At 61.6% G+C, this 48805-nt stretch carries 45 protein-coding genes; 26 read left to right on the top strand and 19 right to left on the bottom strand.

Annotated elements, in window-relative coordinates; all coding sequences use genetic code 11:
- Positions 1-28 precede the first annotated feature (28 nt).
- The gene (locus V7Q10_RS11160) at positions 29-892 is read right to left on the bottom strand and encodes a branched-chain amino acid aminotransferase (RefSeq protein WP_333869178.1); all 864 of its coding nucleotides are present in this window, start codon (positions 890-892) and stop codon (positions 29-31) included.
- A 316-nt stretch (positions 893-1208) separates the two neighbouring features.
- Positions 1209-2003 carry a dioxygenase family protein gene (locus V7Q10_RS11155; protein ID WP_333869177.1) on the bottom strand — a complete coding sequence of 265 codons (795 nt, stop codon included), beginning with the start codon at positions 2001-2003 and terminating at the stop codon, positions 1209-1211.
- A gap of 209 nt (positions 2004-2212) precedes the next feature.
- Between V7Q10_RS11155 and V7Q10_RS11150 the strand changes: the two genes are divergently transcribed.
- Genes V7Q10_RS11150 through V7Q10_RS11140 form a run of 3 tightly spaced genes read left to right on the top strand, consistent with a single transcriptional unit; the run spans position 2213 to position 5822 of the window.
- A complete protein-coding gene (locus V7Q10_RS11150; RefSeq protein ID WP_333869176.1) occupies positions 2213-2995 on the top strand; it encodes a transporter substrate-binding domain-containing protein in 783 nt (260 codons plus the stop codon).
- Positions 2996-3004: 9 nt separating this feature from the next.
- Entirely contained in the window at positions 3005-3787 is a 783-nt protein-coding gene (locus V7Q10_RS11145; RefSeq protein WP_333869175.1) for an amino acid ABC transporter permease, read from the top strand.
- Between the two features lie 25 nt (positions 3788-3812).
- Positions 3813-5822 carry a M3 family metallopeptidase gene (locus V7Q10_RS11140; protein ID WP_333869174.1) on the top strand — a complete coding sequence of 670 codons (2010 nt, stop codon included), beginning with the start codon at positions 3813-3815 and terminating at the stop codon, positions 5820-5822.
- A 148-nt stretch (positions 5823-5970) separates the two neighbouring features.
- Here the strand turns inward: V7Q10_RS11140 and V7Q10_RS11135 are convergent, their stop codons facing one another.
- Entirely contained in the window at positions 5971-6933 is a 963-nt protein-coding gene (locus V7Q10_RS11135) for a GlxA family transcriptional regulator (RefSeq protein ID WP_333869173.1), read from the bottom strand.
- A gap of 73 nt (positions 6934-7006) precedes the next feature.
- Between V7Q10_RS11135 and V7Q10_RS11130 the strand changes: the two genes are divergently transcribed.
- From V7Q10_RS11130 to V7Q10_RS11105, 6 genes are all read left to right on the top strand, one after another.
- Positions 7007-7921 carry a 3-keto-5-aminohexanoate cleavage protein gene (locus V7Q10_RS11130; RefSeq protein WP_333869172.1) on the top strand — a complete coding sequence of 305 codons (915 nt, stop codon included), beginning with the start codon at positions 7007-7009 and terminating at the stop codon, positions 7919-7921.
- A 12-nt stretch (positions 7922-7933) separates the two neighbouring features.
- Complete coding sequence (locus V7Q10_RS11125) at positions 7934-9400, top strand: carnitine 3-dehydrogenase (RefSeq protein ID WP_333869171.1); 1467 nt, start codon at positions 7934-7936, stop codon at positions 9398-9400.
- Positions 9397-10149, top strand: coding sequence for an SDR family oxidoreductase (locus V7Q10_RS11120; protein WP_333869170.1), 753 nt, complete (start codon positions 9397-9399; stop codon positions 10147-10149). Before V7Q10_RS11125 ends, V7Q10_RS11120 begins: the two co-directional genes overlap by 4 nt.
- A gap of 9 nt (positions 10150-10158) precedes the next feature.
- On the top strand, positions 10159-11322 hold the full coding sequence (locus V7Q10_RS11115) for an acyl-CoA dehydrogenase family protein (protein ID WP_333869169.1): 1164 nt from the start codon (positions 10159-10161) through the stop codon (positions 11320-11322).
- Positions 11323-11616: 294 nt separating this feature from the next.
- Positions 11617-13605 (top strand): acetate--CoA ligase family protein, encoded by a 1989-nt coding sequence (locus tag V7Q10_RS11110; protein WP_333869168.1) that lies wholly within the window; start codon positions 11617-11619, stop codon positions 13603-13605.
- Entirely contained in the window at positions 13602-14399 is a 798-nt protein-coding gene (locus V7Q10_RS11105; protein WP_333869167.1) for a carnitinyl-CoA dehydratase, read from the top strand. Before V7Q10_RS11110 ends, V7Q10_RS11105 begins: the two co-directional genes overlap by 4 nt.
- Here V7Q10_RS11105 and V7Q10_RS11100 read toward each other — a convergent pair.
- Positions 14396-14713 carry a DMT family transporter gene (locus V7Q10_RS11100; RefSeq protein ID WP_333869166.1) on the bottom strand — a complete coding sequence of 106 codons (318 nt, stop codon included), beginning with the start codon at positions 14711-14713 and terminating at the stop codon, positions 14396-14398. The two genes, V7Q10_RS11105 and V7Q10_RS11100, sit on opposite strands and share 4 nt — an antisense overlap.
- A gap of 130 nt (positions 14714-14843) precedes the next feature.
- Between V7Q10_RS11100 and V7Q10_RS11095 the strand changes: the two genes are divergently transcribed.
- Both V7Q10_RS11095 and V7Q10_RS11090 read left to right on the top strand, forming a co-directional pair.
- Complete coding sequence (locus V7Q10_RS11095; RefSeq protein ID WP_333869165.1) at positions 14844-15314, top strand: OsmC family protein; 471 nt, start codon at positions 14844-14846, stop codon at positions 15312-15314.
- A gap of 77 nt (positions 15315-15391) precedes the next feature.
- Complete coding sequence (locus V7Q10_RS11090; protein ID WP_333869164.1) at positions 15392-17005, top strand: GMC family oxidoreductase; 1614 nt, start codon at positions 15392-15394, stop codon at positions 17003-17005.
- Positions 17006-17081: 76 nt separating this feature from the next.
- Here the strand turns inward: V7Q10_RS11090 and betC are convergent, their stop codons facing one another.
- The gene (gene betC, locus V7Q10_RS11085; protein ID WP_333869163.1) at positions 17082-18590 is read right to left on the bottom strand and encodes a choline-sulfatase; all 1509 of its coding nucleotides are present in this window, start codon (positions 18588-18590) and stop codon (positions 17082-17084) included.
- Positions 18591-18779: 189 nt separating this feature from the next.
- On the opposite strand from betC, the gene V7Q10_RS11080 reads away from it, so the two are divergent.
- The 6 genes from V7Q10_RS11080 (at position 18780) to V7Q10_RS11055 (ending at position 26842) form a co-directional block, all read left to right on the top strand.
- Positions 18780-20810, top strand: a complete 2031-nt coding sequence (locus V7Q10_RS11080) for a CocE/NonD family hydrolase (protein ID WP_333869162.1) — start codon at positions 18780-18782, stop codon at positions 20808-20810.
- A gap of 133 nt (positions 20811-20943) precedes the next feature.
- Complete coding sequence (locus tag V7Q10_RS11075; RefSeq protein WP_333869161.1) at positions 20944-22533, top strand: ABC transporter substrate-binding protein; 1590 nt, start codon at positions 20944-20946, stop codon at positions 22531-22533.
- Between the two features lie 7 nt (positions 22534-22540).
- On the top strand, positions 22541-23497 hold the full coding sequence (locus V7Q10_RS11070) for an ABC transporter permease (protein ID WP_333869160.1): 957 nt from the start codon (positions 22541-22543) through the stop codon (positions 23495-23497).
- Positions 23494-24312, top strand: coding sequence for an ABC transporter permease (locus V7Q10_RS11065; protein WP_333869159.1), 819 nt, complete (start codon positions 23494-23496; stop codon positions 24310-24312). The genes V7Q10_RS11070 and V7Q10_RS11065 overlap by 4 nt, the downstream gene beginning before the upstream one ends.
- Entirely contained in the window at positions 24305-25936 is a 1632-nt protein-coding gene (locus V7Q10_RS11060) for an ABC transporter ATP-binding protein (RefSeq protein ID WP_442885861.1), read from the top strand. Before V7Q10_RS11065 ends, V7Q10_RS11060 begins: the two co-directional genes overlap by 8 nt.
- Before the next feature lie 72 nt (positions 25937-26008).
- Positions 26009-26842, top strand: a complete 834-nt coding sequence (locus tag V7Q10_RS11055) for an alkaline phosphatase family protein (protein ID WP_333869157.1) — start codon at positions 26009-26011, stop codon at positions 26840-26842.
- Between the two features lie 13 nt (positions 26843-26855).
- Here V7Q10_RS11055 and V7Q10_RS11050 read toward each other — a convergent pair whose 3' ends face one another.
- Together V7Q10_RS11050 and V7Q10_RS11045 are read right to left on the bottom strand one after the other, a co-directional pair.
- Positions 26856-27602, bottom strand: a complete 747-nt coding sequence (locus tag V7Q10_RS11050; RefSeq protein WP_333869156.1) for a class II aldolase and adducin N-terminal domain-containing protein — start codon at positions 27600-27602, stop codon at positions 26856-26858.
- Positions 27599-28513: an alpha/beta hydrolase gene (locus V7Q10_RS11045; RefSeq protein ID WP_333869155.1), complete on the bottom strand. Its 915-nt coding sequence runs from the start codon at positions 28511-28513 to the stop codon at positions 27599-27601. Before V7Q10_RS11045 ends, V7Q10_RS11050 begins: the two co-directional genes overlap by 4 nt.
- 174 nt (positions 28514-28687) lie before the next feature.
- Here V7Q10_RS11045 and V7Q10_RS11040 point away from each other — a divergent pair, with 174 nt between their 5' ends.
- The gene (locus tag V7Q10_RS11040; protein WP_333869154.1) at positions 28688-29122 is read left to right on the top strand and encodes a hypothetical protein; all 435 of its coding nucleotides are present in this window, start codon (positions 28688-28690) and stop codon (positions 29120-29122) included.
- Between the two features lie 56 nt (positions 29123-29178).
- Here V7Q10_RS11040 and V7Q10_RS11035 read toward each other — a convergent pair whose 3' ends face one another.
- From V7Q10_RS11035 to V7Q10_RS11020, 4 genes are all read right to left on the bottom strand, one after another.
- Positions 29179-29385, bottom strand: coding sequence for a cold-shock protein (locus V7Q10_RS11035; RefSeq protein WP_333869153.1), 207 nt, complete (start codon positions 29383-29385; stop codon positions 29179-29181).
- Positions 29386-29567: 182 nt separating this feature from the next.
- Positions 29568-30164 carry a recombination mediator RecR gene (gene recR, locus V7Q10_RS11030; protein ID WP_333869152.1) on the bottom strand — a complete coding sequence of 199 codons (597 nt, stop codon included), beginning with the start codon at positions 30162-30164 and terminating at the stop codon, positions 29568-29570.
- 11 nt (positions 30165-30175) lie between these two features.
- A complete protein-coding gene (locus tag V7Q10_RS11025) occupies positions 30176-30520 on the bottom strand; it encodes a YbaB/EbfC family nucleoid-associated protein (protein WP_333869151.1) in 345 nt (114 codons plus the stop codon).
- A gap of 9 nt (positions 30521-30529) precedes the next feature.
- On the bottom strand, positions 30530-32281 hold the full coding sequence (locus V7Q10_RS11020; protein WP_333869150.1) for a DNA polymerase III subunit gamma/tau: 1752 nt from the start codon (positions 32279-32281) through the stop codon (positions 30530-30532).
- A 70-nt stretch (positions 32282-32351) separates the two neighbouring features.
- Between V7Q10_RS11020 and V7Q10_RS11015 the strand changes: the two genes are divergently transcribed.
- Positions 32352-32816 (top strand): phosphatase domain-containing putative toxin, encoded by a 465-nt coding sequence (locus V7Q10_RS11015; RefSeq protein WP_333869149.1) that lies wholly within the window; start codon positions 32352-32354, stop codon positions 32814-32816.
- Between the two features lie 76 nt (positions 32817-32892).
- Here V7Q10_RS11015 and V7Q10_RS11010 read toward each other — a convergent pair whose 3' ends face one another.
- From V7Q10_RS11010 to V7Q10_RS10985, 6 genes are read right to left on the bottom strand one after another with little or no spacing between them, the layout of a single operon-like run.
- Positions 32893-33927 carry an AbrB family transcriptional regulator gene (locus V7Q10_RS11010; protein WP_333869148.1) on the bottom strand — a complete coding sequence of 345 codons (1035 nt, stop codon included), beginning with the start codon at positions 33925-33927 and terminating at the stop codon, positions 32893-32895.
- Complete coding sequence (locus V7Q10_RS11005; RefSeq protein WP_333869147.1) at positions 33924-34220, bottom strand: DUF4387 family protein; 297 nt, start codon at positions 34218-34220, stop codon at positions 33924-33926. The genes V7Q10_RS11010 and V7Q10_RS11005 overlap by 4 nt, the downstream gene beginning before the upstream one ends.
- A complete protein-coding gene (locus V7Q10_RS11000; protein ID WP_333869145.1) occupies positions 34217-35575 on the bottom strand; it encodes an acyclic terpene utilization AtuA family protein in 1359 nt (452 codons plus the stop codon). The genes V7Q10_RS11005 and V7Q10_RS11000 overlap by 4 nt, the downstream gene beginning before the upstream one ends.
- Positions 35576-35584: 9 nt before the next feature.
- Entirely contained in the window at positions 35585-37108 is a 1524-nt protein-coding gene (locus V7Q10_RS10995) for a tripartite tricarboxylate transporter permease (protein WP_333869144.1), read from the bottom strand.
- Between the two features lie 12 nt (positions 37109-37120).
- On the bottom strand, positions 37121-37561 hold the full coding sequence (locus V7Q10_RS10990; protein WP_333869143.1) for a tripartite tricarboxylate transporter TctB family protein: 441 nt from the start codon (positions 37559-37561) through the stop codon (positions 37121-37123).
- Positions 37561-38523 carry a Bug family tripartite tricarboxylate transporter substrate binding protein gene (locus tag V7Q10_RS10985; protein ID WP_333869142.1) on the bottom strand — a complete coding sequence of 321 codons (963 nt, stop codon included), beginning with the start codon at positions 38521-38523 and terminating at the stop codon, positions 37561-37563. The genes V7Q10_RS10990 and V7Q10_RS10985 overlap by 1 nt, the downstream gene beginning before the upstream one ends.
- Before the next feature lie 147 nt (positions 38524-38670).
- Between V7Q10_RS10985 and V7Q10_RS10980 the strand changes: the two genes are divergently transcribed.
- From V7Q10_RS10980 to V7Q10_RS10970, 3 genes are read left to right on the top strand one after another with little or no spacing between them, the layout of a single operon-like run.
- The gene (locus V7Q10_RS10980; RefSeq protein WP_333869141.1) at positions 38671-39342 is read left to right on the top strand and encodes a response regulator transcription factor; all 672 of its coding nucleotides are present in this window, start codon (positions 38671-38673) and stop codon (positions 39340-39342) included.
- A complete protein-coding gene (locus V7Q10_RS10975) occupies positions 39339-40724 on the top strand; it encodes a sensor histidine kinase (RefSeq protein ID WP_333869140.1) in 1386 nt (461 codons plus the stop codon). Before V7Q10_RS10980 ends, V7Q10_RS10975 begins: the two co-directional genes overlap by 4 nt.
- On the top strand, positions 40691-41734 hold the full coding sequence (locus tag V7Q10_RS10970; RefSeq protein ID WP_333869139.1) for an ABC transporter substrate-binding protein: 1044 nt from the start codon (positions 40691-40693) through the stop codon (positions 41732-41734). Before V7Q10_RS10975 ends, V7Q10_RS10970 begins: the two co-directional genes overlap by 34 nt.
- Here V7Q10_RS10970 and aspA read toward each other — a convergent pair.
- Together aspA and V7Q10_RS10960 are read right to left on the bottom strand one after the other, a co-directional pair.
- Entirely contained in the window at positions 41731-43143 is a 1413-nt protein-coding gene (gene aspA / locus V7Q10_RS10965; protein ID WP_333869138.1) for an aspartate ammonia-lyase, read from the bottom strand. The genes V7Q10_RS10970 and aspA overlap by 4 nt on opposite strands.
- Before the next feature lie 73 nt (positions 43144-43216).
- Positions 43217-44095 carry a LysR family transcriptional regulator gene (locus tag V7Q10_RS10960; protein WP_333869137.1) on the bottom strand — a complete coding sequence of 293 codons (879 nt, stop codon included), beginning with the start codon at positions 44093-44095 and terminating at the stop codon, positions 43217-43219.
- A gap of 174 nt (positions 44096-44269) precedes the next feature.
- Here V7Q10_RS10960 and V7Q10_RS10955 point away from each other — a divergent pair, with 174 nt between their 5' ends.
- From V7Q10_RS10955 to V7Q10_RS10940, 4 genes are all read left to right on the top strand, one after another.
- A complete protein-coding gene (locus tag V7Q10_RS10955; protein WP_333869136.1) occupies positions 44270-45835 on the top strand; it encodes a phospholipase D-like domain-containing protein in 1566 nt (521 codons plus the stop codon).
- Positions 45836-46537: an endonuclease/exonuclease/phosphatase family protein gene (locus V7Q10_RS10950; RefSeq protein WP_333869135.1), complete on the top strand. Its 702-nt coding sequence runs from the start codon at positions 45836-45838 to the stop codon at positions 46535-46537.
- A gap of 66 nt (positions 46538-46603) precedes the next feature.
- Positions 46604-46975 (top strand): hypothetical protein, encoded by a 372-nt coding sequence (locus tag V7Q10_RS10945; protein WP_333869134.1) that lies wholly within the window; start codon positions 46604-46606, stop codon positions 46973-46975.
- 67 nt (positions 46976-47042) lie between these two features.
- Complete coding sequence (locus V7Q10_RS10940; protein WP_333869133.1) at positions 47043-48530, top strand: multicopper oxidase family protein; 1488 nt, start codon at positions 47043-47045, stop codon at positions 48528-48530.
- Positions 48531-48805: the final 275 nt, after the last annotated feature.

Genomic DNA, 48805 nt, shown 5'->3' with positions numbered 1-48805 from the left:
GCCTTGACCCCAAACCGCTGCCGCCCTCCTAAGCCTGCGTTGCCGCCCATTGCATATAAAGCGCGCGGGCGCGGTCGGTTACGGGGCGGTGGGGGTAATGGGTGCCGTCGAATTCCTTCACCGCGGTGACTTTGGCGAAATTGCCGGACAAAAAGATTTCATCCGCCGCATGGGCGTCTTCGAAGGTCAGCACGGTCTCGCGCACCTCAAAGCCATCGGCGCGCAGGTTGGCGATGTGGCGCGCCCTTGTGATGCCTGCCAGAAAGGTGCCATTCGGGATCGGCGTCAGCACCACGCCGTCTTTGACCAAGAACACATTGGCGGTGGCAGATTCCGCCAGATTGCCCATCGCATCGGCGACCAGCGCATTGCCGTAGCCCTTGGCCTCGGCCTCGGCCAACATGCGGGCATTGTTGGGATAAAGGCAGCCAGCCTTGGCATTGCAGACCGCATCTTCGATCACGGGGCGGCGAAAGCGGGTGCGGGTCACGGTGGTGGCAAAATCGGGCGCAGGCATGGCGACCTCTTCCAGGCTGATGGCAAAACCTGTGGCCCCCGCCAGCGGCGTGATCCCCAGTTTAGAGCCGTGGATCGCCCAATACATCGGCCGCACATAGACCGATTGGCTGTGGCTATAGGCCTGCAAACCCTCGCGGATGATCGCCTCCATCTCATCGGCGGCGACGGTGGGGGTGATCATCAGCGCCTCGGCCGAGCGGTTCAGGCGTTCGCAATGCTTGTCAAGATCGGGGCAGACCCCGTCAAACAGCCGCGCGCCGTCAAAGACCGAGCTGCCCTGCCAGATGCCATGATCGGCGGCGCGCATCACGGGCAGATCGCCCTCGTGCCATTTGCCTTCAAAATAGGTGCGGATTGCGGTGCCGAAGGCCATGTGATTTCTCCTGCTATTGCCGCGAAGGTGGCATGAGTGGCGCGCGGGGGAAAGCAGAAAAACGCCCCTCTGTCGGGGGGACAGAAGGGCGGGGCCTATTGCGGGGCCAGGCTTGGGGACAGATGAGGCTGCGCCTCGGAGACAGCCTGTTCCACGCCTGCAACGGTTTCGTGACGGTTCGGTATGGGGCGGTATTTGAAAGGGCAAGTCTTTGATAAATATCTGATAAAGTGAAGCTTTATGCCCCGCGACAAAGGGTTTCAAACCTTGCTGCGGGGCGATCCATCGCCCGAATCGGCTAAGGCGCTGCGCCGCTTTAGCCCAGTTTATAGCTGCTGGCGGTGACGCCGCCCATCAGGCCCTTGTCGTGATAGACTTGCTGAGCGCTGTCGGCTTCGGCTGCACCAAGTGCCACGAACAGCGGTGCAAGGTGGTCTTCCTCGGCGTGGCAGATGCGGGCGTAGGGGGCCTTTTCCCACTCCAGCAAAGCCGCGGTGCGCTCTGCGGGGGGCAGGGCCATCACCTCGCAAAGCCAAGCGTCAAAAGCCTCGGACGGGATTTTGGCTCCAGGGCCGAACATGCGCAGATTGTGATATGACAGACCCGACCCCACAATCAGCACGCCCGCATCGCGCAGCGGGGCAAGCGCGCGGCCAAGCGCAAAATGCGCCGCCGGATCATAGCCATGCTGGAGTGACACCTGCAAGATCGGCATATCGGCCTGCGGATACATCACATAGGCCGGCACAAAGGTGCCGTGATCGTAGCCTTGTTTTGCGTCCAGATGCGTCGGCAGACCTGCGGCGGCGATCAGATCTGCGATCTGTTGCGCCAAGGCGGGCGCGCCGGGGGCGGGATATGCGATCTTATAGGTTTCAGGCGGGAAGCCGCCGTAATCATAGACCATCGGCGGATGCGGCGAGGACATCACCGCGAAATCAGGGGTTTCCCAATGGCCCGAGATCATCAGCACCGCTTTGGGCCGCGCGCCAACCTCGGCTGGCATCCGTGCCAAGGCGGATTCAAGATTGGCAAACATCTGCCGCATTGCAGGTACCCAAGGCCAAGGCCCGCCGCCGTGGCTGATGAAATAGGTGGGAAATCGTGACATGATGGCCTCCTTTGGCTGTGTTAAAGGATGGGCGCGAAGGGCCGCTGCTGCAATGGCAAGATCTGGGCCGAGATGAAGATGCGCTGTGCAGCGATGCACAAAGGCGCGCGCTGTGCCTATTCCACCCAAACAGACCGCGCAGGCCCTTGCTCTTGCCCTACAATGGCGCACATAGTTGTGTATCCAATTCGTGACGGGGAGTTCACACCATGAAGATTGCTGTCGCCCTTGCGGGCCTTGCTTTGACTGTCTCTGGCGCTTTTGCGGCCGATCTGCCGGATTTGGGCGGGAAAGAAATCGTTGTTGTCACCGAAAACGCCTATCCGCCGCTGCAATTCACCGACAAGGACGGCAAGGCGATTGGCTGGGAATATGATGCCATGGCCGATCTGGCCAAAAAGCTGAACTTCACGGTGAAATATGAAAACACCTCTTGGGATGCGATGATCCCTGCGGTGTCGGAAGGCCAGTATGATCTGGGCATGACCGGTATCACGATTAAGGAAGACCGCAAGGAAAAGGTCGATTTCTCGGACGCCTATATGCGCTCGGAAATGGTGATGTTGGTGCGCGGCGACGAGGCGCGCTTTGCGGATCCTGCGGCCTTTGCCGGTGATGACAAGCTGCTGATCGCAGCCCAACCCGGCACCACGCCTTTCTATACCGCCGTTTACGAAGTGCTGGATGGCAACGAGGCCAACCCGCGGATCAAACTGTTCGAGACCTTTGGTGCCACGGTCGAGGCGCTGAAGGCGGGCGATGTCGATCTGGTGCTGACCGATGGCACCGCGGGGCAGGGCTATGTCGATGCCTCCAACGGCGGGCTTAAGATCGTTGGGCCAAAGATGGGGGTCGAGGATTTCGGCTTTATCTTCCCCAAAGGCTCGGATCTGGTGGCGCCAATCAATGCAGGCATCGCGGCGATGCAGGCTGATGGCAGCATCGAGGCGCTGAACAAAAAGTGGTTCCTTGACTATAAAATGGGCCAATAAGCTGGCTTTATGACGCCCAAACATCAGCAAGAATTTCCCTATTGGCTGGTGGTGCTTGGCATCACCGGCCTTTGGCTGTTCTATCAGGTTTGGGCCAGCGAGATTTACAGCCAAGTGATGCGCACCCTGACCAAGGGCATCGGCATCACGGTTTTTGTCACGCTGGTGGCCTTTGGGCTTGCCTGTGCGCTGGGCCTTGCGCTGGCGCTTGCGGGGGTGTCGCGGTTTCGGCTGCTGCGCGAGGTTTCGCGCGGCTATATCGAGGTGATGCGCGGCGTGCCGATCATGGTGCTGCTGCTTTATGTGGCCTTTGTCGGCGCGCCGGCCTTTGTGGCGGCGTGGAATTGGGCCTTTGGCTGGGCGCCGATGACAACACGCGATTTCCCGCTGCTGTGGCGGGCGATCATCGCGCTGATGCTGGCCTATTCGGCCTTTCTGGCTGAGGTGTTTCGCGCCGGGCTGCAATCGGTCGAGCGTGGTCAGATCGAGGCCGCAGCAGCACTTGGCCTGACTGGCTGGCAACGCTTTCGCCATGTGATCGCCCCGCAAGCCTTTCGCACCATCCTGCCTCCCTTGGGCAATGACTTTGTCGCCATGGTGAAAGACAGCTCCTTGGTTTCGGTGCTGGGCGTGGCCGATATCACCCAGCTGGGCAAAGTCACGGCGGCGGGCAATTTTCGCTATTTTGAAACCTATAATGTGGTGGCGCTGATCTATCTCAGCATGACCATCGGCCTGTCGCTGGCACTGCGCAGGCTCGAGCAGCGGCTGCGCCGGAAATCAGAGCGGTAAGCCCGCATCAAACAGGAGAACGGCTATGACCAATGCTTTGCTGACCGCTTGGGAGGGGGAATTTGCCCTGCCGCCCTTTGCGCAGATCAAGGACGAAGATTTCGCCCCCGCTTTTGACGCGGCCCTCACCGAGGCGCGCGACAATATCGCGCTGATTGTGGCGCAGCCCGAAGTCACATTTGCCAATACCATCGAGGCGATGGAACTGGCCGAGGCCCTGCTGGACCGGGTGGCCGGGGTGTTTTACAATCTTGCCGGTGCCGACAGCACCCCAAGCCGCGAGGCTTTGCAGCGCGATCTTGCGCCAAAAATGAGCGCGTTTTCCTCAGAAGTCACCAACAACAAAGCGCTGTTCGCGCGGATCGAGGCCCTGTGGCAGCGGCGCGAAGACCTTGATCTGAGCGCAGAACAGGCACGGGTGCTTGAACTTTATCGGCAGATGTTTGTCCGCTCGGGCGCGCAGCTGCAAGGCGACGAGGCCGAACGCCTGACGCAAGTCAAAGCCCGGCTCGCGGTCTTGGGCACCCAGTTCAGCCAAAATCTGCTGGCCGACGAGCGCAGCTGGTTCATGCCGCTGGCCGCCGAAGATCTGCAAGGTCTGCCCGATTTTGTGGTAGCAGGCGCGGTGGCTGCTGGCGCGGAAAAGGCGATGGGTCCGGTGGTGACACTGTCGCGCTCGCTGATCGTGCCGTTCTTGCAATTCTCGCCGCATCGCGTCCTGCGGCAAAAGGCCTATGAGGCTTGGGTCGCCCGCGGGGCTTCGGGCGGCGAGACCGATAACCGCGCCATCGCCGCCGAGATTTTGGCGCTGCGGGCCGAACGCGCGGCCCTGCTTGGCTATGGGTCTTTTGCCGATTTCAAACTGGAACCCGAGATGGCGAAAACCCCCGCAGCTGTGCGCGATCTGCTGCTGCGGGTCTGGGCGCCTGCCCGCGCCAAAGCGCTTGAAGATGCCGCAGTTTTGCAAGCAAGGCTGGCGGCTGACGGCATCACCGGGCCGCTCGAGCCATGGGATTGGCGCTATTATTCCCAAGCCCGCAGGCTGGCCGAACATGATCTGGATGAGGCAGTCTTGAAACCCTACCTCAGCCTTAAGTCGATGCTGGAGGCCTGCTTTGACTGCGCCAACCGCCTGTTCGGGCTTGAATTTCGCGCGCTGGATCTGCCGCTTTACCATCCGGACGCAAGGGCTTGGGAGGTGACGCGCAACGGCCAACATGTGGCGGTCTTTATCGGCGATTACTTTGCGCGCGGCTCGAAACGCTCGGGGGCTTGGTGCTCGGCGATGCGCTCGCAACGCAAATTGGGTGGCGAGGTGCGGCCAGTGGTGGTCAATATCTGCAACTTCGCCAAGGCCACGCCGGCGCTGCTGTCCTATGATGACGCGCGCACGCTGTTCCATGAATTTGGCCACGCGCTGCATCAGATGCTGTCGGATGTGACCTACGGCTTTATCTCGGGCACCTCGGTGGCACGCGATTTTGTCGAATTGCCCAGCCAGCTTTACGAACATTGGCTGGAAGTGCCCGAAGTGTTAGAAAAACATGCCCGCCATGTCGAAACGGGGGCGGCGATGCCTGCCGATCTTTTGGCACGGCTTTTGGCGGCAGGCACCTATGATCAAGGCTTCTCGACGGTGGAATTCCTTGCCTCAGCCCTCGTCGATCTGGCCTTCCACGAAGGGGCGGCGCCCGCGGACCCAATGCAGAAACAGGCCGAAGTGCTTGAAGCCCTGGGCATGCCCTCAGCCATCCGCATGCGCCACGCCACGCCGCATTTCGCACATGTGTTCTCGGGCGACGGCTATGCCTCGGGCTATTATTCCTACATGTGGTCTGAAGTGATGGACGCCGATGCTTTTGCAGCCTTCACCGAAGCAGGTGACGCCTTTGACCCCGCGACGGCAGCGCGGCTGGAAAAATTCATTCTCTCGGCCGGAGGCTCCGCGCCGCCAGACGCGCTTTACACCAAATTCCGCGGCCGAATGCCGGGGGTGGAGCCACTGCTAAAAGGCCGCGGCCTGTTCGAGACCTAGAGGGGGCGCTGCCCCCGGCGCGCTTGCCTCGCGGCAAGCCCGCCTCCCCCGGGATATTTGCACCAAGATGAAAGCGGCGGGTTTTGCTCTTTCATCTTGGTAAAAATATCCCCGCCGGAGGCTTCCGAAGATTGGCGAGGGCGCGGTGCTATCTTAAATCGCGCGGGGCGCGGTCGAATTTCGCGCGAAAGGCGCGTGAAAGGCTTGAGGCAGAAGAAAAACCGCAGCGCAGCGCCACTTCTGCCAGCGGGTGGTGGGTGTCGGTGATCATCCGGCGGGCTGCGGCCAAGCGCAGGGTCAGGCCATAAGCTGCGGGGGTGAGGCCGAGGTTTTCGCGAAAAAGCTGCTCCAGACGTCGGGTCGAGAGGTTCAGGGCGGCGGCGATTTGGCTGGCGGGTTCGGGCGCATCAAGGTTGGCTTCCATGCGGGCAACGGCGCTGGCGATGCGGGGATCGAGGCGCGGGGTTTGTGGCGTTGCGCGCAGTTGCGGCTCGGCCGCTGGGCGCGGGCTGGTGATGAAGCTTGCGGCGGTTTGGCGGGCAAGACCTGCGCCATGGCGGCAGGCGATCAGGTGCAGCATCAGATCGGCGGCGGGGGCGGCACCACCTGCGGTAAAGCGGCTGCGGTCGATCACATAGCGGTCGGGCAGCACCTCGATATCAGGATGTGCGCTGCTGAGGTCTTCCAAATCTTCCCAATGCACTGTGGCCTTATAGCCATTGAGCAGCCGCGCGCGCGCCAGCACCCAGGGCCCTGCGTCGATGCCACCGATGGCTGCGAAACGGGGCGCAATGCGGGAAAGGTCGCGGATCAGCGGGGCGGTGGCGACTTCGGATTGGCGAAACCCTGCGATCACGATCAGCGCATCTGCGCCTTTCGCCGAAGCGAGGGGGCCGGAGGAGGGCAGCTCGATGCCGCAGGTCAGCGGCGCTGCTTGGCCGTTGGGGGTGACCACGCGCCAGCGAAAGGCCTCGGTGCCAAGGTGGCGGTTGGCGGCGCGCAGCGGGTCGAGGGTGGAGGCGACCTCGAGAATAGAGGCCTGTGGCAGCACCAGCAGGGCCAGCGTCAGCGGTTGCTGCGATGCGGCGAAGATCGTTGCGCTTTTTGACATAAAAGTTTCGTAAAATGACAAGCGGCGCTTTGCAAGCCCGATATGCTGAGGCCAAACCTTAAGGAGGATTGCGATGCCCTTGGCCATGAACCGCGACGTTTTCATCACCTGTGCTGTCACTGGATCGGGGGGCACGCAAGACCGCAGCCCGCATGTGCCGCGCTCGCCTGCCCAGATTGCGGCTTCGGCGATTGATGCGGCCAAGGCGGGGGCGGCGGTGGTGCATTGCCATGTGCGCGACCCTGAAACCGGCAAGCCCAGCCGCGACGGCGCGCTTTACCGTGAAGTGACCGAGCGCATTCGCGATTCGGGCACCGATGTGGTGTTGAACCTGACCGCCGGCATGGGTGGCGACATCTATTTTGAAGGCTCGGAAGATATGGGCCGGATGGGGCCACGCTCTGATATGGCAGGTGCGACCGAGCGGGTGGCGCATGTGGTGGAATGCCGGCCCGAGATTTGCACGCTGGACTGCGGCACGATGAACTTTAACGAGGCCGATTACGTCATGGTCAACACGCCGGGCATGTTGCGCGCTATGGCGCAGCAGATGACGGCGGCGGGTGTGCGCATCGAGATCGAGGCTTTTGACACCGGCCATCTGTGGCTTGCCAAGGAATTGGCGCGCGAAGGCGTGATCCCCGCGCCGACTTTGGTGCAGCTGTGCATGGGCGTGCCATGGGGGGCGCCGGATGATTTGAACACCTTTATGGCGATGGTCAACAACGTGCCCGCCGATTGGCAATGGAGTGCCTTTGCCATTGGCCGCAACCAGATGCCCTATGTCGCGGCCAGTGTTTTGGCGGGGGGCAATGTGCGGGTTGGCTTGGAAGACAATCTTTGGCTTGAAAAGGGTGTGCTTGCCACCAATGCGCAATTGGTCGAGCGCGCGGTTTCGATCATCACCAATCTGGGGGCGCGGGTGATCACGCCTGCCGAAGTGCGCGCCAAGTTAAAGCTGGAAAAACGCGCGCCTTTGGCCCGCTGAGGAGAGACCCAGATGACAAGAAAAGCAGCGATCATTGGTGGCGGGGTTATTGGCGGCGGTTGGGCGGCTCGGTTCTTGCTGAACGGCTGGAATGTTTCGGTCTTTGACCCTGATCCAGAGGCCGAGCGCAAGATTTCCGAAGTGATGGCCAATGCGCGGGCAGCTTTGCCTGCGCTGTCGGATGTGCCGATGCCTGCCGAGGGGATCTTAAGCTTTGCCGCCACCATCACCGAGGCGGTCGAGGGTGCGGATTACATTCAGGAATCGGTGTCCGAGCGTTTGGATCTGAAGCACCGCGTGTTTGCGCAGATCCAGCAATCGGCGGCTTTGGGCACGCCGATCGGGTCTTCCACCTCGGGCTTCAAGCCTTCAGAGCTGCAAGAAGGTGCTGCCAATCCCAGCGTGATTTTCGTGGCCCACCCGTTCAATCCGGTTTACCTTTTGCCGCTGGCCGAGGTGGTGCCTTCGCCGCGCTCAGATGCGCAGGTGATTGAAAACGCCAAGCAAATCCTGAAAGACATCGGCATGTTCCCCCTGCATATTCGCAAGGAGATCGACGCCCATATCGCCGACCGCTTCCTAGAGGCGGTGTGGCGCGAAGCGCTGTGGTTGGTCAAGGACGGCATCGCCACCACCGAAGAAATCGACGAGGCGATCCGCATGGGCTTTGGCCTGCGCTGGGGTCAGATGGGCCTGTTCGAGACCTATCGTGTCGCGGGCGGCGAGGCGGGGATGAAGCACTTTATGGCGCAGTTTGGGCCTTGCCTCAGCTGGCCTTGGACCAAGCTGATGGATGTGCCCGAGTTCAACGACGAACTTGTTGATCTGATCGCAGGCCAGTCGGATGCACAATCGGGGATGCACAGCATTCGCGAGCTGGAGCGGATTCGCGACAGCAACCTGATCGGCTTTTTGCGCGCCCTGAAAGACCGCAACTGGGGTGCGGGCAAAGTGCTGCGCGAACATGATGAAAAGCGCGCCATCGCCTTTCACGCCGAGATTGACGCCGCGCCCAAGGCCGAACCGCTGGTAATGGCGCAGATGCAAGTGCTGCCCGGCTGGATTGATTACAACGGCCATATGACCGAAAGCCGCTATTACTTTGCCAATTCCGAAACCGTCGATAACTTTCTGCGGCTGATCGGGGCGGGGATGGACTATGTCGCCGCCGGGCATTCGTTCTATTCCGCTGAAACCCACATTCGCCATCTGGGCGAGGCCAAGCTGGGCGATCGGCTGACGGGCACGCTTCAGATCATCTCTGCGGATGAAAAGCGCTATCGCTCCTTTGTGCGGATCATGAAGGGCGAAGAGTGCGTCGCCACCATCGAACAGCTGTGTCTGCATGTCGATATGGCCGCAGGCAAAGCCTCGCCGGCAGCGCCCGAGGTTTGGGCGAAACTGCGTGCCATTGCCGAAGCCCATGCAGGCCTGCCGCTGCCCGAAGGCGCGGGTCGCGCTGTGGGGCAAAAACGATGAGGCGGGTTCTGGTAACCGCCGGGGCCAATGGCATTGGTCTGGTGATGGCACAGGCCTTTGCAGCGCAAGGCGACCGGGTTTGGGTGACAGATGTTGACGCCGCGATGATCGCGGCGCTGCCTGCGGGCATCCGTGGCTCGGTTTCGGACGCAAGCTCGGAAGCGGGGATGCAGATCTTGTTTGACGAGATCGCAGCGGCTTGGGGCGGTCTGGATGTGCTTTGCGCCAATGCGGGCATCAAAGGCCCGACGGCTGCGATCGAGGATATGGATCTTGAGGCTTGGCACCAATGCCTTGGCGTCAATCTGGACGGCGCGATGCTGGCGGCCAAGTTCGGCGCCAAGATAATGAAACCCGCGCGGGCGGGCTGCATTATCTTCACCTCTTCGACCTCGGGGCTTTATGGCACGCCCTATCGTGCGCCCTATGTGGCGGCGAAATGGGGGGTGATCGGGCTGATGAAAACCGTGGCGATGGAGCTGGGCCCCCACGGCATCCGCGCCAATGCGATCTGCCCGGGCTCTGTGAACGGGCCGCGCATCGACCGCGTGATCGAAGCCGAAGCCGCCGCCAAAGGCATGAGCGCCGATGCCGTGCGCCAAGGCTACGCCAGCGGCACCGCAATGAAGCGGCTCTCGGACCCCGAAGATGTGGCAGCCCTGGCGCTTTATCTGGCCTCTGACGGCGCGCGGATGATCTCGGGTCAGGCACTGGCCGTGGACGGTATGACCTACAACGTTGATCCCTAAGGAAATCAGATGCATTTCGGACTGACAGAAGAACAGCAGATGATCGTCGATGCGACGCGCGGCTTTGTCGAAGCCGAGCTTTACCCGCATGAAGCCGAAGTCGAACGCACGGGGGTCTTGCGCGAAGAGCTGCGGCGCGAAATCGCTGCCAAAGCGATTGCCGCAGGGCTTTATGCCGCCAATATGCCCGAAGAGGTCGGCGGTGCCGGGCTCGATACGCTGACTTGGCTGCTTTATGAAAAGGAACTTGGCAAAGCCAATTACGCGCTGCATTGGACCTGCGTCTCGCGGCCCTCGAATATCTTGCTGGCCTGTGTCGGCGATCAGCGCGAGCAATATCTGCTGCCCTGCGTGCGCGGCGAAAAGCACGACTGCCAAGCGATGACCGAACCGGGGGCCGGCTCTGATCTGCGCGGCATGAAGGCCTCGGCGCGGGCCGATGGCGATGATTTCATCCTGAACGGCACCAAGCATTTCATCAGCCACGCCGATCTTGCCGATTTCGCGATTGTCTGGGTGGCCACTGGCGAAGAAGACACCCCGCGCGGCCCGAAAAAACGCATCACCGCGTTTTTGGTCGATAAGGGCAGCAAAGGCTTTACGGTGCGCGAGGGCTACCGCAACGTCTCGCATCGCGGCTATAACAACATGATCCTTGAATTCGACGATTGCCGCCTGAACAAGCGGCAGATCTTGGGCGAGCTGCACCAAGGCTTTGAAGTCGCAGGAAAATGGCTGGGCGCAACACGGCTGCAGGTGGCCTCGACCTGCCTGGGTCGGGCCGAGCGCGCGCTGGGCCTTGCGATCAGCTATGCCGCCGAGCGCAGGCAATTTGGCCAGCAGATCGGCAAGTTCCAAGGCGTGTCGTTCAAACTTGCCGATATGGCGACAGAGCTGAAAGCCGCAGAACTGCTGACCCGCGAGGCGGCCTGGAAATACGATCAGGGCACGGTGACCGAGGCTGATATGTCAATGGCCAAACTCAAGGCAAGCGAAGTGCTGGCGATGATTGCCGATGAAGCGATCCAGATCCATGGCGGCATGGGCTTGATGGATGAATTGCCACTGGAACGCATCTGGCGCGATGCGCGGGTGGAACGGATCTGGGAAGGCACCAGCGAGATCCAGCGCCATATCATCAGCCGAGAGCTTCTGCGCGCGCAGGGCGCCTGAGCCAAGCAGGGGGGCTGTCTGCCCCCCACGGCTTTGCAAGCAAAGCCTCCCCCCGAGGATATTTTTGGACAGATGAAACGAAATGTTAACCTTAATGAGCGATTCTGATCTCACGGAACAGGGGGGGACCCCGATGGCCGTGACAGGTGAAACCTCACCCCGCTTGGCCGGGGTGGGGCGCCCTTGTGTTTCATCTGTCTCTAAATATCCCGGGGGAAGCTGGCTTGCGCAGCAAGGCAGCGCGGGGGCTGGCCCCCGTCTTGGCGGCGGTGTCGCGCGGGTCGGAGGCGGGCAATGAAACCCTTGGACCGTTTGCTGCGCCCGAAAACCATCGCAGTTTTAGGCGCGGGTTGGGCGCTGAATGTGATCGAGCAATGTCGCAAGATGGGCTTTGCGGGTCAGGTTTGGCCGGTGCATCCAAACAAGCCCGAGATTGGCGGTCTGCGGGCCTATGCCAGCCTTGCGGATCTGCCAGAGCCCCCCGATGCGGTGTTTATCGGCGTGAACCGCTTTGCCACCGTTGAGGTTGTGGCCGAGCTTGCGGCGATGGGGGCGGGCGGGGCGATTTGTTTTGCCAGCGGCTGGACCGAAGCTGGCGCGCCCGAGTTGCAGGCGCAGTTGATTGCGGCGGCGGGTGATATGCCGATCTTGGGGCCGAATTGCTACGGCGTGATCAACTATCTGGACGGGGCTTTGCTCTGGCCCGATCAGCATGGCGGTGTGCGGGTCGAGCGCGGCGTGGCCTTGGTCAGCCAATCCTCGAACATTGTGATCAATCTGGGCATGCAAAAGCGGGCTTTGCCGGTGGCCTATGTCGCCTGTCTGGGCAATGCGGCGGTGGTTGGATTGGCCGATTTGGCGGGGGCTTTGCTGGAGGATCCGCGCGTCACTGCCTTGGGGCTTTATATCGAGGGCATCGACGATGCGGCGGCGTTTGCAGCCCTTGCGGCCCGCGCGCGGGCGATGGGCAAGGGGATTGTTGCGATCAAATCGGGCAAGACCGAACTGTCGCGTCTGGCTGCCGCCTCGCATACCGCGTCTTTGGCGGGCGGCGGCGCGGCGTCATCGGCGTTTTTGCGCCAGATTGGCGTGGCCGAGGTCAATACGCCTTCCGAGCTGATCGAGACCTTGAAGATTTTGCACTGTCACGGCGCTTTGGGTCAGGCGATCTGTTCGCTGTCGTGTTCGGGCGGCGAGGCGGGTTTGGTCGCGGATTTGGCGGCGGGCTTCGGTCTTGCCTTTCCAGCCGTGCCAGAGGCGGTGCGTGCGCGCTTGGGCGAGATTTTGGGGCCCATCGTCACCATCGCCAATCCATTGGATTACCATACCTTTATTTGGGGTGACGGGCCGCGCACCACGGATGTGTTCAGCACCATGCTGTCGGGCTATGATGCGGGGATCTATATCATTGATCCGCCGCGTGGTGATCGCTGCGATCCCTCGGGCTATCAGCCGGCGCTGGATGCGATTGTGGCGGCGCAGGCGGCGACGGGGCGACCGGCGCTGCCGGTGGCTTCGATGCCCGAGAACTTTGACGAGGCACGCGCGGTGGCCCTGATGGCGCAGGGCGTGTGCACGTTGATGGGCTTGGAAACCGCCCTGGCCGCGATCAAGGCGGCGCAGCGCTGGGATGTCGTGGAAGGCTGGCAGCCGGTGGCTGTTGTCGCCGAAGGCGAAAGCCGGTTGCTGAGTGAGGCCGAAGGCAAGGCGGTTTTGGCCCGCGCTGGCGTCGCGGTGCCTGCCGCGATCAGCGCGCCCAGCCTGCCTGAGCTGACCGCGCGGCAGGGCGAGCTGCGCGCGCCCTTTGCGCTTAAGGGTTTGGGCTTTGCGCATAAGACCGAAGCCGGCGCGGTGCGGTTGGGCCTGACCAGCTTGGACGGGCAGGTCGAGATGGCAGGCGCCAGTGGCTATCTGCTGGAAGAGATGGTCACCGGTGCCGTGGCCGAGGTTCTTTTGGGGCTGCGGCGCGATCCGGTTTACGGCATCGCGCTGACCATCGGCATGGGCGGTGTCACGGCCGAGGTTTTGGCCGATACGGTGACGCTGATCTGGCCGGTGAGCGCGGCGCAGGTCATGCAAGCGATGCGCGGTCTGCGGCTTTGGCCGCTGCTTGACGGCTATCGCGGCCGCCCGCGCGCGGATGTTGCGGCGGTGGCGGCGATTGCGCTGCGTTTGGGCGAGTTGATGGCGGCTGATCCGCGGCTGGAAGAGATCGAGATTAACCCTATCCTTGCGCGCTCTAACGGAGCTGTGGCTGTGGATGCTTTGGTAAGGACAAGATGATGCAGATGCTGACCGACGGACCGATCAAGACGCGGGTGGAGGGGGCGATCCTAGAGGTGACGCTTGACCGACCCAAGGCCAATGCGATTGACCTGATCACCAGCCGCATCATGGGGCAGGTGTTTCGCGGCTTTCGGGATGACGCGGCGCTGCGGGTGTGCATTTTGCGCGCAGCGGGCGAGAAGTTCTTTTGCCCCGGCTGGGATTTGAAGGCGGCGGCGGGTGGTGATGCGGTGGATGGCGATTACGGGGTCGGCGGCTTTGGCGGCTTGCAGGAATTGCCGAACCTGAACAAGCCGGTGATTGCTGCGGTGAACGGGATTTGCTGCGGTGGCGGGCTTGAGCTGGCGCTGTCGGCGGATTTGATCCTTTGTTCCAGCAATGCGACCTTTGCGCTGCCGGAAATCCGCTCGGGCACGGTGGCCGATGCTGCCAGCATCAAGCTGCCCAAGCGCATTCCCTATCATGTGGCGATGGATCTTTTGCTGACAGGCCGGTGGTTTGACGCCGAAGAGGCGCATCGCTGGGGCATAGTGAAAGAGATCTGCACACCCGAAGATCTGCTGGCCAAGGCTTGGGATCTGGCGCGGCTGTTGGAATCTGGTCCGCCTTTGGTCTATGCAGCCATCAAGGAAGTGGTGCGCGAGGCCGAAGATATGCGGTTTCAAGACGCGCTGAACCGGGTGACCAAGCGGCTGTTGCCGACGGTTGACAGGCTTTATTCCAGCGAGGATCAGTTGGAAGGCGCGCGCGCCTTTGCCGAAAAGCGCGATCCGGTTTGGCAGGGCCGCTAGGGGCTGGACAGCTTCATCAGCACCAGCCCCGCGACGATCAGCACGGCGGCGGTCAGCCGCATCGGCGTGACGGGTTCGCCCAAAAGGGTGATGCCAAGCACAAAACTGCCGACCGCGCCGATGCCTGTCCAGACCGTGTAGGCGGTGCCAAGCGGCAGGGTTTTCATCGCCAAACCCAAAAGCACCATGCTGGCAATTGCGCCCAGAACCGTGATGCTGCTGGGCACAAGCAGGGTAAACCCTTCGGATTTCTTCATCGCAAAGGCCCAAAGCACCTCGAACAATCCTGCGATGGCCAGTGTGATCCAAGCCATGATGGCTCCTGTCGCGGGTCGTCCCAAGGTGTTGCAAAGGCGCGGGTCGTCCCGTGCCGCGCCATAATGGCGGGGCTTTCGCTGGATGCAAGCCCGCGTTAGCCTAAAGCAGGGGCAAGCGGGGGCTTTGATGCAGCACGACTACACAACGCGGGTAATCTGGACGGGCAATCGCGGCACCGGCACCAGCAGCTATCGCGGCTATGACCGCACTTGGAACATCGCGGCCAAGGGCAAGCCGGTGGTGGCCTGCTCTAATGACCCCTTGCTGGGCGGCGATCCGACCAAGATGAACCCCGAAGATCTGCTGATCTCGGCGCTCTCGGCCTGTCATATGCTGTGGTATCTGCATTTCGCCGCCGAGGCGGGGATTGTGGTGCTGGGATACGAAGACGCGCCCTTGGCGGTGGGCGAGACCGGCGCAGGCGGCGCGGGGCGGTTTTTGTCTTGCGAGTTGCGGCCGCAGATCCTACTGGCTGCGGGGGCTGATCTGGTTGAGGCCGAGGCGATTCACCACCGCATTCATCAGGTTTGCTATATTGCGCGTTCGGTGAATTTTCCGATCAGCATTCGCGCCAGCTTCACTGTAACATCTGCGTAAAGCCGACATATTCTGTCGCATCGGGCCAAGTCAGCGCGCTGCGCCGCGCTAGGTTGGGCAAAACGAAGGGGTGCCCAATGGACGACTGCGATTATATCATTGTGGGTGCAGGCTCGGCAGGGTCGGTACTGGCAGAGCGGTTGAGTGCAAGCGGCAAGCACCGCGTCACGGTGTTGGAAGCGGGCGGATCAGATCGGCGGTTTTTCGTCAATCTGCCGCTGGGCTATGGCAAGCTGTTCTACGATCCCAATGTGAACTGGATGTATCAGACCGAACCCGATCCGGGGCTGGCTGGCAATCGGGATCATTGGCCTCGGGGCAAGATCTTGGGCGGGTCGTCTTCGATCAATGCCATGGTTTGGATTCGCGGCAATAAGGCCGATTATCAGGCTTGGGGGGCTGAAAATCCGGGCTGGGGCTGGGAGGAGTGTCTGGCCGCCTATCGCGCGATTGAGGATACCGAAGCGGGTGGCGATGCCTTTCGTGGCAAGGGCGGGCCGCTGTTTATCTCGGAAAACCGCAAGGGGCTGCATTGGCTGGTGGGCGATTACATCAAGGCCTGCGCTCAGGCGGGGCTGCCCTATAACCGCGATTTCAACGGCGCCGAGCAAGAAGGGGCGGGCACCTATCAGATGACGATCAAGGGCGCGCGGCGCAATTCCACCGCGCGGGCGTTTTTGCGCCCTGCGATGCGGCGCAAGAACCTGTCGGTGCTGACGCGCGCGCAGGTGACGCGGGTGATCTTTGAGGGCAAGCGCGCGGTTGGGGTGGAATATCTGAAAGACGGCAAGCGCCAAGAGCTGCGCGCCAAAGCCGAGGTGATTTTGGCCGGCGGCGCGATCAATTCGCCGCAGATCTTGCAGCTGTCGGGCGTCGGGCCTGCGGCGTTGCTGGCCGAGCATCGCATTCCGATTGTGATGGCCAATGACAATGTCGGTGCCAATCTGAACGACCATCAGGGCATCAACTATACTTGGCGGATGAAGGTTGCGACCTATAACGACATCTTGCGGCCTTGGTGGGGCAAGCTGTTTGTGGGCATGCAGTATTTCCTGACCGGCGGCGGGCCTTTGGCGAAATCCATCAACCATGGCGGCGGATTTTTCCGCACCCGGCCTGATTTGGCGCGGCCGAACATGCAGTTGTATTTTCAGGCGTTTTCGACCCTGCTGCCGCGCGCGGGCGAGCGGCCCTTGCTGACGCCAGACCCGTTTTCGGGGCTGTCGATTGGCCTGTCGAATTGCAATCCGACCAGCCGCGGCAGCATCCGGATCAAGTCACGCGACCCCTTTGAAGCGCCGCAGATCATCGCCAATGCGTTTTCGACCCAAGAGGATGTGGCCGAGATGTTGGCGGCGGTGAAATTCCTGCGCCATATCGTCGCCCAGCCGGCTTTTGCGCAGCATGTGGCTGAGGAATTGCGCCCCGGCCCTGCGGTGCAAAGCGATGCCGATCTGATCGCAGATTTTCGCGCCCGATCCGGCACGGTCTATCATCCAAGCTGCACGGCGCGGATGGGGCGGGATGCGGCGGGCTCGGTGGTGGATGCGCGCTGCCGTGTGCATGGGGTGCAGGGCCTGCGGGTGATTGATGCCAGTGCCTTTCCAAGCCTGATTGCCGGCAACACCAATGCGCCTTCGATCCTGATGGGGTGGAAGGGGGCTGAGATGGTATTGGCGGACGCGCGCTAGGCGGTGGTGGTGCGCCGGAGGCAAGGCGGGGCCTCCGGCGGGGATATTTTTGCCAAGATGAAAGCGGCGCTTTGGCTTATTCGCCGCGCGGGAAGCGTTTGCTGTCTTCCAGCACGTTCAGATCCATATGGTTGCGCATATAGCGTTCAGAGGCGGCGCGCAGGGGTTGGTAATCCCAAGGGTAGTAATTGCCATTGCGCAGCGCTTGATAGACCACCCAGCGGCGGGCCTGGGATTGGCGCACCTCGGCGTCATAGGCCGGCAGATCCCAGCGCGCGGCGACCAGGGTTTGGAAATGCGCCAGCACCTCGGCTGCGCGCGGATCGGCGGCGAGGTTGTGGTTTTCCAGCGGGTCGGCGGCCAGATCGAAGAGCTGGTCGGGGTCGGCGGGGCAGTGGATGAATTTCCATGCCCCCATGCGCAGGGCGACCATGGGGGTGATGCTGCCTTCGGCGGCATATTCCATCGCCACGGGTTCGGTGCGCGGCGTGCCCATGGCCAGAGGCAGCAGGCTGATGCCATCGGTCCAGGGCATGATCTCGGCCATCGAGATGCCGGCTAGGTCGCAAAGCGTGGGCGTGATGTCGATGGTAGAGACGGCGGTTTCGATCCGCTGTGGGGTCAGGCCTGCGGCCGAGATCATCAGGGGCACGCGGGCCGCGCCTTCAAAGAAGCTCATCTTGAACCACAGGCCCTTGCGACCCAGCATCTCGCCATGGTCAGAGACAAAGATCACGGTGGCCTCTTGGCGGGTGGCTTCGAGGGCTGTGAAGATCTCGCCGATTTTGTCGTCGATATAAGAGATATTGGCGAAATAGCCCTGGCGGGCGCGGCGGATATGATCGTCGGTCACCGTCAGGCCACGCCAATCGCAGGCATCCATCAGGCGTTTGGAATGCGGGTCCATTTCGGCGTAGCTGCGCGGTTCGGGCGGTTCACATTCCGGCGCGTCATTGTAGAGATCCCAATATTTGCGCCGCGCCACAAAGGGGTCATGCGGATGGGTAAAGCTGGCGGTCAGGCACCAGGGCCGCGCGTCAAGCCCGCGGGAGAGGTCGTAGATTTTCTGCACCGCTTGGTGGCAGACATCATCGTCATATTCGAGCTGATTGGTGATCTCGGCCACGCCCGCGCCGGTGACGGAGCCGAGGTTGTGATACCACCAATCGATGCGCTCGTTTGGTTTGCGGTAGTCTGGGGTCCAGCCGAAATCGGCGGGGTAGATATCGGTGGTCAGCCGGTCTTCAAAGCCGTGCATCTGATCGGGGCCGACGAAGTGCATCTTGCCTGAGAGGCAGGTGTAATAGCCCGCACGGCGCAAGTGGTGCGCATAGGTGGGGATATCGGAGGCGAATTCGGCGGCATTGTCATAGACGCGGGTGCGCCGCGGCAGCGCGCCTGACATGAAGGCGGCGCGCGCGGGCGCACAAAGCGGCGAGGCGGTATAGGCATTGGCAAAGCGCACCGAATGATCGGCCAGCCGGCGCAGATTGGGGGCATGCAGGAAGGCCGCGGGGCCATCATCGAACAGGGTGCCGGTCAGTTGGTCGACCATCAGGATAAGGATATTGGGCGGGCTGGACATGCGGGCTCCTTGGGACGTGCTACGCTACAAAAGTCTTTGCCCCTAGGGGTGCCGATTGAACCGCCAAGCTGCAAGCGGAAACTTTGGCAAGGGCGCCAGATTGTCGGTTTTTGCGCTTGGGCGGGCGGTTTGGGGTCGACGCAGGCGCAGGCGCGGGGTCTGATGGCGGCACAGCTTTAGGAGGGCGTCATGCAGGTTCGCAGCGAGTTTCCGTTCAAGATCATCGAAGAGCCAGATCTGGCGATTGTGTTGTCGGATGGCTGCCGCCTGTCGGCGCGGGTCTGGCGGGCCGAGGGCGCGGGCAGGGTTCCGGCGGTTTTGGAATATATTCCCTACCGCAAGCGCGATGGCACTTTGCCGCGTGACGAGATCATGCACGCCTATGTGGCGGGGCATGGCTATGCTTGTGTGCGGGTCGATATGCGCGGCACCGGCGACAGCGAAGGGCTGATGCAGGATGAATATACGCCGCAGGAATTGGCGGATGCCTGTGAGGTGATCGCTTGGCTGGCTGCGCAGGACTGGTGCTCGGGTGCGGTGGGGATGATGGGCAAAAGCTGGGGCGGGTTCAATTGTTTGCAGACCGCATTCTTGCAGCCGCCTGCGTTGAAGGCGGTGATTTCGGTCTGTTCGACCACGGACCGGTTTGCCGATGATATCCACTTTAAGGGCGGCTGTTTGCTGGGCGAGAATTTTGGCTGGGGGGCGGTGATGCTGTCTTATTCCAGCCGTCCGGCTGACCCGGCTTTGCGGCCTGATTGGCGCGAGGATTGGCTGGCGCGGCTGGAGGCGGAGCCTTGGCTTGCGCCGCGCTGGGCGGCGATGCAGGAAAAGAACGCCTATTGGAAGCACGGCTCGGTCAGCGAGGATTATGCCCGCATGACGGTGCCGGTGCTGTCTTGGGGCGGTTGGGCGGACAATTATATGAATACCGTGGCGCAGTTGGTCGAGAATGTGCCTGCTCCCGTGCAGGGGATTGTCGGGCCTTGGGTGCATCAATACCCGCATACGGCCGTGCCGGGGCCTGCGATTGGGTTTTTGCAATGCGCGCTGCGCTGGTGGGATCGCTGGTTGAAGGGGATTGAGAATGGTGCCGAGGGCGATGGCGCCTATCGCGCCTATATGCTGCATTCGCAGCCGCCCGATGCCTCGGCGCGCGCCCGTGCGGGGCATTGGCTGGTGGAGGCGGATTGGCCCTCGGCCCGGGTGTCGCGCGCGGTTTTGCATTTGGCGATGCCTGCGCAGGTGCCGGGGGTTTCACACCCCCGGACCCCCGTGGGATATTTAGGGACAGATGAAGCGGGCTTTGCGGTGGAGGTGGCGACGCCGCAGCATCTGGGCTTGCAGGCGGGCGAGTTCTTTCCGATGGGTTTGAATGCCGAGATGCCCGGGGATCAGGCGGGCGAGGATGCCATGTCGGTTTGTTTTGACGGCGCGGTGTTGGCGCAGCCGATGGATCTGTTGGGGGCGGCAAAGCTGCGGTTGCGGCTGGCGAGTGACAAGCCTTTGGGCTTTGTGGTGGCGCGGCTTTGTGATGTGGCGCCTGATGGCAGCTCAGTACGGATTGCGCATGGTATGTTGAACCTGTGTCATCGCAACAGCATGGAGCTGCCCGAGCCAATGCCGCTGAATCAGGCGGTGGAGGTGGGCTTTGCGCTGGACCAGATGGCCTATCGTTTGGCCGCGGGGCATCGGCTGCGCTTGGCGATTTCGAACAGCTATTGGCCGTTTCTTTGGCCTTCGCCCGAGGCGGGGCGGTTGCGGATCACATCGGGGCAAGTGGAGCTGCCGCTGCATGCGGGATCGGGGCCGGAATGGGCGCCGCCGCCTGCGGAAGGGGCGGCACCTTGGGCGCATCGGGTGCTGCGGGCGGGCAAGACCTCGCGCAGGATCGAGCAGGATCTGATCGGAAAAACCGTGTCTTTGATCGTAAATGACGATCTAGGGGATGTCGAAAATTTGAAACATGGGTTATGTAGTGGGGAGACCATGCGGGAATTATGGCAGATCCATCCCGATGATCCTTTGTCCGCGCGTGCCGAGCACTGTTGGGAGCAAAGGCTGTCACGCGGGGATTGGTCTGTGAAAACAGTGGCATGGGCAGAGATGACTGCCACCGCTACGGCGTTTCGCATGGTGGCGCGGTTGCAGGCCTATGAGGGCGAGGCGCTGATTTTTGAGCGCCATTTTGACGAAGAGGTCGCGCGCCGCTTTGTGTGAGATCGGGCGAAGGGTGCAAGAATCCTTGCCACATTTAAAAAGCGTGGGTTATTGATTGGAGAATCAATAACAAAGGCAACACCAAGTTGCTGTCACGACAACCTGGCGAAAACGCCAACTCAGGGAGAAAACGATGTCTGTTGAACTGAACCATCTGTTGAAGACCGCGGCGAAAGGGCTGATCAGCCGCCGCGAGTTTGTGGGCCGTGCCGGTGCTTTGGGTATTTCGGCGGCAATGGCGGGTGCTTTGCTGACCACCGCTGCCAAGGCCGAGGAGCCCAAGAAGGGCGGCATCCTGCGTGCTGGCATGTCGGGCGGCGAAAGCACCAACTCGCTTGACCCGGCGCTGGCGGCCTCGGAAGTGCCGTTCACGGTCAACCTGCTTTGGGGGGACACTTTGGTCGATGTCAGCGAAAACGGCGAGATCGTGCCGCGGATTGCTGAAGAGATTTCCGCGAACGCCGATGCGACCGAGTGGAAGTTTAAGATCCGTCAGGGCGTCAAGTTCCATAATGGCGCGACCGTGACCCCTGAGGATGTTGTTGCCACGCTGAAGCGTCACACCGATGAGAAATCGCAGTCGGGCGCTTTGGGTATTGTGAAGGGCATCGCCGAGATGTCTTCGGATGCCGACAGCGTCACGCTGAAACTGGTGGCGGGCAACGCCGACCTTCCGTTCCTGATGGCCGATTATCACCTGATCATTCAGCCAAATGGCGGCATTGATGCGCCAGATGCAGGCATTGGGGCCGGGCCTTACAAGGTCGTCGCCAACGAGCCGGGCGTGCGTCACACCTTTGAGAAATTCGCCGATCATTGGGACACCACTTTGGGTCACGCCGATCAGGTTGAAATCCTTGTGATCAACGACAACACCGCGCGGATGGCGGCCTTGCAGGCTGGCCAGGTGCATATGATCAACAAGATCGACCCCAAGGTCATCGGTCTGCTGAAAGGCGCGCCGGGGATGTCGGTGGAAAGCGTTGCAGGGCGTGGCCACTATGTCTTTATCATGCATTGCGACAAGGCGCCCTTTGACAACAACGACATGCGGATGGCGTTGAAGCTTGCGATCAACCGTCAAGAGATGGTGGATAAGATCCTTGGCGGTCTGGGCTCTGTCGGCAACGACTTCCCGATCAACGCGGCCTATCCGATGTTTGACGACAGCATTCCGCAGCGCGAATACGATCCGGTCAAGGCCAAGGAATACTATGACAAAACCGGCCATGATGGCTCGCCCATCGTGTTGCAGGTGGCCAATGGGGCCTTCCCCGGTGCGATTGAGGCGGCGCAATTGTTCCAGCAATCGGCCAATGCGGCTGGCATCCCGCTGGAAATCAAGCGCGAGCCTGATGATGGCTATTGGTCCAACGTCTGGAACGTTGCTCCGTTCTGCGCGTCCTATTGGGGCGGGCGTCCGGTGCAAGATCAGATGTATTCCACCGCCTATCTGTCGACCGCTGATTGGAACGACACCAAGTTCAAGGATGCAGGCTTTGACGCCACGCTGATCGCGGCCCGCGCTGAATTGGACGGCGGCAAGCGCAAGGCGATGTATTCCGAACTTGCCAATACGCTGCGCGACACCGGCGGTTTGATCCTGCCGATGTTCAACGACTTTGTTGCAGCCAAGCGCGATGAGGTTGGCGGCTGGTTTGCCGATCCAAACGGCGAGATGATGAATGGCCGCGCTTTGGCCAAGTGCTGGCTGAACGCGTAAGATCGGTATGCATCCGGTTGTGAAACTTGTGACCCAGCGCCTTGCGCTGGGTCTGATCCTGCTTATTGCAGTCTCGGCGCTGATATTTTTCGGCGTCGCTGCTTTGCCAGGGGATGCCGCACAGGCGATGTTGGGGCAATCTGCCACGCCAGAGTCTTTGGCCAACCTGCGCGAAAAGATGGGGCTGAACGAGCCGATCTTATGGCGCTATGGGCATTGGCTTTTGGGCTTTGCCACCGGAGATCTGGGCGTTTCGCTTAGCAACGGCCAAGACATTGCCAAATCGGTGGGGCAACGTCTGGGCAATACGATTTTTCTGGCCTTTTGGGCCGCGGTGATCGCGGTGCCTTTGGCAATCACGCTGGGCTTGATTGCGGCGCGCTATAATGGGCGCTGGCCCGACAAGCTGATTTCTGGCGTCACCCTTGCGACGATTTCACTGCCCGAATTCGTGGCAGGCTATATCGTGATGTATGTGCTGGCGGTGAAGTTTCATCTGTTTCCCTCGATGTCGATGGTGTTTCCGGGCATGGGCATCTTTGAACGCCTGAACGCCATCATTCTGCCAGTGATCGTTCTGGTGATGGTGGTGCTGGCGCATATGATGCGGATGACCCGTGCGGCGATTTTGAACGTGATGGAATCCGCCTATATCGAGACCGCCGAGCTGAAGGGTCTGTCGCCGATCAATGTGATCTGGAAACACGCTTTCCCCAACGCCATTGCCCCCGTGGTCAATGTGGTAATGCTGAACCTTGCCTATCTGGTGGTTGGCGTCGTGGTGGTCGAGGTGGTCTTTGTCTATCCCGGCATGGGGCAATTTTTGGTCGACCATGTCACCAAACGCGATATGCCGGTGGTGCAGGCCTGCGGCATGATCTTTGCCGCCGTCTACATCGGGCTGAATATCTTGGCCGATGTGGTCTCGATCCTTGCAAATCCAAGATTGAGGCATCCGAAATGAGCCGTATTCCCGTTTCTGCCCTGCTGGGGCTGGTGCTGACCGGAGGCTTCTTTCTGGTGGCGATTTTTGCGCAATGGATTGCGCCCTATAAGATGGACGAGTTGGTGGGCGGGGTCTGGGATCCGATGTCGGCCAAGCATCTGCTGGGCACGGATTCGATTGGCCGCGATCTGCTGACGCGGATGATCTATGGCGCGCAGGTGACGATCTTTATCGCAACCTGTGCCACGATCCTGTCCTTTGTCACCGGGTCGGTGCTGGGGTTTCTGGCCGCCACCGCAGGCGGCTGGGTCGATCTGGCGCTGTCGCGCTTTGTCGATCTGGTGATGGCGATCCCCTCGCTGATCTTGGCGCTGGTGGTGCTGACGGCGGTTGATGTTTCGGTTTTCACGCTGATTGTGGTGATGGGGCTGTTGGATTCCACCCGCGTGTTCCGCCTCAGCCGAGCGGTGGCCGTCGATATCACGGTGATGGATTACGTCGAGGCCGCCCGCCTGCGTGGCGAGGGCACCTCTTGGGTGATCTTTCACGAGATCCTGCCCAACGCGCTGTCGCCTTTGGTGGCCGAACTTGGGCTGCGCTTTATCTTTGCGGTGCTGTTCATCTCGACGCTGTCCTTCCTTGGGCTCGGGGTGCAACCGCCCTTGGCAGATTGGGGCGGGCTGGTGAAAGAAAACTCGGCGGGGCTGGTCTACGGCATTCCGGCGGCTCTTGCGCCTGCGATGGCGATTGCGGCGCTGGCGATCTCGGTCAACCTTGTGGCGGATTGGGTGCTGTCGCGCACCTCCAGCCTGAAAGGAGGCCGTGGTGCATAATGTTTTGGATATCAAAGGTTTGCGGATCGAGGCCACCTCTTATCCGCCGGGCGAAGCGCCGCGCAATGTGGTCTTGGTCAACAATGTCTCGGTCGCGGTGCAACAGGGCCGCGTGCTGGGGCTGATCGGCGAATCGGGTGCGGGCAAATCCACCATCGGGCTGTCGGCCATGGCCTACGGTCGCGGTGGCGTGCGGCTGACGGGCGGGCATATCCTGCTCAACGGCCGCGAAATCCGCGAGGCGAGTGCCGGCGATATGCGCATCCTGCGCGGCCGCGAGGTCACCTATGTCGCGCAATCGGCCGCCGCCGCCTTCAACCCCGCCAAACGCCTGATGGAACAGGTGATCGAGGCCAGTCTCTTGCACGGCGTGATGGGCCGCGCCGAGGCCGAGGCCCGCGCGGTCGATCTTTTTGACAAGCTTGGCCTGCCCGATCCCGCCAATTTCGGCAACCGCTACCCGCACCAAGTCTCGGGCGGGCAGTTGCAACGCGCGATGACGGCAATGGCGCTGTGCCCCAAACCCGATCTGGTGATCTTTGACGAACCCACCACCGCGCTGGATGTCACCACCCAAATCGATGTGCTGGTGGCGATCAAAGCTGCCATTCGTGACACCGGCGTCGCAGCGCTCTATATCACCCATGATCTGGCCGTGGTGGCACAGGTCGCCGATGACATCTTGGTGCTGCGCGGCGGCAAAAAGGTCGAATATGGCCCGACCGATCAGATCATCAACCACCCGCAAGAAGACTATACCCGCGCGCTGGTCTCGGTGCGCTCGATCGACCATGTTGAAAAGACCGAAGCCCCCGCCGTGCTTTCCGTCGCGGGCATCACCGCGCGCTATCGTGGCACCAATTTCGATGTGCTGAAAAACGTCTCGGTCGATCTGCCCGCAGGCCAAACCCTTGCCATCGTCGGCGAAAGCGGCTCGGGCAAATCGACGCTGGCGCGGGTGATCACCGGGCTTTTGCCCGCAGCCAAGGGCGATCTTACCTTTGCAGGCCGCAAACTGTCGCCCGATCTGGCCAGCCGCAGCAAAGATGATCTGCGCGAGGTGCAGATGATCTATCAAATGGCCGATACCGCAATGAACCCGCGCCAAACCGTCGGCACCATCATCGGCCGCCCGCTGGAATTCTACTTCGGCCTCAAAGGCGAGGCCAAACGCCAGCGCATTCAGGAATTGCTCGATGATATCGAAATGGGCGCGGGCTTTATCGACCGCTTTCCCGCCGAACTCTCGGGCGGGCAAAAACAACGCGTCTGCATCGCCCGCGCGCTGGCCGCAAAGCCCAAGCTGATCATCTGCGACGAGGTCACCTCGGCGCTCGACCCGCTGGTGGCCGATGGCATCCTGAAACTGCTGCTCAATCTGCAAGCCCGCGAATCCGTGGCCTATCTCTTCATCACTCATGATCTGGCCACGGTCAAAGCCATCGCCGATAAGATCGCGGTGATGTATCGCGGCCAAGTAGTGCGCTATGGCAGCAAAACCGATGTGCTGACGCCGCCCTTTGACGATTACACCGATCTTTTGCTGTCCTCGGTCCCCGAAATGCAGATCGGCTGGCTGGAAAAGGTGCTGGCGGGCCGCAAAATGGAAAGCGCAGGCAACTAGGCCCGCGCTTTCATCTTGGTGAAAATATCCCCGCCGGAGGCTCCTTGCCCTGCCGCGCGCCGAAAGGTTTGCATGAAAAAATTGCTGCTGATCCTCATCGACGGCGTGCCCTACCGCAATTGGCGCAGGCTCTTTGGCAATCTTGAAGGCTGGGTTGCCAGCGGCGAGGCGCGGGTCTGGCGGATGCGGGCGACGCTGCCCTCAACCTCGGCTTCCTGCTATGCCTCGATCCACACCGGCGTGCCGCCGCAACAGCACCGGGTCTGGGGCAATGAGGCGGTCTACCGGCTGGCCCAACCCGATGTGTTTTCCGAACTTTCCGCCGCGGGTAAACGCACAGGCGCTGTCGCCCACAGCTTTTGGTCCGAGCTGTTTAATCGCAGCCCCTTCGATCTGGTGCGCGATATCGAATATGACGAGGAGGCAGGCCCGATCCATCACGGCCGGTTTCACACCATGACCGGCTATGACAACATCAACCAGATGACGCCCTCGGATGTCGATCTCTTCGCCACGCTCACCCGCCTGTGCGAGGTCAAGGGCGTCGATTATGCAATGTATCACAGCTGCACGCTCGACAGCATGGGGCACCGTTTTTATCACGACTGCGAAGAAATGGACAACGCCTGCTATATGCTTGATGCCCAGATGGCGCCCTTTGTGCACCGCTGGCGCGCCGCGGGCTACGAGGTGATCATCACCGCCGACCACGGCCAAGACGCGCGCGGCCATCATGGCGGTGCCGATCCCTTGCAGCAGGATGTGGCGTTTTACTACTTTGGCGATGCGCAGATGCCTGCAAGCGATGTTCTGCTCGACCAGCTTGCGCTGGCGCCCTCGATCCTGACCCGGATGGGGGTGGCGGTGCCGGCCTCGATGCAGGCCAAGCCGTTTTTCACCGCCTAGCCCTGCGCGGGCGCTAGCTTGCGTAGCTGGCGCCTTCTTCATCCAACAGCGCCTTGATCTCGCGCAGATGAAATTCGGCAAAGGCCGGATAAGCCTCCCATTCCTGTGCTGTCTTTTCGGCCACAGCATCCGACAGCACCCGCAGCGGCTTGCCGGTTTGCAGCGCACGAATATAGGTCTCGGCAGCGCGTTCGAAATAGGTCAGCCGGTTAAAGGCATCCGCCACGTTTTGCCCGATGATCAGCACGCCGTGGTTGCCCATGATCAGCGTGGTGATTTTCGGATCGCGCAGCAGATCAGCGCAGCGCGCGGCTTCTTCGGCAAAGGCCATGCCGCCGTAATGGGCATCCACCACCTGACGGCCAAAGAACATCGCCGAGTTCTGATCAATCGGCGGCAAGCTGCTATCGGCAAGGCTTGCCAGCACAGTGGCATGGATCGAATGCACATGCATCAGGCAGCGCGCATGGGGCAGTGCGCGGTGAATGCTGCCGTGCAGGCCCCACGCGGTGGGGTCGGGCGCATCGGGGCGGTCCATCGTGCTGGGGTCATTGGCGTCAATCTCGATCAGGCTCGAGGCCGTGATACGCGCAAAATGGCGGCCATTGGGGTTGATCAGAAACCGCGTGCCTTCAGGATTGGTGGCAAGGCTAAAGTGGTTGGCCACCGCCTCGTGCAGGTTCAGCTTGACCGTCCAGCGAAAGGCCGCGGCAAGGTCGACGCGTTCGGCCCAGTTGGTGATATTGGCGTGTAGGGTCATTGGGTTTCCTTAAAGGGCCATTCGCTGCGCGCAAAGGCCGAGAGGGTTGCGCAGATCCGCGCAAAAGACGCCGCCGCGCGGTCAGACATATGCCGCGCGCGCAGATAGCCGTGCACAAGGCCCGCTGCGGTTTCCGCATGGGCCTGACCGCCTGCGGCCATGATAGCAGCGCCGTAGGCAAGCGCATCATCCGCCAATGGGTCGCATTCAGCGGCCACTGCATAGGTCGGTGGCAGGCCCGAAAAATCGCTGTCTTGCAGCGGCGCAAGGCTGGCGTCGCCACGGGTTTCCGGCCCGCGAATGCCGGCATAAAACTCCACATCCGCCAAGGTCAGCATCGGAGCGAAAGCATGGGTTTGATAGCTGCCACGGCTGCGATCGCCGCCAAGTCCCGGATAGATCAGCACTTGCCCCAGAATGGCAGCCTTGCCGCGCAGCGCATGTGCTGCCGCTGCCGCCAGATTGGCCCCCGCACTGTCGCCCACCAGCAGCAAAGGCCCCCGCAGCGCCAAGGCCACCGCACAAGCATCCTCAAAGGCGGCAGGATGGTCATGTTCGGGCGACAGCCGATAATCGACCGAGATCACCTCTAACCCCGTCGCCGCTGCGATTTCGGCGCATACATCATCATGGCTGTGCAAGCCGCCGACCACAAAACCGCCGCCGTGAAAATACAGCACGCTGGGCGCAGAACCGCTGTAGCGCCGACAGGGCACCCCCGCGATTGTTTCGTCTTGGGCACGAATCCCCTCGGGATAGGGCTGGCGGAACTGCGCGCACATTATGTCGTAAACGCGGCGCTGTCCGGCGATATCCAGGCTGGCGGCCTCGGGCGGATAGCAAGAGTCCGTTGCACGAATAAAGCTGTGGATTTGTGAATCGATAAGGTTTTGGTAATCTGGGCCTGTCATCTTGGGTCAGACTCCTGCTGATCTTGCGTCAATCATGGCGCGGTAACGATGGGGGTTCAATGTCTAATAACCGCCTTAAACTCTCGAAATATACCTTAATGCGCCCGCAATTCTGCCTTAACGCTTCGTTAACCTTGAAGCACAAGGCAGAACAAGCAGGCACAGGAGACGATCATGCAGGTTCTTCGTTCCATAGAGCAACTTTATATTGCGCCCGTCGGACTCAACATTCGGGTAATGATGGTCAGCGCTGATCAGGCGGGCTGCGGATTGTACAATCGGCTGGCGCAACTTGGCGGCTTGATTGATGCCAATCTGGATCTATTCACCGGGCTTGAGGCGGTTATCGACGATCCGTCGGGCTATGGTCTGCTGGTGGTGGATTGCGACCATATCGGTGGGCTCGAGGCAGGGCGGCGCGCGCATATGCTGCTGGGCGAGGCGGTGATGCGGGTGCCGGTCATCCTGATCTCGAGCGAGTGCAAGACCCAAGAATTCCCAGAACAGCGCGGAAAACCCGTGGTGCTGCGTGGGCCTGCAACAAGTCTTTCTATGCGGATGGGGTTCGAACATGCGCTGCGAGATCGCTATCCGCTGCGGTTTTCCTAAGCCAAGGGGGCAGGCTTGCGGCTGCCCCTCTGGTCTATCTTCGGGTGGGCGTCAGATCATGCCACCGACAGGTTGATCGCCGATTCGCGGCCATCTCGGCCGGCTTCGATGTCAAACGTCACCGCTTGACCATCTTTCAATGACCGCAGCCCCGCGCGTTCCAGCGCGGTGATATGCACGAAAACATCCTTTGATCCGCCCTCTGGCGCGATAAAGCCGTAACCTTTGGTTTCATTGAACCATTTCACGGTGCCCTTAGCCATCGTGAAGTCTCCTCTAGCAAGTCCGCCCGCGAGATTGCGGCGGTTCGGCGCAGTCAGCTTTTGATCGAAGGCTGTGGCCGATAACGGAGACAGGGATCGAGTAGCGATAACAACGCCCCTTAAAAATAGGTGCTGTCGATCGCAGTTCAAGAAAAAAAATAGGCCGAAAGCTTTGGCTTTGCCTAAAATCTGCGCCGCGCGCGCAGGGCGGCGCCGATGGTGCCATCGTCCAGATAGTTCAGCTCGCCGCCAATCGGCACGCCTTGCGCCAGCGAGGTGATCTGCACCTCTGCCCCGCCCAGACTGTCGGCGATGTAATGCGCAGTGGTCTGGCCATCAACGGTGGCCCCCAGCGCAAGGATGACTTCGGTGATGCCTTCGCTTGCGACGCGGGCGGCAAGGCGGGGGATGCCCAGCTCGTCCGGCCCCATCGCATCCAGCGCCGAAAGCGTGCCGCCCAGCACATGATAGCGGCCGCGAAAGGCTTGGCCGCGCTCCATCGCCCAAAGGTCAGCGACGTCTTCCACCACACAAATCTCGCCAGTGGCGCGGGCAGGGTCTGCGCAAATCGGGCAGGTGGCTTGGCTGCTGATATTGCCGCAAATGCCGCAATCCTTGGCCGAAAGCGCCACGCCCGCCATGGCTTGCGCCAAGGGTGCCATCAGCGCCTCGCGCTTTTTCAGCAAGGTCAGCACAGCCCGGCGCGCCGAGCGCGGCCCAAGACCGGGAAGCCGCGCCATCAGCTCGATCAGCGTTTCGATGTCGCGGCTGTCTTGCATTCTGCCGGCCTTCAGAACGGCAATTTCATATCGGCCGGCAGGCCAAGCGCTTGGGTCATCTTTTGCATCTCGGCCTGCCCACGCGCGGCGGCTTTTGCCTGCGCATCGCGCAGCGCGGCCAAGATCAGGTCTTCGACCACCTCTTTTTCCGAGGCGACAAGGATCGAAGGGTCAATATCCAGCCCCGTCACCTCGCCTTTGGCGGTGCAGCGGGCTTTCACAAGCCCCGCCCCCGCTTCACCGATCACCACGGTGCGGGCCAGCTCGTCTTGCATCTCGGCCATTTTGGCCTGCATGTCTTGCGCTGCTTTCATCATCTTGGCCATATCGCCAAGACCGCCTAAACCTTTTAGCATTTCAACCTCTTAGTCATCTTCAAAGGGGTCCCATTCGTCTTCAACCTCGGGCAAGGCCTCGATGGCGGCAGAGGCTTGCATCGCCGCGGCAGTGCGAATTTCGCTGATCTTGGCACCGGGAAAGGCCGCGATCACGGCTTGCACCAAGGGGTTTTCCATCACCTCGGCGCGCTGGTCTTCCTCGGCGCGGTCGCGCTCTTGCGCAATCGTCGCCGCGCCGCCAGTCGAGACGATCGACACCCCCCAGCGTTCACCCGTCCAAGTTTGCAGCCGCTGCGACAGCCTTGCGGCAAGATCAGGGGCGGCATTGGCGGCGGGTTCAAATTCAATCCGACCGGGGGCGTATTTCGCCAGCTTCAGGCTGGTTTCCACCTCCATCAGCAGGCGCATGTCACGCTTTTCGCGGATCAATGCCACGACCTGGTCAAAGGTGGCATAGACCGGCATCTGGCCTTGCGCCAGTGCAAGCGCTTGACCGCCCTGCATCGTCGGCCCGCGCGCGGGTGACGCGGGGGCCATGCGCATCGCGCCATGCACCATGCCGGCGCCACCGCCACCCGCAGGCGCACCGCCACTGCCACCGCCGCTTGGGCGCGGCTCTGACATCAGCTTTTTCACCAAGGTTTCAGGGTCGGGCAGATCCGAGACATGGGTCAGGCGGATCACCGCCATCTCAGCCGCCATCATCGCATTGGGCGCAAAGGCCACTTCTTCCAAGGCCTTAAGCAACATCTGCCACATCCGCGACAGCACCCGCATCGGCAAGGCCTGCGCCATCGCCAGCCCGCGTTCGCGTTCTTCTTGCGGCGTCGTCGGGTCTTCGGCTGCGCTTGGGGTGATCTTGATCACCGAGACCCAATGCGTGATATCGGCCAGATCGCGCAGCACCGCCATCGGGTCTGCGCCATCGGCATATTGCCCCGACAGTTCCGCCAAAGCCCCCGCCGCATCGCCCTTCATGATCAGATCAAACAGATCCAGCACCCGGCCACGGTCGGCAAGACCCAGCATCGCGCGCACCTGATCGGCCGTGGTCTCTCCGGCTCCGTTCGAGATCGCCTGATCCAGCAGGCTGGTGGCATCACGCGCCGAGCCTTCGGCCGCGCGTGTGATCAGCGCTAAAGCACCATCCGAAATCTGCGCGCCCTCGGCGGTGGCGATCTTGCGCAAAAGCGCAATCTGCACCTCTGGCTCGATGCGTTTCAGATCAAAGCGCTGACAGCGTGACAGCACCGTCACCGGCACTTTGCGAATTTCGGTGGTGGCAAAGATGAACTTCACATGCGCAGGCGGCTCTTCCAGCGTCTTCAGCAGCGCGTTGAAGGCGGCATTCGACAGCATATGCACTTCGTCGATGATATAGATCTTATAGCGGGCCGAGGCGGCGCGATAATGCACAGAATCAATGACTTCCCGCATATCCCCCACGCCTGTGCGCGAGGCCGCATCCATCTCCATCACATCAACATGACGGCCCTCGGCAATGGCGATGCAGGGCTCACAGCGGCCACAAGGCTCGGTGGTAGGCCCGCCGGTGCCATCGGGGCCCACACAGTTCAACCCCTTGGCTATGATCCGCGCGGTGGTGGTTTTGCCGGTGCCGCGAATGCCTGTCATCATGAAAGCATGGGCAATTCGCTCGGCCGCAAAGGCGTTTTTCAAGGTGCGGACCATCGCCTCTTGCCCGACCAGATCGGCAAAAGTCGCGGGGCGATATTTGCGCGCCAGAACCTGATAGGTTTGTTCAGAGGTTTCGGTCATGATGGCCCTTGGGATTCGACTGACGATAGACTAGGGCGCGCAGGGGCGAAGGTAAACCTAAGAGGCGAAGATGCGGCTGACAATTGCAGAACTGCCCCTGGGGCGCGGCGTTTTGGGGATCTGCCCAATGCCGGGACGCGCAGGCTTTTACGCAGCCGATCTCGAGGCTTTGCGCTTCTGGCGGCCGTCTTTGGTGATCAGCCTGACGCTGCCGCAGGAATTAGCCGCCAAGGCCCCCGATTTGCCGCAGGATCTCGCCGATATGGGCGTGGCTTGGCTGCCCTTCCCAGTGCCCGATTACGGCATACCGCAAGCTGGCTGGCCAGAGATCTCGGCCGCAGCCCATGCGATCTTGTCACAAGGCCAAAAGGTGTTGCTGCACTGCATGGGCGGCTGCGGCCGCTCGGGCTCTGCCCTGCTGCGTCTGATGGTCGAGGCAGGCGAGGCCCCCGCACTCGCGCTGCACCGCCTGCGCCAAGCCCGCCCCTGCGCTGTGGAAACTGATGCCCAATACCACTGGGCCACCACGCTCTAAGCCTTTCATCTTGGCCTAAATATCCCACGGGGGAGCGCCGCAGGCGCTGGGGGTGTGAAACCCCCGAAGCCCCAGCCTAGGACGGTCTCCGCAGCCGTCGCTCTACCAAAGGCCCGATCAGGATCACCAAAATGATCCGCAGCAGATGATGGCTGACCACAAAGGCCAGATCCGCCCCGGCCAAAATCGCGATCACCACCATTTCGGCCTGCCCCCCGGGCAGATAGGCCAGAAAGGCGTCTTTGGGTGGGGCAAGGTGAAAGACATGGATCAGCTCGATAAACCCCAGGCTGATCAGCGCCAGCAGCAGCGCATAGACCACGCCGGCACCGACGCAGACCCGCAGCTCGCGCAAGGTGATGCCGGCATATTTCACCCCAACCGCGATGCCAATAAAGAATTGCGACGCCCAGATAATCTCGGCTGGCGGGCGGTGGGTGATCACCCCGCCAATCGACAGCGCCGCGGTCAAGATCATCGGCCCCAGGATCGAGGCGCCAAATAGTCCCACCCGCTCGGCGATTTTCCAGCCCGCAAGACCTGCAAACACCATCAGCCCCAGCTGCGACAGCGCAATCTCGCTGGCAGCCACGCCCGGTGGCTTGGTCAGATCAACACCCCAATAGCTGACCATCACCAAAGGCGCGATGGTGACCACCACCAGCACGCGGGTGGCATGGATCAACGACAGCGCACGCACATCGCCCCCCGCCTCTTCACCAAACACCAGCATATCTTGCAGCCCACCCGGCATCGCCGAATACCAGGCTGTGGCATGGTTAAAGCCAAAGCCATAGCGAAACAGCGGATAGCCCAAGGCCCCGATCACCGCGATATAGGCGGGCACAAAGATCAGGCTGCCGGCAAATTGCTGCAACTGTCCAAGGATCGCCGGCGTGATCGAAGATCCCACCGCCACCCCCAAAAAGGTCCGCATGAACACGCCAAAGATGCCGGAATCTTGCAGCTTGGCCCCCGCAAAGGCCGCAATCAGGCAGCCCAGCATCGGCCCCAGCAACAGCGGCAAAGGCAGGTGCAGCAGCAAAAACGCCACCACCCCCAGCGCCGAAATCGCAAAGGTCATCAACCTTGTGCGGGTGAAATAGCTCACAAATCCGCCTCTTCCAGCAAGATGCCCCATTGCGCGCCATGCATGTCGCGGTCGCGCGCAGAGCCCTGCACCACCGGACGCGGGATCGAGAATTTGATCACGCTTAAATCCGCAATATCAAAGCGCTTCACCAAGTGCAGCGGGCAGCCGTAAAGTGCTGCCACCGCTTCGGTTTGCAAGCCTGCGCTTAGCTTTGCAAAGGCTTCGGCGGTGCCGCAAAATACATCAATCGTCACCCAAAACGGACCTGCATTCTTTGATCGCACTTTTAGAACCTGATCGCCAAGCCTCATGCTGTCACCTCGCTCACCACAAGGCGAAAGGCCGACATCGGGTCGGCCAGATGCAGCACATGGTTCAGCGCAAATTCATAAAGCGGGCCACGGTCGGTGGTGGCGGGCGAATAGGGGAAGGCAAAGGTCGGCAGCTCTTCGCTGGCGGTCAGCGGGAAATGCAGCACCCAAGGGTTGATCAGCTTGCCAATCTCGGCCGCGATGGCTTGGGTTTGCGCGGTGACAAGACCCAGCACCCCAACCTCGACCGGATCGGCGCTGCGGTTTTCCATCGCGCCCAGCGTGGCATCAACCCCGATCAGGCGAAATTCAAGCTGGTAGCTCTCCGCTGGCAGCGCCATTTTGCGGGCGATATCGGCGTGCAAAAACGCGGTCAGCCGCGCCACCCAATCTTTGGCATGGGCGACGTAATGCGGCGCGCGCAGGGTGGCAAGGATGGTGGTTTGATAGCCCGCGATGCGCGCGCCTTCTAGTTTCACCGTATAGGGGCCCGGTTGCCAGATCGAGCCTTCCACCCGCACGCGGCGCGCGTCCAGTGCCAGATAGCTTGCGCCGCGCACATCCAGATGGCCGCCCGGTTCGTGCAGAATGAACGGATCGGCATTCTCGTAAAGCATATGCGCCGAGACCGAATGCGGCGTGCAGGCGGCGTCCAGTGCCATAGGCTCGACGCTAAAGCCTGCGGCATCGAAGTCGACCATGATCACGCCCGAGGTCGGGTTGGTGGAACAAAGCGCGCCGCATTCGGCGATTTTTGCGCCATGCCACGCGCCCCCCGCATGATCGCCACGCTGCAAGGGCAGGGCTGCGATGATCGCGGTGTCGGTGGTGCGACCGCAAAGGATAATATCGGCACCGCTGGCAAGCGCTGCCTGCACCTGCTCGGCGCCGGCAAGGGCGACGATATGGGTCATCTGGCCCAAAACCTCGGGGCTGATCGGCGGGGCTGGGGTCAGGGGGGCGATCTGGCCCATGCCAAGGGCTGCGATCACGCTGATCGGGCTTTGGCTGCAATAAAGCCGCGCGATTTTCAGGCTTTGGCCCAGCTCGGCGGCGATTTCGGCGGTGATGTCATACATCCAATCCACCGTGCTGTCGGTGCCACAGGTGCCGCAGGTGCCAATCACCAAGGGCACGCCAGCCTCGGCGCGGGCCTGCATCAGCGCGCGCCACTCCGACCTTGTGGCGGCGCGCGCATATTTCGACTGCCCCGCCCCAAGCGAGAAGGGCCCACTATCGGTGGACCCTCCGTCGATGGCGATGATGTCGGGGCGCGCGGCTATGCCGCGGGCAAGGGCTGCATGGTCAAACCCCAGCCCTAAAACCCCAGATGGCACCAGCACACGCGTTGTCATAGGCTTTCCTTAGTCTTGGTCGAGCGTTGTATCGCTGACAGGCATTGGCTTGCCAAGTTTGCCACGCAAGAACAGCGGTGCCAAGAAACCGCCGATGGCCGCAACCCAAAGCCCGATGGCGATGGGCGAAGAGAACAGATAGCTCCAATCGCCATCCGACAGCACCATGGCACGCCGCAGCGCGTCTTCCATTTCTGACCCCAGCAGAATGCCCAAGATCACCGGAACCGTCGGCACATCCAGCTTGCGCAGCAGATAGCCCAAAGCGCCAAAGAAGATCATCAAGATCATGTCGAAATAGCTGCCCGTCAGACTAAAGATGCCGACAAAACTGACCATCGTCACCATCGGCATCAGCACCCAAGCCGGCACCAGCAGCACTTTGACAAACAGCTTCACCATCGGCACGTTCATGATCAACAGCACGACATTGGCGATGAACATCGACGCAATCAGCCCCCAGACCACATCAGGGTGATCTTTGAACAGCAGCGGGCCGGGGGTGATGTTCAGCGTCAGCAAAAGCGCCAGCATCACCGCCGTGGTGCCCGATCCGGGCACGCCCAGCGTCAGCATTGGCACCATAGCCCCGCCTGCGGCGGCATTGTTGCCGGCCTCGGGGGCGGCGACACCGCGCGGGTCACCCTTGCCAAAGTAGCCCGAGCTGCCAACATAGCCCTTTTCCGCCATATAGGCCATAAAGCTGCCAAGGCTTGCGCCTGCACCGGGCAGCACGCCTGCGACAAAGCCGATGCCGGTCGAGCGCATCATGGTGCCAAAAGTGTTCTTCAGATCTTTCCACGGAATGCTGATCTTGCCCAAAGTCACGCCAAGCGCCGAATTGCGGCCATGGCTTTCGATAAAGATAAACACCTCGGAAATTGCGAACATGCCGACGATGGCGACCAAAAAGTCGATGCCATCAGACAGATGCAGATTGCCGCCGGTAAAGCGCGGCATGCCGGTGGAATTGTCCAACCCGATCATCGCGATGCCAAGGCCAAGACAGGCGGCCAGCGCGGCCTTGGCTTGGTTTTTGCTGGCAACCCCGCCCAGCGTACAAAACGCCAGCAGATAAAGCGCAAAATATTCCGCTGGGCCAAACAGATAGGCAATACTGGCCAGCAAAGGTGCCATGATAACAAGGCCTATGGTCGACAGAAACGACCCCATAAAAGACGCCACCCCCGAAATCACCAGCGCATCGCCGGCGCGGCCTTGTTTGGCCATCGGATAGCCGTCCAGCGTTGTCATCATCGCAGGCTCGTCGCCCGGAATGTTCAGCAAGATCGAGCTGATCCGCCCGCCATACATGGTGCCGTAATAGACCGAGGTCAGCAGCACCAGCGCTTGGGTCGCATCCAGCCCCAGCGCAAAGGCCAAGGGGATCAGGATCGCCACACCGTTTGACGGCCCCAGACCGGGCAAAGCCCCGATGATGGTGCCCAAAAAGCAGCCGCAGATCGCCAGAAACAGCGTGTAAGGGGTCAGCGCAACACTGAACCCCAAAGCGAGGTTTGCAAGGGTATCCATGATGTGACCTTCCTAGCCCATCCAAGCCCGAGGAAAGGCAAAAAGCCCAAGCCCAAGGCCGTATTTAAAGATGACAAACAGCACCAACGACAGGCCAAGGCCGGTCAGGGCTGCGGTGCGGGCGTTTTTCTCGATCAGATAGCTGACGCCAGCGGCGGCCAGCGCGGTCGAGGCCAAAAAACCCATCGGCCCGATCAACAGTGCATAGCTGACCAAAACCACCAAAGCGATGGCCATATTGCCCCAAGCCGCAAGTGCAGGCCACTCGGGTTCGGCATCAGGTTTTGCAATCAAGACCAGCCCACAAAGAACCGACGCGGTCGCGATCAGCATCGGAAAGACGCGGGGGCCAACGGGGTCTGACAAAAAGCTGGTCTGGATTTGAAGAGCGCCCGCGAAAAACGCGAGCGCCCCCATTACCACGACCAGACCAAAGATCCGGTCGCTGGACATTATTGAATAACCCCGATTTCGCGCGAAAGCGTCTCGGTTTCAGCGATCACACCGTCAACCCAGCCTTGGAAATCGGTGCCAACCTTGGTGAAAGGCGCCAGACCGTTTGCGGTCATGGTCTCTTTCCATTCAGCGCTGTCGGCCACGGCTTGCAGTTTGGTGGCCCAAGCGTTGAACTGATCGTCCGAGATGCCTTTTGGCACATAAAGACCACGCCAGTTCACCGCGACCACATCAAAGCCCTGCTCGCGCGCGGTTGGAATGTCTTCAAAGCCCGGAACCCGCGCTTCGGTCAGCACGGCCAGAACCCGCACGTCGCCCGATTTGATAAAGCCAACGATTTCCGACATATCGCCGGTCATCGCTTGGGTATGGCCGCCGATGGTCTGGGTGATCGCATCTGCGCCACCGTCAACGCCGATGTATTTCACCTTGGTGATGTCGCTAAAGCCTGCGGATTTCATCACTTGCAGCGGCTTCATATGGTCAAAGCCACCCGCTGCCGAGCCGCCTGCAAAGGCCACAGACCCCGGATCAGCCTTGATCGCTGCAACCATATCGCCCAGATTTTGGAACGGGCTGTCTTTGGCCACAACGATCACGCCCGGATCTGCGCCAATCGCGCCAACCCAGCGCACTTGGTCTGCGGTCGCATCGCCAAAGGCCTTTTGCGCAAGGCGGGTGGTGGTGGCCGAAGAGGCCGCAACGATGACATCGGCATCGGTGTTCATATCGGCCACAACATGCGCATAGGCCAGACCGCCGCCCGCGCCCGCCATATTGGTGACCTGAACCGGCGCATCGACCAGTTTCAGATCATAAAGCAGCTTGCCCACTTGGCGGCAGGTGAAATCCCAGCCACCGCCAGCGTTTGCTGGGGCGATACATTCAGTTGCAAAGGCAGATGTGGTGCCGGCCAGCATCAGCGCAGCCGTCGTTGCCAGCATTTTAAGCTTGGTCATAGGTCGTTCCTCCCGTTTTTTCTGTCAAGGCGCCGCCCCCTCCTTGGGTGTCGTGGCGCTTGCGTGGGTCAGATAAAGCTGAAAAGCTGACACCAACCTGTCACGCCTGCGTAAATTCGTCGCAGCGTGCTGGGCCAAGGGGGGGTGATGCGGTTTTTATTGGTCGAGGATAATCGCGATCTTGCGGCTTCGGTGAAGGCGCGGTTGTCGATGGATGGGCATGGCGTCGACGTCGCCCATAGCTTGGCCGAGGCGGGCGACTGTTTGCAGGCCGCAGGCTACGATCTGATATTGCTGGATATTATGTTGCCCGATGGCGATGGGCGCGATTTTCTGGCGCGGCACCGCAAGGCCGAAGGGGCCACCCCCGTGATCGTGATGACAGCGCGGTCGGCGGTCAGTGATCGGGTCGATGCGCTGGACACAGGCGCCGATGATTATATCACCAAACCCTTCGATTTTGCCGAACTAGAGGCCCGCTGCCGTGCGGTTTTGCGCAGGCGGGGCGGGGTGGCACAGGCCACACGCGCCTTTGCCGATTTGGTGTTTGACCAGATGGCGGCGACTTTGGCGGTGGCGGGCGATCTGCGCGATCTGCGCACGCGCGAGATGCGGCTGATGGAGTTGTTCATCGCAGCACCCGGGCGGATTTTGTCAAAAGAGCATCTGGTGGACCGGTTGTTTTCGTTTTCAGAACCCGTGTCTGACAATGCGATCGAGGTCTATGTCGGCAGGCTGCGCAAGAAAATGCTGGGCAGTCGGGCGCGAATCGAAACCGTGCGCGGGCTGGGCTACCGGCTGACGGAAACCCCGGAATGAGAATGCGGGTGACGCCGGTTTCGCTGCGTCAACGGCTGGTGATGCCGTTGCTGGCTTTGTCGGCGGTGCTGTCGGTGCTGATTTATCTGTCGGTGCGCATCGGCGCGGATCGTGCGTCCGAGGCAACGCTGGACGCGGTTTTGGGCGCGGCGGCACTGGCGATGGCCGAGGAAATGCGCGCAGGCGAGGGCGGGGCGGTGGTCGATCTGTCGCCGGTGACGTTTTCGATGCTGGCCGCGATGGGCGAAGAGCGGATCTTTTACCGCGTGGCGCTGAACGGGCAGACGCTGACCGGCTATGATGATCTGCCCGCCCCTGCAACGCCGCCAACCGCGCTGAGCCCGGTCTATTATACCGTGCCGTTTCGCGGGTCAGAGCTGCGGGTGGCGGCGGTGTCGCGCAGCCTGATGGTGGACAATCGCGCCAGCCCCTTGACCGTGCTGTTGGGCCAAACGCGCGAGGGGCAAAAGGCGATCTCGACGCGGCTGGCCAATCGCGCGGCGGGCTTGGGGCTTTTGGTGTTTTTGGCGGCGGTGCCTTTGTCTTTGCTTGCGGCGGGGTCGCTGTTGCGCCCGATTGCGACGCTGGCCGAGGCGGTGGGGCGGCGCGGTCCGCGCGATCTGCGCCCGATTCGCCATCCGGCCCCGGCCGAGCTTGCGCCTTTTGTCACCGCGCTGAACGGCTTTATCGGGCGGCTGCGCGGCACGCTGTCGCAAACCGAAACCTTTATCGCCGAGGCCGCACATCACATTCGCACACCGCTGTCGGTGATGCGCAACGAGGCCGAATTGGCGCTGCGCCAGACGGCCGAGGAGGCCACGCGGGCGCGGCTGCGCAGCCTGATCCGGGCGGTGGACGATTCTGCCCGTTCGGCGGGGCAGTTGCTGGATCACGCCACGGTGCTGTTTCGCGCCGATCAAAAGGCGCTGGCGGTGGTGGATCTGGCCGCGATGCTGGCGGCGATGGTGGCGCGCTTTACCCCCATGGCCGAGATGAAGGATATGGCGCTGCGGCTGACCCCTGCCGATCGGACGCTGCCGGTGGCAGGGGATGCGGTGCTGGTCGAGGCCGCGCTGCGCAATATTATCGATAATGCGATCAAATATTCGCCACAAGACAGTGACATTGATCTGCATGCGCGAATGGCCAATGGCTTTGCGGTGATCGAGGTTTGTGATCGTGGCCGCGGGCTTGGGGGCAGTGCGGTGCAGGGTCTGCGGGTGCGGTTTCAGCGCGGCAGCAATGTCGGCGATGTCGCAGGCTCGGGTCTTGGGCTGACGATTGTAGACGAGGCCGCCACCGCCATGGGCGGGCATTTTGCGCTGACCGAACGGGAAGGAGGTGGCACTTGCGCCACGCTGTCGCTGCCCTTGCAGGGCTGATCCTTTGGGCAATGCCCGTGCAGGCGTTTCAGATCGAGGCCTCGCGCAGCTTTGGGGCGGCGGCCCCGGCGCGGGTGATCGAGGTGCTTTCAACCACCGATATAGATGTGCTGGCGCCGGTGATCGAAGAATTCTTGCAGCGCAATCCAAGTCTGGGGGTGCATTACACGCTTGCCTCTAGCCAAGAGGTTTACGCGGCGGTCAGCGCGAGCGGGGCCTTTGATGTGGTGATTTCCTCGGCAATGGATTTGCAGATGAAATTGGCCAATGACGGGCTGGTGCAGCCGCTGCCGCAAACCTTGGTCGAAGCGCGGCCCTATTGGACGCGCTGGCGCAATCTGGTGGTGGCGGTGGCGCAGGAACCTGTGACCGTGCTTTTGGCCGATAGTGCTGTGGCGGGGGGCTTGGCGGTGCCGCGCACAAGGCGCGATCTGATTGCCTTGCTGCGCGATCACCCAGACCGCTTTCGCGGCAGGGTTGGCAGCTATGATCCGGCGGTTTCGGGGGCGGGCTATTTGTTTGCAGCCCAAGATGCGCGGCTGTCTGACACTTTTTGGCGGCTGGCCGAGGTGATGGGGCGGCTGGATGCCAAGCTGTATTGCTGTTCGGGTGATATGATTGCAGCCATTCGGCGCGGCGATTTGCTGATGGCCTATAATGTGCTGGGCAGTTATGCCGCGCCAAAATCCGAGGCTGGTGGCGCGGCAGGGCAGGGGTTTCAGGTGATCGAGCTGGAAGATTTCACCCTAACCTTGCTGCGCACCGCCCTTGTGCCGAAATCGGCGCCAAGCCCAGACCTTGCGGCGGGCTTTGTCGCCTATTTGCTGTCAGCCGAAGGCCAGACGCTGATCGCAGGCGCGGCGGGCCTGCCTGCAATCGAGGCCGAGGCTTTTGTGGCCAAACCCCACCTTAGCCCGATCCGGCTGGATCCGGGCTTGCTTGCGCAGTTGGATCAGCTGACCCGGCAGCGCTTTTTAGAGGAATGGCGCGCCGCGATGGATCAGCCTTAGGGCAGCAGATCCAAGGCCTGCGGGCGGGTCAGCATCTCAGGGCGCAGCAGCATATCCAGCCGTTCTTTTGACAACAGCCCCTTTTCCAGCACCAATTCATAGACGCCACGGCCGCTGCGATGCGCCTCCATCGCGATTTCGGTGGCATTGCTATAGCCGATATAGGGGTTCAGCGCCGTGACGATGCCGATCGAATTTTCCACATAGCCGCGCAGCACATCGCGATTGGCGGTGATGCCGCGAATGCAGTTCGCCTCAAGCGTCAGGCAGGCGGCGGTCAGATGCGACAGCGAGCGGTTCATGCTGTAAAAGATCACCGGCTCAAAGGCGTTCAGCTGCAATTGCCCGCCTTCAGCGGCAAAGGAGATCGTGACATCATTGCCGATGACTTCAAAGGCCACTTGGTTGACGACCTCGGGGATCACCGGATTGACCTTGCCCGGCATGATTGACGATCCGGCTTGGCGGGCAGGCAGGTTGATCTCGTTAAAGCCTGCGCGCGGGCCAGAGGACAGCAGGCGCAGATCGTTGCAGATCTTTGACAGTTTGACGGCCACCCGTTTCAACACGCCCGAAAGCTGCACAAATGCGCCGCAATCCTGCGTGGCCTCGATCAGATCAATCGCGGTGACGACCGGAACGCCTGCAATATCGGCCAGCTTTTCGCGCACCAAGGCGGCATAGGCGGGGTGAGAGGTGATGCCGGTGCCAATCGCGGTGGCCCCCATGTTGATCTCGCAAATCAAGATCGCAGCCTCGGAGAGCCGCGTTTCGTCTTCCGACAGCATCAGCGCATAGGTGCCAAACTCTTGGCCCAGCGTCATTGGCACCGCGTCTTGCATCTGGGTGCGGCCCATTTTCAGGATATCGGCAAACTCTGCCGCCTTATCGGCAAAAGCCCCGCGCAGGGTGGCCATGGCGGCGATCAGGCGATTGACGCCAAACCACGACGCGATTTTCAGCGCGGTGGGATAAACATCATTGGTTGATTGCCCCATATTCACATGTTCATTGGGGTGCAGCGCGCGGTAATCACCGCGCTGGCGTCCCATCAGTTCAAGCGCGCGATTGGCGATCACCTCATTGGCGTTCATATTGGTCGAGGTGCCAGCACCGCCTTGGATCAGATCGACGACAAATTGGTCATGCAGCGCGCCGTTGCGAATTTCGATACAGGCGGCGATGATCGCTTCTGCGCGCGGCGCATCCAGCAGGCCAAGCTGATGATTGGCTGCGGCGGCGGCCTGTTTGATGCAGGCCAGCGCGCGGATCAGATCGGGCGCGTCGCAGATGCGCTGGCCGGTAATGGGAAAATTCTCGACCGCGCGCAGGGTATGCACGCCCCAATAGGCGTCATGGGGCACTTCGCGGTCGCCCAGCAGATCATGTTCAAGACGGGTCGTGGTCATAGCGGCCTCCATTCAGGGTTGCCGCGGGTTTGCGCCGGATTTGGGCTTTCGTCCAATGCCGCTTGGGTCTGGGTTATGCGGGCTTTGCATAACCTTGCGCCGCCGCCTGCCAGACCTGATCCAGAAACCGGCGGCTGCGCTCGGCGCTGCGGTAAAGCCGGATTTCCATCTGCAACTCTGGCCCAACCACGATCAGCCGGCCGCTTGCGACTTCGTCCACAATCAGACTGCGCGGCAACCAGGCCATGCCATGCCCCGCCAGCACCATATATTTCAGCGCCTCGGCCATCGAGTTTTCGTTGGTATGGGCAAGATAGGTCGCAGGCGCGCCCTCTTGCCGCTGCGCCTGCGCGGTGATCAGGCCCAGAAAAGAGCCGCGCGAATATTGCAGCAGCGGCAGGCGGCCGTCCAACAGGGGCGCTTTCAGATTGGGCACCGAGACCGGCAGCAGGCTGTCTTGCCCGATCACCAGATGCACAAAGCGGGCAGGATCTAGCGGGATCGGCACGCTGGGATGGGCATAGGTCATCAAAAAATCATAGCCACCCTCGATCAGGGTCTGGATGCAGATCAGAAAGTTATCTGACATCACCTTACTGGTGCAGGGGCCGATGCGGTCGCGAATGCCTGCCAGCCAGTGCGGAAAGAAGGTGATCGACAGCGTGTGCAGGGCGGCAGTGGTGATCACGGGCAGCGGTTTGCTTTCAGGACCGTGGCGCTGGGCATTCAGCAGGCGCACCACCTCTTCGGCGGTTTCGCGAAAATGCCGCCCCTCGGGCGTCAGCGCCACCGGATAGCTTGATCGGTCCAAAAGCGGCGCGCCAAGCCACATCTCCAGCGCTTGGATGCGGCGCGAAAACGCCGATTGCGTGACATGGCGCAGCTCTGCCGCGCGCGAAAAGCTGCGGGTCTCGGCAAGGATCAGAAAATCCTCGAGCCATTTATGCTCCAACTTGCCCCCTCCCTTGCGCTAAACCTGCGCCATCATGCCCGCCCCGCGCGGGCTTTGCCAGTGGGCGATTTGCAGGCGGGGGTGATTCAGATCAAGGCGCGCGCGCCAGTTTGCGGGCAGGATGTGGGAAGGTGTGGCGATGATAAAGGCGAATGCATGAAGCAGCGCGGCAGAATGGCCAAAAGTCTGCGCAAAGCCGCGCAGGGCATTGGCGTGCTTGCGGGCGGTGTTGCGGTGTTTTTGCTGGCGATGCGGGCCTCGTTTCCGCTGCCCGACCAAGCGGCGGCGGCTAAAACACCGGATTTGGCCAGCCTGAGCAGCGATCTGGCGACGCGGCTTGCGCCGCACATCGCCTTGCATCCGGGGCTGTCGGGGGTGGTGACCTTGCAAAACGGCGCGGATGCTTTTGCCGCGCGCATTCATCTGGCCCGCGCTGCGACCGTGTCGATCGACGCGCAATATTACATCTGGAACGACGATCTGACCGGATTGCGGCTGCTAAGCGAATTGCAAGCGGCGGCGCAGCGCGGCGTTAAGGTGCGGCTGTTGGTGGATGACAACGGCACCACCGCGCTGGATCAAGAGCTTGCAGCGCTTGACGCCCTGCCCACAGCCGAGGTGCGGCTGTTCAACCCCTTTACCCTGCGCAGATACCGGCAGCTGAATTATCTGTTTGATTTCTTTCGCCTGAACCGGCGAATGCACAACAAATCCTTCACCGTTGATGGCAGCGTCACAATCGTTGGCGGGCGCAACATTGGCGATATCTATTTCGAGACAGGTGGGCCGCTAAGCTATGTTGACCTTGATGTCTTGGCGGTTGGTCCGGCCGCCAAAGACGTGGGCGCTGACTTTGCGCGCTATTGGTCCAGTCCTGCGGCCTTTGCGGCCAGCGCTTTGATCACGCCGCAAGCCGGGTCTGAAACCCTGTTGCAGGCGCGCGACGCGGCGCTGCGCGACACGCCCGCGGGGCGGCGCTATGCCGAATATGTGCACAGCTCGGCCTTCTCGGATGCCTTGATGGCGATGACCTTGCCGATGGATTGGGTGCCGGTGCAGCTGTTCAGCGACGCGCCCGAAAAGGTGCTGGGCGGCGATCAGGACAGCGATCTGATGATCCGGCGGCTGTTTGCCGAGATTGGCACGCCGCACAGCAGTCTGGATCTGATCTCGGCCTATTTCATTCCCGGCGCTTCGGCGACGGCGCAACTGGCGGGCTATGCTGCGCAGGGTGTGCAGGTGCGGGTGCTGACCAATGCGCTAGAGGCCACCGATGTCGCCATCGTGCACAGCGCCTATGCGCCCTATCGGCGCGACCTGTTGGCGGGCGGGGTCGAGGTTTACGAGCTGAAAAGTGAGGGCGAGGCGCGTCAATCGCTGCGCGAGGTCGAGCTGTTTGATCTGTCGAAAGCTGCGCTGCATGCCAAGGGCTTTACCATTGACCGCAGCCGCAGCTTTATCGGCTCGCTGAACTTTGACCCGCGGTCGCGGCGGCTGAACACCGAGATGGGCCTGCTGATCGACAGCCCCCGCATTGCCAACAGCCTGTCAGATTGGCTGGACCGGACCCTGCCCGCGCAGGCCTATCGCCTCAGCCTTGGCCCAGATCAGGCGATGCTCTGGACCGGGCAAGACAGGGATGGCGCCGCACAAGTGTTTGACGCAGAACCCAACACCACGCTGCCGCTGCGCTGGCTGATCGGCGCGCTTGGGCTGCTGCCTATTCAGTGGTTGCTGTAGATGCCCGCCGAGATCACTGTCGCCTCTTACAATATCCACAAAGGTGTGGGCCGCGACCGGCGCCGCGATCTTGGCCGCACGGCGGCGGTGATTGCCGAAATCGGTGCCGATATTCTGGCGCTGCAAGAGGTGGACACCCGCTTTGGCACCCGCAAGGGCCTGTTGGATTTAGACGCCTTGCAGCGCGATCTGGATCTGGTTGCGGTGCCGCTGGATCAAACCGGCCCCGCGCATGGCTGGCATGGCAATCTGTTGCTGGTGCGCAAGGCCTTGGTGCAGCAGGTGCACAAGCTGATCTTACCGGGGTTCGAGCCGCGGGGGGCGCTGGTGAGCGATCTTCAGATCAACGGCCAAGCCTTGCGGGTGGTGAACACGCATCTTGGCCTGCTGCCCAGCTCGCGCAGCGCCCAAGCCCGCGCGATTGTTGCCGCATTGGCGCTGCTGCCGGACCGGCCGCTGTTGCTGATGGGCGATCTGAACGAATGGGCGCGTAATGCTGCGATGTTTCGCACGCTGGCCTCGCGGGTGTCGATCCAGACCCCGCTGCCAAGCTTTCCGGCACGCTTTCCGCTGCTGCGCTATGACCGGATATTCAGTTGCGACAGAGGCCGTCTGCTGGATCTTGCACCGCATGACAGCGTCTTGGCGCGCAGCGCGTCAGATCATCTGCCGATGAGGGCGCGGTTGCAGCTGTTGGGCTAAGGCTGTGGGATCACAGTTTTGGCATCTATATTGCGCTGCCTGCCAAGCCTGCGCTAGGCTGGGGCTATGAAACACGCAGCCTTGTCCCCGCTGATCCACACGCTTCGCCTTTTGGGGCTGTTGTTGGCGGTTTTTGCGGTTTTGGCCGTGGGCACGCCGCAGCGCATGCACGCGATGATGGCGGTGGCAGCGCCCGAAGTGGCGATGGCGATGGATCATAGCGCGCATATGGGTGCTGCGGATGTGATGGCCAAAGGCGCGGCGCATTTGGCTTGTGATGTTTTATGCGTGGGCACGCTTGTTGACGGCGCGCCTGTGCTGCCAACCCAGCAATCGCGTCTGGGCGCGGTGGCTTTCCTGCCGATGGCACAGCGGGCGGTCAAAGCCCAAAGCCCTGATGCCGCGCTGCGCCCGCCCCAATCTGCTCTGATCGCCTGAAAACCCCTGCCGCGCTTGCGGCGTTCTTTTCTTGCAAGGCCCCCCTTTGGGGCCAATCGGAGCTATCATGACATCTTCTTTCACAAGACGCGGCTTTTTGGCCGCAGGTGCTGCGCTGGGATCGCTGGGCTTGCTGCCGCAGCTGGGCCGCGCGCAATCTTCGGTGCTGTCTTTGGTTGCGGGCAGCCGCAGCTTGGATATCAACGGACGGGCGGCCAGTGTTTACGGGCTAAGCAATGGCTTGGGCGGGCAGGGGCTGATCCTTGACCCGGATCAGCGGTTTCAGGTGCAGCTGACCAATGCGCTTGACGTCGAAACCCTGATCCATTGGCACGGGCAAATTCCGCCCAATGCCCAAGACGGCGTGCCGGACATGCCAATGGCCAAGCTAAAGCCCGCCGAGACGCGGAATTATGATTTTGCCCCCCAGCCCGGCACACATTGGATGCACAGCCATATCCCGACCCAAGAGATGCAGCTGCTGGCAGCCCCTTTGATCGTGCGCAGTGCCAAGGATCTGACTGAGGATCGCCAAGAGGTGGTGATGTTCCTGCACGACTTCTCGTTCCTGACACCCGAAGAGGTGCTGGCGCAGATCACCGGCGGCGCGTCGATGTCTGGGATGGGGCATGATATGTCTGGCATGAACCACGGCGGCGATATGGGCGGCATGGATATGTCGGCGATGGGCCATGATGGCATGGCGATGCCGGGAATGGCGATGCCCGGCATGGCGATGGACCTGAACGACTTTAACTTTGACGCCTATCTGACCAATGACCGCACCTTGGCCGATCCTCAGGTGGTCAAGGTCGATATTGGCGGGCGGGTGCGGCTGCGCATCGTCAATGCCTCGGCGGCCACGACCTATTGGATCGACACCGGTGGGGTCGAAGCCGCTTTGGTCGCGGTGGATGGCCATGATGTGGTGCCTATAAAAGGCCGCCGCTTTGGCATCGCGATGGCGCAGCGGTTGGATATTGTGCTGGATCTGCCCGCGGGGCAGGGCGCCTTTCCGATCTTGGCGCTGCGCGAAGGTGCGCGCGAACAGACCGGCTTGATCCTTGCCACCGCAGGGGCGGCTGTGCTGCGGCTGGACGATCTTGCGGCAGTCGCCTCGCCTGCCTTTGATCTGGATCTGGCGCAGGAAAGCCAGCTGCGCGCGTTGGTGCCCTTGCCAGACCGTGCCGCTGCCAAGGCCGAGATGGTGATGCTGGCCGGAAGCATGGCGCCCTATGTCTGGACGATCAACGGTCAGACCTGGGGCAGCCATCAGCCCATTACCGCCAAAACTGGCGACCGTGTGGAACTGATGTTCCACAATATGTCGATGATGGGCCATCCGATGCATTTGCACGGCCACGCTTTTCAAGTGGTGCAGATCAACGGCACCCGCTTTGCTGGTGCCGTACGCGATACCGTCTATGTCCCGCCGATGTCGCAGGTGACGATTGCGATTGATGCCGGTGAGGCAGCGCGCTGGATGCTGCATTGCCACCACATGCCGCATCTTGCGACCGGCATGATGACCGAGTTTGCCGTTCAGGCCAGCTAGATCTGATGCGCACTGGCGGGGTCGGTCGATTCTGGCCCCGCCAGCGCCTTACAGCGGTGCAAGGAATCACTTTGGCGCTGCAAATGCCCCTTCAAGCCGCGATTCTCCCGTCAAAAGCCGACCCAAGGGCTGGGTCGCTTGGAAAAATCCACTCTGGCAAGCATTAGAAAACGCGGAATCTAAGGGAAATCCAAGCCAATGTGAAAAAAGCGCGACAGAAGCGTTTTTTGCTATTGCGGGTTCTGTTGAGTTTGCCTAAACACCGCCTTACCGAA

Source organism: Cypionkella sp., assembly GCF_036782355.1.
Taxonomy (GTDB): Bacteria; Pseudomonadota; Alphaproteobacteria; order Rhodobacterales; family Rhodobacteraceae; genus Cypionkella.
The sequence above is the reverse complement of the archived record's forward strand: the minus strand, read 5'-3'. Positions and strand labels throughout refer to the sequence as shown.

Excerpts from the sequence above, each read along its gene's own strand:
- V7Q10_RS11065 (WP_333869159.1), top strand. The coding sequence starts at position 23,494 with ATGAGCCGTATTCCCGTTTCTGCCCTGCTGGGGCTGGTGCTGACCGGA.
- V7Q10_RS11050 (WP_333869156.1), bottom strand. The coding sequence starts at position 27,602 with ATGACCCTACACGCCAATATCACCAACTGGGCCGAACGCGTCGACCTT.
- V7Q10_RS10945 (WP_333869134.1), top strand. The coding sequence starts at position 46,604 with ATGAAACACGCAGCCTTGTCCCCGCTGATCCACACGCTTCGCCTTTTG.
- aspA (WP_333869138.1), bottom strand. The coding sequence starts at position 43,143 with ATGACCACGACCCGTCTTGAACATGATCTGCTGGGCGACCGCGAAGTG.
- V7Q10_RS11160 (WP_333869178.1), bottom strand. The coding sequence starts at position 892 with ATGGCCTTCGGCACCGCAATCCGCACCTATTTTGAAGGCAAATGGCAC.
- V7Q10_RS11115 (WP_333869169.1), top strand. The coding sequence starts at position 10,159 with ATGCATTTCGGACTGACAGAAGAACAGCAGATGATCGTCGATGCGACG.
- V7Q10_RS11130 (WP_333869172.1), top strand. The coding sequence starts at position 7,007 with ATGCCCTTGGCCATGAACCGCGACGTTTTCATCACCTGTGCTGTCACT.
- V7Q10_RS11080 (WP_333869162.1), top strand. The coding sequence starts at position 18,780 with ATGCAGGTTCGCAGCGAGTTTCCGTTCAAGATCATCGAAGAGCCAGAT.
- V7Q10_RS11145 (WP_333869175.1), top strand. The coding sequence starts at position 3,005 with ATGACGCCCAAACATCAGCAAGAATTTCCCTATTGGCTGGTGGTGCTT.
- V7Q10_RS11070 (WP_333869160.1), top strand. The coding sequence starts at position 22,541 with ATGCATCCGGTTGTGAAACTTGTGACCCAGCGCCTTGCGCTGGGTCTG.
- V7Q10_RS10990 (WP_333869143.1), bottom strand. The coding sequence starts at position 37,561 with ATGTCCAGCGACCGGATCTTTGGTCTGGTCGTGGTAATGGGGGCGCTC.
- V7Q10_RS11100 (WP_333869166.1), bottom strand. The coding sequence starts at position 14,713 with ATGGCTTGGATCACACTGGCCATCGCAGGATTGTTCGAGGTGCTTTGG.
- V7Q10_RS11045 (WP_333869155.1), bottom strand. The coding sequence starts at position 28,513 with ATGACAGGCCCAGATTACCAAAACCTTATCGATTCACAAATCCACAGC.
- recR (WP_333869152.1), bottom strand. The coding sequence starts at position 30,164 with ATGCAAGACAGCCGCGACATCGAAACGCTGATCGAGCTGATGGCGCGG.
- V7Q10_RS11120 (WP_333869170.1), top strand. The coding sequence starts at position 9,397 with ATGAGGCGGGTTCTGGTAACCGCCGGGGCCAATGGCATTGGTCTGGTG.
- V7Q10_RS11105 (WP_333869167.1), top strand. The coding sequence starts at position 13,602 with ATGATGCAGATGCTGACCGACGGACCGATCAAGACGCGGGTGGAGGGG.
- V7Q10_RS10975 (WP_333869140.1), top strand. The coding sequence starts at position 39,339 with ATGAGAATGCGGGTGACGCCGGTTTCGCTGCGTCAACGGCTGGTGATG.
- V7Q10_RS10950 (WP_333869135.1), top strand. The coding sequence starts at position 45,836 with ATGCCCGCCGAGATCACTGTCGCCTCTTACAATATCCACAAAGGTGTG.
- V7Q10_RS10985 (WP_333869142.1), bottom strand. The coding sequence starts at position 38,523 with ATGACCAAGCTTAAAATGCTGGCAACGACGGCTGCGCTGATGCTGGCC.
- betC (WP_333869163.1), bottom strand. The coding sequence starts at position 18,590 with ATGTCCAGCCCGCCCAATATCCTTATCCTGATGGTCGACCAACTGACC.
- V7Q10_RS11040 (WP_333869154.1), top strand. The coding sequence starts at position 28,688 with ATGCAGGTTCTTCGTTCCATAGAGCAACTTTATATTGCGCCCGTCGGA.
- V7Q10_RS11035 (WP_333869153.1), bottom strand. The coding sequence starts at position 29,385 with ATGGCTAAGGGCACCGTGAAATGGTTCAATGAAACCAAAGGTTACGGC.
- V7Q10_RS10995 (WP_333869144.1), bottom strand. The coding sequence starts at position 37,108 with ATGGATACCCTTGCAAACCTCGCTTTGGGGTTCAGTGTTGCGCTGACC.
- V7Q10_RS11095 (WP_333869165.1), top strand. The coding sequence starts at position 14,844 with ATGCAGCACGACTACACAACGCGGGTAATCTGGACGGGCAATCGCGGC.
- V7Q10_RS11020 (WP_333869150.1), bottom strand. The coding sequence starts at position 32,281 with ATGACCGAAACCTCTGAACAAACCTATCAGGTTCTGGCGCGCAAATAT.
- V7Q10_RS11025 (WP_333869151.1), bottom strand. The coding sequence starts at position 30,520 with ATGCTAAAAGGTTTAGGCGGTCTTGGCGATATGGCCAAGATGATGAAA.
- V7Q10_RS11055 (WP_333869157.1), top strand. The coding sequence starts at position 26,009 with ATGAAAAAATTGCTGCTGATCCTCATCGACGGCGTGCCCTACCGCAAT.
- V7Q10_RS10980 (WP_333869141.1), top strand. The coding sequence starts at position 38,671 with ATGCGGTTTTTATTGGTCGAGGATAATCGCGATCTTGCGGCTTCGGTG.
- V7Q10_RS11110 (WP_333869168.1), top strand. The coding sequence starts at position 11,617 with ATGAAACCCTTGGACCGTTTGCTGCGCCCGAAAACCATCGCAGTTTTA.
- V7Q10_RS11125 (WP_333869171.1), top strand. The coding sequence starts at position 7,934 with ATGACAAGAAAAGCAGCGATCATTGGTGGCGGGGTTATTGGCGGCGGT.
- V7Q10_RS10940 (WP_333869133.1), top strand. The coding sequence starts at position 47,043 with ATGACATCTTCTTTCACAAGACGCGGCTTTTTGGCCGCAGGTGCTGCG.
- V7Q10_RS11150 (WP_333869176.1), top strand. The coding sequence starts at position 2,213 with ATGAAGATTGCTGTCGCCCTTGCGGGCCTTGCTTTGACTGTCTCTGGC.
- V7Q10_RS11075 (WP_333869161.1), top strand. The coding sequence starts at position 20,944 with ATGTCTGTTGAACTGAACCATCTGTTGAAGACCGCGGCGAAAGGGCTG.
- V7Q10_RS11000 (WP_333869145.1), bottom strand. The coding sequence starts at position 35,575 with ATGACAACGCGTGTGCTGGTGCCATCTGGGGTTTTAGGGCTGGGGTTT.
- V7Q10_RS11015 (WP_333869149.1), top strand. The coding sequence starts at position 32,352 with ATGCGGCTGACAATTGCAGAACTGCCCCTGGGGCGCGGCGTTTTGGGG.
- V7Q10_RS11135 (WP_333869173.1), bottom strand. The coding sequence starts at position 6,933 with ATGTCAAAAAGCGCAACGATCTTCGCCGCATCGCAGCAACCGCTGACG.
- V7Q10_RS10955 (WP_333869136.1), top strand. The coding sequence starts at position 44,270 with ATGGCCAAAAGTCTGCGCAAAGCCGCGCAGGGCATTGGCGTGCTTGCG.
- V7Q10_RS11005 (WP_333869147.1), bottom strand. The coding sequence starts at position 34,220 with ATGAGGCTTGGCGATCAGGTTCTAAAAGTGCGATCAAAGAATGCAGGT.
- V7Q10_RS11140 (WP_333869174.1), top strand. The coding sequence starts at position 3,813 with ATGACCAATGCTTTGCTGACCGCTTGGGAGGGGGAATTTGCCCTGCCG.
- V7Q10_RS11090 (WP_333869164.1), top strand. The coding sequence starts at position 15,392 with ATGGACGACTGCGATTATATCATTGTGGGTGCAGGCTCGGCAGGGTCG.
- V7Q10_RS11155 (WP_333869177.1), bottom strand. The coding sequence starts at position 2,003 with ATGTCACGATTTCCCACCTATTTCATCAGCCACGGCGGCGGGCCTTGG.